The sequence below is a fragment of the Gluconacetobacter liquefaciens genome, assembly GCF_003350405.1.
GTDB lineage: Bacteria > Pseudomonadota > Alphaproteobacteria > Acetobacterales > Acetobacteraceae > Gluconacetobacter > Gluconacetobacter liquefaciens.
This window is the reverse complement of sequence record NZ_QQAW01000002.1, coordinates 633,888-679,788: the sequence shown is the minus strand read 5'-3', so window position 1 is coordinate 679,788 and position 45,901 is coordinate 633,888. Positions and strand designations below refer to the sequence as shown.

Annotated in this window: 40 protein-coding genes, 1 pseudogene and 1 riboswitch (1 of these 42 running past the window's edge); of the genes and pseudogenes, 15 read left to right on the top strand and 26 right to left on the bottom strand. The window is 64.0% G+C overall.

Going from position 1 to position 45,901, the window contains the following annotated elements; genetic code table 11:
- From pstC to C7453_RS19325, 3 genes and pseudogenes are all read right to left on the bottom strand, one after another.
- Nucleotides 1-326, bottom strand: a pseudogene (gene pstC / locus C7453_RS06295) (phosphate ABC transporter permease PstC); the annotation flags it as partial.
- A gap of 221 nt (nt 327-547) precedes the next feature.
- Nucleotides 548-3,118 (bottom strand): EAL domain-containing protein, encoded by a 2,571-nt coding sequence (locus C7453_RS06290; RefSeq protein WP_114726635.1) that lies wholly within the window; start codon nt 3,116-3,118, stop codon nt 548-550.
- Nucleotides 3,119-3,604: 486 nt separating this feature from the next.
- A complete protein-coding gene (locus C7453_RS19325) occupies nt 3,605-3,907 on the bottom strand; it encodes a hypothetical protein (protein ID WP_245948841.1) in 303 nt (100 codons plus the stop codon).
- Between the two features lie 82 nt (nt 3,908-3,989).
- On the opposite strand from C7453_RS19325, the gene C7453_RS19605 reads away from it, so the two are divergent.
- Nucleotides 3,990-4,124, top strand: coding sequence for a hypothetical protein (locus C7453_RS19605; RefSeq protein WP_255318183.1), 135 nt, complete (start codon nt 3,990-3,992; stop codon nt 4,122-4,124).
- A gap of 155 nt (nt 4,125-4,279) precedes the next feature.
- Nucleotides 4,280-4,528, top strand: a complete 249-nt coding sequence (locus C7453_RS06280; protein WP_114726634.1) for a hypothetical protein — start codon at nt 4,280-4,282, stop codon at nt 4,526-4,528.
- A gap of 77 nt (nt 4,529-4,605) precedes the next feature.
- On the opposite strand, the gene C7453_RS06275 is transcribed toward C7453_RS06280, so the two are convergent.
- Nucleotides 4,606-4,884: a hypothetical protein gene (locus tag C7453_RS06275; RefSeq protein WP_114726633.1), complete on the bottom strand. Its 279-nt coding sequence runs from the start codon at nt 4,882-4,884 to the stop codon at nt 4,606-4,608.
- Between the two features lie 222 nt (nt 4,885-5,106).
- Between C7453_RS06275 and C7453_RS06270 the strand changes: the two genes are divergently transcribed.
- A complete protein-coding gene (locus tag C7453_RS06270) occupies nt 5,107-5,865 on the top strand; it encodes an AIM24 family protein (protein ID WP_114726632.1) in 759 nt (252 codons plus the stop codon).
- Nucleotides 5,866-5,983: 118 nt separating this feature from the next.
- Here C7453_RS06270 and C7453_RS06265 read toward each other — a convergent pair whose 3' ends face one another.
- The 7 genes from C7453_RS06265 to C7453_RS06235 all read right to left on the bottom strand — a co-directional run bounded on the left by C7453_RS06265 (nt 5,984) and on the right by C7453_RS06235 (nt 15,059).
- A complete protein-coding gene (locus C7453_RS06265) occupies nt 5,984-7,021 on the bottom strand; it encodes a glycosyltransferase family 4 protein (protein ID WP_114726707.1) in 1,038 nt (345 codons plus the stop codon).
- A gap of 72 nt (nt 7,022-7,093) precedes the next feature.
- The gene (locus C7453_RS06260; RefSeq protein WP_114726631.1) at nt 7,094-7,918 is read right to left on the bottom strand and encodes a UDP-2,3-diacylglucosamine diphosphatase; all 825 of its coding nucleotides are present in this window, start codon (nt 7,916-7,918) and stop codon (nt 7,094-7,096) included.
- A 206-nt stretch (nt 7,919-8,124) separates the two neighbouring features.
- Nucleotides 8,125-8,892 (bottom strand): ABC transporter ATP-binding protein, encoded by a 768-nt coding sequence (locus tag C7453_RS06255; protein ID WP_114726630.1) that lies wholly within the window; start codon nt 8,890-8,892, stop codon nt 8,125-8,127.
- Nucleotides 8,889-9,893 carry a FecCD family ABC transporter permease gene (locus C7453_RS06250; protein WP_114726629.1) on the bottom strand — a complete coding sequence of 335 codons (1,005 nt, stop codon included), beginning with the start codon at nt 9,891-9,893 and terminating at the stop codon, nt 8,889-8,891. The genes C7453_RS06255 and C7453_RS06250 overlap by 4 nt, the downstream gene beginning before the upstream one ends.
- Nucleotides 9,890-10,639, bottom strand: coding sequence for an ABC transporter substrate-binding protein (locus tag C7453_RS06245; RefSeq protein WP_245948839.1), 750 nt, complete (start codon nt 10,637-10,639; stop codon nt 9,890-9,892). The genes C7453_RS06250 and C7453_RS06245 overlap by 4 nt, the downstream gene beginning before the upstream one ends.
- A 99-nt stretch (nt 10,640-10,738) precedes the next feature.
- Entirely contained in the window at nt 10,739-12,850 is a 2,112-nt protein-coding gene (locus C7453_RS06240) for a TonB-dependent receptor plug domain-containing protein (protein ID WP_114726706.1), read from the bottom strand.
- A 119-nt stretch (nt 12,851-12,969) separates the two neighbouring features.
- Nucleotides 12,970-13,188: riboswitch (cobalamin riboswitch) on the bottom strand.
- A gap of 506 nt (nt 13,189-13,694) precedes the next feature.
- Nucleotides 13,695-15,059: an Nramp family divalent metal transporter gene (locus C7453_RS06235; RefSeq protein ID WP_114726627.1), complete on the bottom strand. Its 1,365-nt coding sequence runs from the start codon at nt 15,057-15,059 to the stop codon at nt 13,695-13,697.
- 261 nt (nt 15,060-15,320) lie between these two features.
- Here C7453_RS06235 and C7453_RS06230 point away from each other — a divergent pair, with 261 nt between their 5' ends.
- From C7453_RS06230 to C7453_RS06215, 4 genes are all read left to right on the top strand, one after another.
- Nucleotides 15,321-15,773 carry a hypothetical protein gene (locus tag C7453_RS06230; protein WP_114726626.1) on the top strand — a complete coding sequence of 151 codons (453 nt, stop codon included), beginning with the start codon at nt 15,321-15,323 and terminating at the stop codon, nt 15,771-15,773.
- A 321-nt stretch (nt 15,774-16,094) separates the two neighbouring features.
- Nucleotides 16,095-16,334, top strand: a complete 240-nt coding sequence (locus C7453_RS06225; protein WP_114726625.1) for a FeoA family protein — start codon at nt 16,095-16,097, stop codon at nt 16,332-16,334.
- Nucleotides 16,335-16,349: 15 nt separating this feature from the next.
- On the top strand, nt 16,350-18,194 hold the full coding sequence (gene feoB / locus C7453_RS06220) for a ferrous iron transport protein B (RefSeq protein ID WP_114726624.1): 1,845 nt from the start codon (nt 16,350-16,352) through the stop codon (nt 18,192-18,194).
- Complete coding sequence (locus C7453_RS06215; RefSeq protein WP_114726623.1) at nt 18,191-18,436, top strand: DUF6587 family protein; 246 nt, start codon at nt 18,191-18,193, stop codon at nt 18,434-18,436. Before feoB ends, C7453_RS06215 begins: the two co-directional genes overlap by 4 nt.
- Nucleotides 18,437-18,490: 54 nt before the next feature.
- Here C7453_RS06215 and C7453_RS06210 read toward each other — a convergent pair whose 3' ends face one another.
- The 7 genes from C7453_RS06210 to C7453_RS06180 all read right to left on the bottom strand — a co-directional run bounded on the left by C7453_RS06210 (nt 18,491) and on the right by C7453_RS06180 (nt 27,831).
- Nucleotides 18,491-20,833, bottom strand: a complete 2,343-nt coding sequence (locus C7453_RS06210; RefSeq protein ID WP_114726622.1) for a TonB-dependent receptor family protein — start codon at nt 20,831-20,833, stop codon at nt 18,491-18,493.
- A 103-nt stretch (nt 20,834-20,936) separates the two neighbouring features.
- A complete protein-coding gene (locus C7453_RS06205) occupies nt 20,937-21,740 on the bottom strand; it encodes an ABC transporter ATP-binding protein (protein ID WP_114726621.1) in 804 nt (267 codons plus the stop codon).
- Entirely contained in the window at nt 21,734-22,732 is a 999-nt protein-coding gene (locus C7453_RS06200; protein WP_114726620.1) for an ABC transporter permease, read from the bottom strand. The genes C7453_RS06205 and C7453_RS06200 overlap by 7 nt, the downstream gene beginning before the upstream one ends.
- On the bottom strand, nt 22,725-23,825 hold the full coding sequence (locus C7453_RS06195; RefSeq protein WP_114726619.1) for an ABC transporter substrate-binding protein: 1,101 nt from the start codon (nt 23,823-23,825) through the stop codon (nt 22,725-22,727). Before C7453_RS06195 ends, C7453_RS06200 begins: the two co-directional genes overlap by 8 nt.
- 8 nt (nt 23,826-23,833) lie before the next feature.
- Complete coding sequence (locus tag C7453_RS06190; RefSeq protein ID WP_114726618.1) at nt 23,834-25,075, bottom strand: SfnB family sulfur acquisition oxidoreductase; 1,242 nt, start codon at nt 25,073-25,075, stop codon at nt 23,834-23,836.
- A gap of 36 nt (nt 25,076-25,111) precedes the next feature.
- A complete protein-coding gene (locus tag C7453_RS06185; protein ID WP_114726617.1) occupies nt 25,112-26,320 on the bottom strand; it encodes an acyl-CoA dehydrogenase family protein in 1,209 nt (402 codons plus the stop codon).
- 275 nt (nt 26,321-26,595) lie between these two features.
- On the bottom strand, nt 26,596-27,831 hold the full coding sequence (locus C7453_RS06180; RefSeq protein WP_114726705.1) for an acyl-CoA dehydrogenase family protein: 1,236 nt from the start codon (nt 27,829-27,831) through the stop codon (nt 26,596-26,598).
- 230 nt (nt 27,832-28,061) lie between these two features.
- Here C7453_RS06180 and add point away from each other — a divergent pair, with 230 nt between their 5' ends.
- Both add and C7453_RS06170 read left to right on the top strand, forming a co-directional pair.
- Nucleotides 28,062-29,093 (top strand): adenosine deaminase, encoded by a 1,032-nt coding sequence (add, locus tag C7453_RS06175; protein ID WP_114726616.1) that lies wholly within the window; start codon nt 28,062-28,064, stop codon nt 29,091-29,093.
- Nucleotides 29,094-29,148: 55 nt separating this feature from the next.
- Complete coding sequence (locus C7453_RS06170; RefSeq protein ID WP_114726615.1) at nt 29,149-30,069, top strand: delta(1)-pyrroline-2-carboxylate reductase family protein; 921 nt, start codon at nt 29,149-29,151, stop codon at nt 30,067-30,069.
- Here C7453_RS06170 and C7453_RS06165 read toward each other — a convergent pair.
- From C7453_RS06165 to C7453_RS06155, 3 genes are all read right to left on the bottom strand, one after another.
- Entirely contained in the window at nt 30,066-31,487 is a 1,422-nt protein-coding gene (locus C7453_RS06165) for a cryptochrome/photolyase family protein (RefSeq protein ID WP_307723112.1), read from the bottom strand. The genes C7453_RS06170 and C7453_RS06165 overlap by 4 nt on opposite strands.
- A gap of 82 nt (nt 31,488-31,569) precedes the next feature.
- A complete protein-coding gene (locus C7453_RS06160; protein WP_114726614.1) occupies nt 31,570-31,779 on the bottom strand; it encodes a hypothetical protein in 210 nt (69 codons plus the stop codon).
- Nucleotides 31,780-31,938: 159 nt separating this feature from the next.
- Nucleotides 31,939-32,916 (bottom strand): NAD(P)H-dependent flavin oxidoreductase, encoded by a 978-nt coding sequence (locus tag C7453_RS06155; protein ID WP_114726613.1) that lies wholly within the window; start codon nt 32,914-32,916, stop codon nt 31,939-31,941.
- A 252-nt stretch (nt 32,917-33,168) separates the two neighbouring features.
- Here C7453_RS06155 and C7453_RS06150 point away from each other — a divergent pair, with 252 nt between their 5' ends.
- On the top strand, nt 33,169-33,942 hold the full coding sequence (locus C7453_RS06150) for a TetR/AcrR family transcriptional regulator (protein ID WP_245948837.1): 774 nt from the start codon (nt 33,169-33,171) through the stop codon (nt 33,940-33,942).
- 252 nt (nt 33,943-34,194) lie between these two features.
- On the opposite strand, the gene C7453_RS06145 is transcribed toward C7453_RS06150, so the two are convergent.
- From C7453_RS06145 to C7453_RS06125, 5 genes are all read right to left on the bottom strand, one after another.
- Entirely contained in the window at nt 34,195-34,788 is a 594-nt protein-coding gene (locus tag C7453_RS06145; RefSeq protein WP_114726612.1) for a chalcone isomerase family protein, read from the bottom strand.
- A gap of 211 nt (nt 34,789-34,999) precedes the next feature.
- Nucleotides 35,000-35,485 (bottom strand): PaaI family thioesterase, encoded by a 486-nt coding sequence (locus tag C7453_RS06140; RefSeq protein ID WP_114726611.1) that lies wholly within the window; start codon nt 35,483-35,485, stop codon nt 35,000-35,002.
- Between the two features lie 76 nt (nt 35,486-35,561).
- Nucleotides 35,562-37,352 (bottom strand): acyl-CoA dehydrogenase C-terminal domain-containing protein, encoded by a 1,791-nt coding sequence (locus C7453_RS06135; protein ID WP_114726610.1) that lies wholly within the window; start codon nt 37,350-37,352, stop codon nt 35,562-35,564.
- A 19-nt stretch (nt 37,353-37,371) separates the two neighbouring features.
- Nucleotides 37,372-39,723, bottom strand: coding sequence for a 3-hydroxyacyl-CoA dehydrogenase/enoyl-CoA hydratase family protein (locus tag C7453_RS06130; RefSeq protein WP_114726609.1), 2,352 nt, complete (start codon nt 39,721-39,723; stop codon nt 37,372-37,374).
- Complete coding sequence (locus C7453_RS06125; RefSeq protein WP_114726608.1) at nt 39,723-40,862, bottom strand: thiolase family protein; 1,140 nt, start codon at nt 40,860-40,862, stop codon at nt 39,723-39,725. Before C7453_RS06125 ends, C7453_RS06130 begins: the two co-directional genes overlap by 1 nt.
- A 586-nt stretch (nt 40,863-41,448) precedes the next feature.
- Between C7453_RS06125 and C7453_RS06120 the strand changes: the two genes are divergently transcribed.
- From C7453_RS06120 to C7453_RS06100, 5 genes are all read left to right on the top strand, one after another.
- Entirely contained in the window at nt 41,449-41,634 is a 186-nt protein-coding gene (locus C7453_RS06120; RefSeq protein ID WP_114726607.1) for a hypothetical protein, read from the top strand.
- Nucleotides 41,631-42,380 (top strand): electron transfer flavoprotein subunit beta/FixA family protein, encoded by a 750-nt coding sequence (locus C7453_RS06115; RefSeq protein WP_114726606.1) that lies wholly within the window; start codon nt 41,631-41,633, stop codon nt 42,378-42,380. Before C7453_RS06120 ends, C7453_RS06115 begins: the two co-directional genes overlap by 4 nt.
- Nucleotides 42,381-42,382: 2 nt before the next feature.
- Nucleotides 42,383-43,318, top strand: a complete 936-nt coding sequence (locus C7453_RS06110) for an electron transfer flavoprotein subunit alpha/FixB family protein (RefSeq protein ID WP_114726605.1) — start codon at nt 42,383-42,385, stop codon at nt 43,316-43,318.
- Nucleotides 43,319-43,757: 439 nt separating this feature from the next.
- The gene (locus C7453_RS06105; protein ID WP_170143142.1) at nt 43,758-45,059 is read left to right on the top strand and encodes an OmpP1/FadL family transporter; all 1,302 of its coding nucleotides are present in this window, start codon (nt 43,758-43,760) and stop codon (nt 45,057-45,059) included.
- Nucleotides 45,060-45,130: 71 nt separating this feature from the next.
- Nucleotides 45,131-45,901 carry the beginning of a long-chain-fatty-acid--CoA ligase gene (locus tag C7453_RS06100; RefSeq protein ID WP_114726603.1) on the top strand. The gene runs 888 nt beyond the window's last position, so the window shows 771 of its 1,659 coding nt (coding positions 1-771); the start codon lies at nt 45,131-45,133; its stop codon lies off the right edge, out of view.

The following is a 45,901-nucleotide window of genomic DNA, read 5'->3' as shown; positions in this document are numbered from 1 at the left end:
GGCGCCATCTCCACCAGCCAGAACGCAATCCCGAACGCCAGCGGCACCGCAAACACCAGCGCCAGCAGCGTCGTCATCACCGAGCCGAACACCGGTGCCGCCGCACCGAAATGCTGCGTCACAGGATTCCACGCCGTGCTCCACACAAAACCGGGCCCAAACGCCGACCACGCCGACAGCCCGCCCCACGCCAATACCGCTATCAGACCGCCCAGCAGGGCAAGCATCAGCCATCCAGAGAGCCGCACGAGCCCCGCGAACAGCCGGTCACCGATCAACGTGTCTGTATTCCGTCCCGCCGGAACCATGTCCCGGGATCGCGGCATCTGCTGCATCCACTTATTCCCGATGCCGTCCTTAGTCATTCATCCAATACATTTCGCCCCTGCGGGCTTCAATCGGACAGGATCGGAAGGGCAATTAAGTTTTTATGACATCCCCCGCCGTTTCCATGGGTGCCTGTTTCAGACATGCCCGGGAAAGGGAGGACGCGATCGCCGCCAGCCGGTCGTTGGGGGTCTCGTCGACGTTTTGAAACGCGGCCCGCTTAGGCCGCGGGAAGCCGCGTCAGCCCGGTCGAACAGGATTGCTGCCATGTACGGACCCAGTCCGGCAGCAGTTGCGCTTCCAGCGGATGGGAGATCAGGAACCCCTGCACCACCGGGCATCCCAGTTCATCGAGAAGCGCCAGTTGTTCTTTCGTTTCGACCCCCTCGGCCACGATCGACATGCCCAGATTGCGCCCCATGCCGATCACGGCATTCACGATCTGGCGGCTTTCCTCCACCCGATCCATCCCGTCCACGAAGCTGCGGTCGATCTTCACCTCGTTCAGCGGCAGATTGACCAGATTGGCCAGCGTGGAGAATCCCGTGCCGAAATCATCCATCGACAGGCCGACCCCCAACGCCCGGATGGCGCGTGCCGCCTCGGTCGTGCTGTCCATATCGGCGATCATCGTGCTTTCGGTCATTTCCACCATCAGGCGGCCGGGCGGAATGCCGGTTTCCTGCAGGATGGCGGCGATCATCGCCGGCAGACCCGGATCGCGGAAATGCCGCGCGGACAGATTGACCGCCACCGACGGGATCGCGATTCCATCCGCCATCCATTGGGCCATCTGTCCGCAGGCCTGGCGCAGCGCCCATTCCCCCAGCGCCTCGATCAGGCCGGCTTCCTCGGCCAGCGGGATAAAGCGAACCGGCGAGATATTGCCGCGCACCGGGTCATGCCAGCGGGCCAGCGCTTCCACCCCGTGGATGGCGCCCGTATGGGGTGAAACCTGGGGCTGGTAGACCAGCCGCAACCGCTCGGAGGACAGGGCGGTGCCCAGCACGCTGCTGAGAATGACGCGATCATGCGCCCGCTGGTTCATCGCCGGGCTGAAGAAGCGGTAACAATTGCCGCCGGCATCCCGCGCGCGCGAAACGGCGATCCGGGTATTGCGCAGCAACGTGTCGACGGTGCCGCCCTTTTCGCTGCCGGCGCAGATGCCGATGCTCACCCCCGAAGTCACAGGCAGGCCATTGATCACCAGAGGCTCCGCCATGGCCCGCAGAATCGCACCTGCCATCACCGACGCATGATCGACCGCCAGAAACCCGTCCTTGTCCACGCAGCATCCCGGCCCCATCGGGGTACGGCCACAGCCGGTGACGATCGAAAATTCGTCCTCGCCAGTACGGATGAGTGTATCGTTGCGCCCCACCGCGCGCTTCAGCCGACCCGCGACCCGCTCCAGCAATTCGTCGGCACCGCCTCCCCCCAGCCCGTCGCGCAGCGTCCGGAACTGATCGAGATCGATCGCAATCAGGGTCAGGCCACACCAGCCCGGGCCGCCCTGCAGGGACGCCAGATGGTCGCGCAGCCACGTCCGGTTGGGCAGGCCGGTCACGGCATCGTAATGCGCCAGTTGCGCGATTCGTGCCCGGGCGCGCTCCTGCTCGATCGCCAGCGTGCAGAAATGGATGCAGGCGTCCACAACCCGGCGCTGCCAGAGCGTGGGCTCCCGCCGGTCGCGGAAATACAGGGCAAGGCTGCCGGCCACCGTGCCGTCGCGCAGGCGCACGGGCACCGACCAGCAGGCGATCACCCCCAGCGGGCGTACCCCATCGCGCAATTCGGGAGTCCAGCGCGGATCGGTTTCGATATCGGGCGTCAGAACCTCGTGACCCGAATAGATCGCCGCCCCGCATGTCCCCACCATCGGACCGACGGACATTCCGTCGCAGGCCGAGACGAACCTTTCCGGCATCGCGCCCCGCCCCGCCATCCAGGCCGTTCCCTGCTCGGTCACCAGCAGGATCGACACCATGACGTCCGGCGAAATCGCCTCCACGCGCCTGCAGATCAGCGACATGACATCCGTGAAGTCCGTCGCACCGCTGAGAGCGGTCGTCACGTCCTGGCGGAGACCCTGCAGTTCCATCGCCTGGGTCTCGTCAGCCAGCAGGACGATGACATCGCCATCGGCCGCGCCGTCGTCCCGCACCGGGCTCACCGCCGTGCTGAGCCAGATTTCCCGCCCGGCACGCGACCGGGCCCGCAGATCGATTTCGAAGGGCCTGCGGGCGCGCAGATTGTACCGGAACTCGCGCAGGACCGGCATGTCCGCCTCTTCCGCCGACAGGGCGACCGAGACATCGCGCAGCAGGACGTCTTCCGGACGATAGCCGAGCAGATGCGTAAAAGCCGGATTGACATAGGTGATCCGGTCCAGCGCATCGAGGACCATCACCCCCCGGTCGGTCCGGTTGACAACGGTGGAATAGAGCAGCCCGGCCTCACGCTGTCCGACCGCCTCGGTTACGTCGCGCAGCGTGACGATCCATGCGGCTTCCCCGGACGCAACGACCGCTTCCAGCCAGCGCACCGAACGGCCGGGCAGGGAAAGAGAGAATTCATGTGGTGTGGGACCGGATGCCAGATCCAGCGTCGGCAGTACCTCGCCCACCGGTCGCCCGCCCCAGGAAGCGGCCTGTGCGCCGCACATCGCGATGGCTGCATCGTTAGCGAAAGCGACCATACCAGCGACATCGACCATGATCACGCCGTCGGCCAAGGCGTTCAGAACCGACGAAAGAGATGACGGCCCATTCTGCAACGCTGGCTCCTCCATGAATCACTCTCCACCCTGCGATCACCTCAGCGCAGGACATTCCGGACTGCATGGAGACGATAGCGACGGCCAGCCTACCCGACCCGATACCCAGGTGCTTCTTATTCCATATAGGCGGCCGCATGCAATCTTCGGCAGACCATACTCGCACACTTTCCACACATGGCAGCCATACATCAAGTAAAAACACACCATGACATAACTCAATACACCCTCCGTCACTTGGGTATATAGGCCGTTGAGCCGGCAAGAAAAGTTTCAGGCGGTGTTTGTCTTGTCCTGTTGTAACAGATGGCAGCCTCAAGAGGCGCGCAGCCCCCGCACCCCGATCGTCAGGCCGGGAAGCGGCAAACCGGCATGTATCGCGGCACCAAACGATAAAACTAGAGCGCTGATTGACCGGGGAGCGGTTCCCCGGCCTGAAACGCGGAATATAATGAAATCAACAGGGATATTCGCCACACTATCCGCCAGATGGCGATACCATCAGCCCGGAGTGGCGGACTGAGCCGGACATTTGGCATATCGCCCTTTTTCATCGCGGCATTTCACAGGTTTCGGCTTGGGGCAGGCGGTAAACTTGCCCTTGGCGTCCCGACACGGCGCGGCGGCGGAAGCCGGCGCCGAAGCGCCGATCAGCGCCACGACGGCCAGGCTGGAAAGAAGCAGGCGCAAACGCATGTGCAATATCCTGATCGAAGGGAAGAAAGGCGCCAGCATGCCCGCATTGCCCGGCACCGGACAAGAAAATCCGCACCGATGGATCGTGCGGATGTGATCGGCCGACATGCCTTGTTCCGGCGGCGGGAGATCCCAGATCCAGCAGCGGGCACACCTGGTAAAAACGACCCTCGGCCACAAGGAGGCAGCCATGGCCCATATGATGACACGCGGCATTTCCGCGACCCCACCGCGCTCGGTCGGTTACTGGAGCGTCATGGTCGGCGGCATCGTCGCCCTTTTGCTGTTCTATGCGTGCATCCTGCTGTTCGGACAGGCCTGGTAGCGTGGATGCCGACGGAGACCGGGACAGGCCGGAGGTGACGGGTATGGAGCCCTGGTGGCGGTCCCGGTAGCCATCAGGGGGAATAATTCTCGTGTTTGTGTCTGAACTTTGCTGATATTTCCGTGTTGATTGCGGACATTCAGGACAGGAGGACCATGGCGATGACACACGCGGCCGGCATTATCGGGCATATTCTGGTCCATGACTGGATCGGAGCCCGGCAACCTGCCTGTGCCGGCGGCCGTCATAACGCGCCTCCGGCACAGCCGACCGGAAGGGGCCTTTGCGTGGAGCGGCCATTCCGGGCTGCCTACCGGGGCCTGCCGTGGCCTGCCTATGTCGCCTCGGTGCGCCAGATGTCGGCCGGCCTGTCGCGTTGCGCCGCCTTCCGCCGTCTGCGCTGATCGCGTCGTCCCGGCTCAGGTCAGGCGGCTGCGGCACCGGAGCCTTCAGCCCACCCGTCAGACAAAATGCGAATGCTTCAATGTATCGGCACGCCCGCTGTCACCAGCAGGGCGTGCAGCAGAATCAGCATCAGCACCACGCCGATCAGAACAGCGAAGACACCTCCGAACAGCCGGAAGGCGCCGATCGCCAAGGTCACCAGCAGGACGATCAGAAGCGCCGTCTGAAACTCGCCCCTTATGCCGCCGCTGGCCAGAATCTCTCGCGCCAGATTCTCGATCGCGGCAACGGCCGTCAGGATCAGGCTGAACAGCCCCACCAGCAGGCCAGTGACGATGGCAATGGCGCGTTCCATGACGACTTTCCTTCCTACGGCGCCGGGCTGATCCTCGGCCTCCGGCCCCGTTAAGACGTTTTCAGCCGCCGGTCCATCCGGCCGGATGGCGCCTTGGCATAAACGCCCTGCCCGGCTGCCCGTTCAATGCACGAAATTATTCAGCATCCGGCAAGCCCTGCAATAGGATACCCCTCTCCCGTCGCCGGCAAGACCGGCATCCCAAGGCAGAAGGCTGGCCCCATGCGCACGACCATCGACGGTTCGATCTTTCCCGTTCTGCGCGTCATGCTGGAGGCCGGCGAACGGCTGGTCGCCGAAACGGGTGAACTGGCCTGGAAGACACCGAACGTCACGCTGTCCACCACCACGACGGGGGCCGGCATGGGCGGGCTGTTCGGTGCCGTGCGCCGTTCGCTGGCCGGCGGGGGCCTTTTCATGACCGAATTCACTGCCGAACAGACGTCCGGCCTGGTCGCGTTCGCCACGCGCCTGCCGGGCCATATCCTGGAACATCAGCTCGGCGGCGGCCGGGCAATGCTGGTGCATCGCCATGGTTTCCTGTGCGCGACGCCCGGCGTCACGCTGGACCTTGCCATGCAGCGCTCCCTCGGTGCGGGCATTTTCGGCGGCGACGGATTCCGGCTGCAACGTGTCGCCGGCCACGGCACGTTCTGGAGCATGCTGGGCGGCGAAATCATCCCCCATGATCTGGCACCAGGCGAGGTCGTCGACGTCCACCCCGGCCTGGTGGGCATGTTCGAGGATACGGTCTCGTTCGACGTCACGATGCTGCCGGGCATCCGCAACAAGCTGTTCGGCGATAACGGCTTCTTCATGGCCCGCCTCACCGGCCCCGGCCGCGTGTGGTTGCAGACGCTGACGATGCCGGGCCTGGCCCATGCGCTGTCGCCCTATATGGGCGGCGAGAAGGCGACGGCGGCGGCCGAAGGCTCTCTGGTCGGCGCGGCCCTGTCGGGCCTGCTGCGCCAGGTGCGCTAAAGCATTTCCACCGAAAACCGGCTCGATGAAAATGCTCTAGTTTATTGTTTTTACGAGCATCTTCACCTGTCTGAATGCACGCATTCAAACAGGATCTGCTCTACCCGCACAAATGCCGTCAGGCCGTGTGCGCGGTCCGGAGCGCGCGGATGACGGCGTCGAGAAACATACGCGCACAGGCCTCCCAACTGAAGCGGGCGGCGTGCGCCCGGCATGCCGCCCGGTCTCCGCGCAACGCGGCGAGGATATTGCGCCGCAGGTCCGGCCCGATCGCACCCACCGCCGATATTCCCGGCGGCAGGATATCGCGCGGCCCCGTCACATCGAAGGCCGCCACCGGTACGCCACAGGCCAGCGCCTCCAGAATCACCAGCCCGAACGTGTCGGTCACGCTGGGAAACACGAAGACGTCGCTGGCCGCATAGGCCGCCGCCAGATCCGGGCCGGTGAGATAGCCGGTGAACAGCACATCGGGGTAGCGCGCGGCCAGATCCACCCGGTCCGGCCCGTCCCCCACCACGATCCGCGTGCCCGGAAGATCCAGCGACAGAAATGCCTCCAGATTCTTCTCCACCGCCACACGCCCCACATAGAGCAGATATGGCCCCTGCACGTCATACATTGCCTGCCAGTCGATCACGGCAGCTTCGGGATGGAACCGGTCGGCATCGACCCCCCGGGTCCAGCATTCCAGATGCATGAATCCCCGGCCCCGCAACTCCTCCTGCAGGCTGGCGGTCGGAACCAGCGTCAACGCCGCCGCGCCGTGAAACCAGCGCAGGAAGCGATAGGGCAGCCCCATCGGGAATCCCGTTCGGGCACGGATATATTCCGGGAACCGCGTATGGAAGGACGACGTGAAGCACTGCCCGTTGCGCAGCGCCCAGCGACGCGCCGCCAGCCCCAGCGGCCCTTCGGTCACGATATGAAGCGCATCGGGGCGGAAATGTTCGATCAGCCGGTTCAGCCGGCTGCCGGGCAGGATGGACAGCCGGATCTCGGGATAGGTCGGGCACGGCATGGTACGGAACAGATGCGGTCCAATGATCCCGACCGTATGCCCCATCGCCTCCAGCGCGTCGCGCAGGCGCGAAACGGTGCGCACCACGCCATTGACCTGGGGATACCAGGCATCGCTGACCATCAGGATACGCAATGGCGGCGCCGCAAGGCCGGTCCGCGGCGTAACCTCGGACGGCGCGACGGCGGAAACCGCGTCCACCGTCACTCAGGCACCGGCAAACGACCGCGAGGCCAGCGGCGCGGCCACGGGGAACCGGTTGCACACATCGGTTACATCCAGCAGTTCCATGCTGCCGTCGTGATGCTCCACCAGCGCGCTGCAGCTTTCGACCCAGTCACCGTCGTTCATATACAACACGCCGCCCAGATCCTTGATCACGGCATGATGGATATGGCCGCAGATGACCCCGTCCATGCCTCGGCGCCGGGCCTCATCCGCGACGGCGGTCTCGAACCGGTCGATGGCCATGACCGCGCTCTTGACCCGCCGCTTCAGCCATTGCGACAGCGAACGATAGGGCAAGCCCAATCGGCGCCGCACGAGGTTGAACCAGCGGTTGACGATCAGCGCCAGCGTATAGGCCCGATCGCCCAGCATCGCCAGAAAAGGGGCATAGCGCACCACGCTGTCGAACTCGTCACCATGCAGCACCAGGAATTTCCGCCCGGTCGCGGTCACATGCTCGGCCTGGTTACGCAGGCGGATCCCGGCCACTTCCAGTTCATGCGGCAGCCAGCGCCGGAACATCTCGTCATGATTACCGGGAATGTAGATGATCTCGGTCCCGCTACGCGCCATGCGCAGGATCAGGTTCAGCACGTCGTCATGATGGCTGTTCCAGAACCATGACCGCTTCAGCTTCCAGCCGTCGATGATATCGCCCACCAGATACAGGCGCTGACAGGTCATGTTGCGCAGGAATTCCGCCAGCAGGTCGGCACGGCAATCGCGCGTTCCCAGATGGACGTCCGAAACAAAGACGGTCCGATAGCTGGTAGAAGTGAGTCGATCGTTCAGAATCACGTTCATCGCAAGCGGTACACCCTGATGAAGGACCCGCCTTCTCTAACCGTATCCGCCCGTTTCTTTCGTGTATCTTTCATGAAACTATCCGCCCCATCACCGGAGCGAGTGCAGACGGGGCGACAAACGACGCCACCGTTACGATATAAATTTCAGAAATTCGATGATTTAAATTATTTTTTTCGTTTTTTTTGAGATATGTCACACCTTCTTCAGGCCTGTTCGCCCGTCAGGCTCCAGGGCACGACCGCATCATCCACCCGTCGGACGGTCACGCCATAGACCGCACGCATGGCCGCATCGGTCAGAATCTCCGCCGGCCGCCCCTGCGCCACGATGCGCCCGTCGCACATCAGCACCAGCCTATGGCAGAACCGCCCCGCCAGCGTCAGGTCATGCAGCACCACCGCCACTCCCCTGCCCGCGTCCGCCAGGCGGCCGAACGATGCCATGACCGCCAGAGCATGGGCCGGGTCCAGCGCCGCCACAGGTTCATCGGCCAGCAGATAGGGCGCCTCTACCGCCAGCGCCCGCGCCAGCCGCAGGCGCGCCCGCTCCCCACCCGACAACTGATTGGCCGGCCGGTCACGCAGATCAAGCAGTCCCGTTTCCGCCAACGCAGCCTCCACCGCCGCATGATCGCGCACGTCATTCCGCGCTCCCCGATGCGGCAGACGCCCAAGCGCCACCAGATCCGCGACCCGCATCGGCGGCGGGGGCACGCCCTCCTGGGGCAGAAAAGACAGCCGCCGCGCCCTATCACCCGGCATCATCGCCGCCAGTGCGCGGCCCTCCAGCAGCACCTCTCCCGCATCGGCCTCTTGAAGGCCGGCCAGCACGCGCAGCAACGTGCTCTTGCCCGCGCCATTCGGGCCGATCACCCCCACAACCTCGCCAGCTGCCAGCGCGACATGCGCTCCATGCAAGACCTTCCGTCCTCCCAGCGAGAGCCTCACCCCCCGCGCAAACAGGCCGGTCATGGCATGATCCGGCGCATGGCGATCACCCGATGAAAGAAGACAGGCGCCCCGATCAGCGCCGTCAGCACACCAATCTGGATCTCGGTGGCCCCCGACAGCAACCGCACCGCCGCATCGGCAACCAGCAGCAGCAGCGCGCCCCCCAATGCCGAAGGCAGCAGCAGACGCGAAGGCTGGTGGCCCGTCAGCGGCCGCAGCAGATGCGGCACCACCAGCCCCACGAAGCCGATCGCCCCACTGACCGCAACGCACGATCCGACCGCGACGGCCGCCCCCACCACGATCCGTGTCTGGATGCCCAGTAGACCGCGCAGGCGAAACCCCATGCTCTCGGCGACCTCGTCGCCCAACGCCAGCGCATCCAGCGCCCGCGCGGCCGTCAGCATCAGCAGGCACCCCGCGACGGTCCCCGGCAGGCTGACCCACACATCGGTCATGGTCCGGTCGGTCAGCGACCCCATCACCCAGCGCATCACCTCGTAGGCCGCGTAGGGACTTGGCATCAGGTTCATCGCCATGGCCGTCAGCGCGGCTGCAAAACTGCTCATCGCCGCCCCTGCCAGCAGCAGCACCAGCGTCCCGCCCTGCCCCACGAGCCCCAGCAGCAGCAGCACCGCCAGCAGCGCCCCCACCAGCCCGCCCGCCGGTAGCAACAGGGCCGAAACACCGGCCAGCCCGGTATAGAACACCAGTACCGCCCCCAGCGCCGCACCTCCTGAAACACCCAGCAACCCAGGATCGGCCAGTGGATTGCGCAGATACCCCTGCATCACCGCTCCACACAGCCCCAGCGCCGCCCCGATCGAAACCCCGAGGACCGCCCGGGGCAGGCGCAACTGGCCAACGATGATCGCCCCCACGCTATGCCGTCCAGCCATCAGATCCCCCAAGGCAGACGGCAGCGAAATCGGGCTGTCCCCCCAGGCCAACGACAGCCCCAGCATCATCAGCACACCGACCGCCAGCGCAGCGATCAGCGGATAGTCGCGGCGGTCGATCATCGGGAACTCTCCAGTGCCGTGCGGGCCTCGATCAGCCGGTCCAGCGTGTCGAGCGTCTGCGGCAAGCCACAAAGCCACATCCGGTCAGGCAGCGACAGCCGATGCGGGGCCGGAAACGCATCACGCAGGGCCGGATGATCCAGCACCGCCTGCGCCATTGACGTGCCGACATCCGAACGCGCCACGACCAGCAGCTCGGGCGGCCGCACCAGCAGACTCTCCAGCGGCACGCCGAGCGCGTGCCGCCCATCCAGACCGTTCGCCGCATTGCGGAAACCAGCGCGCACCAGAATATCGTCAGCCAGCGAACCGGCACGGGTTACAAAACCATTGGCGGCATAAATCACCGCCGAGGGAGCGGCTCCCCCAACCGGCATAGGATGAGCCGCCAGACGTGCCCTGAAAGCCTCCGCAAGTGCCCGCCCCCGCATCGGCACGCCCGCCGCATTCGCCACAGCCACGATCTGCTCCGGAACATCCACCAGGCGTTCAACAGGGTCGAACAGTTCAACCGGCATTCCCGCCTGCCGCGCCGCCAACAAAGCGGTCACGCTGGCATAGCGCCCACCCACCACCAGATCCGGTCGTGCCGCCACAACGGCTTCAGCCGTAGGCCGAATGACCGGCACCGCCTCCGCCTCGTGACACATCACGGAATAGGCGCAATCCCGCGCCAGCGGCGACAGACCCACGATATCGCGGGCCGGCACCAGTTGCAGCAGCAACTGGTCCGTACACAGATTCAACGAAACAATCCGATGCCGGGGCTCGGCCCGCGCCCCCCCCCCGCCAGCACCACCGCCAGCAGCAAGATCGCGGAGCGCCAACCCCAGGCCCGCATCCTGTCAGTAGGAGAGCGTGAAACCGCCATACCCGCCGCGCCCCGGCTGCAAATATCCGATCGGCTCCTCATATTGCCTGTTCAGCAGATTATCCGCACGGGCATAGACCGAAACAAACCGGTTGATCTTGTAATTGGCCGCCACGTCGATGGTCACGTATCCATGCCCTTTGGCGCAGATGCTGCAGGTCTCGCTGCCGATTACCGGCAGGTCGCGCCAACCGCTGGTATAAAGAATGTTGCCCGAGAAAGTCAGGTCCCTGATAGGCGTCCACGTCGTATTGAAATTGAACTTATGCTGTGGACGTTGCTGCAATTCAGCATGCACCGTCTCGTCGCGCGCATGGGTCCAGGTATAGCTGAGGTTGAATTCCAGATCGCTACGGGCCTTCCAGTTCAGAAAGGCCTCCACGCCATACATGCGCGCCTTCGCCACATTCTCGTACGAATAATTGTAGTTATACGAGGAATCGATCGACAATGACGACTGGATCAGATTCCGCACCCGGTTATCATACCACGTCGCACCGAATTTCAGACGATCATGCAGCAGCTTCTGCTCCACCCCGGCATCATAGCCGATCAACTGCTCCGCCCGCAGGTTCGGATTGCCTTTTTCGGAATACCCCGCACCAACCTGATTGGCGAACAGCTGATACAGCGAAGGTCCATGGAAGCCGGACCCGGCACTAGCCTTGATGATGGTGCCAGTGCCCGGCACATGGATGGCAGGCGCCACCCGCCACGTCACATGGTTGCCATAGCGCGAATTGGCATCATAACGGATATTGGCCGCTCCATACAGGATCCGGTTCCAGTTCCCCTGATACTGCCCATATCCCGCCGTCGTATCCATGCCGGCCGAATTATCATACCCGCTGTCCCACATGCTGGACGCGGTATGGCTGGTATTGAAGCGATCGTGGAAATGTTCCGCGCCAATCAGAAACTGGCCATACTTTTTGAAATCGAAGGTCCCATGCCAGTCGATCTTCAAGCGTTCGGAACGATAATAGTTGGGGTCCGGATTGATCGGACTGCCATAGCTCGTCCCCGTCTCCGTCCACCGATTGCGGTTGGTCATGTATCCCAGCCCGATCACCTGATCGAACAACCCGTTGAACGAGACCAGATGCGCCGTGCCGCGCACGATCGCCTGGTTTTTGTTGTTCTGTTCCCGCACCCCGGAATCCCCATACAGATTCTCGCTTTGCAGATCATAGACCGAATAGGAATGATAATTCGACTGGATCAGGCGCGCCGTCAGCCCCAGGTCAAACGTCCGCGTCACGTCATATCCCAGCCGGATGTTGGCGCTCCGGTTGTCGTTGCGATTCCCCTCGTTCCGCTGCCGGCGGTCGGCGCCATAAGCCCGCTCGATATAGGAGGGAATGTTGCTGAACCCATCCATGCGGTAATGGGACAGCTCGATATTATAGTGAAACCGCGCCTTGCAGCCCCGCGTGCCCAGAACCTGGTTGAACGTACCATACGCGCCGCCCTCAAGCCGGACAAACGGCGTGAAACGCCCCTGCCCCTGGGCGGTGGTAATGTCGATGACGCCGGCCATGGCATCCGCACCATAGAGGCCGCTTTGCGGCCCGCGCAGGATCTCGATCCGCCCCATGCCATCGGTCACGAACTGTCCGGCATCGAACGCACCGCTGGTCGAACTGCCGTCATTGACGTCCATGCCGTCCATCCGGACCTTGACCTCGTTCGAATTGTTCCCGCGCATGAAAATCGAGGTCGTGCCACCCACGCCGCCTGTCTGTACGACATTCAGACCCGGCTGCCGATCCAGGATATCCGCCAGCCCGCGACGCTGCTGGGTCTGGATCTGCTGTTCGGTGATAATGGTCACGCTAGAGCCGATATCATCCACGCTGACCGGACGACGGGCGGCGCTGACTGTAATCGCCTCCCCCCGATCCTGCTGCGTCAGCGCGACATGGCTGCCGGCGGGTGCCACCGGGCGTGTCGTCGCGCGTGCGGGGTGGCCGGCAGGCCCCTTTCCCGACGCGAGCGCAACCGGCGTTTCCTGCGCCAGGGCAATAGAGAAGCCAACGGCCGTAAACAGCGTGGAGAAAAAAAGAATCGAGCGGAAATCGTGCATCGGGACCGTTCTCGTGACCATGCGCGGCTGCCACGAGACCACAGGCCACGATCCGTCATCCGATGCCGGGATAACGTCCCTGTCCCGCCCGCCAGATCACCCCGCCTGACGGTTCCCGGTTGCAACCAGTGCTGACGGCAGGTCTCCTGGCTCGCGGTTGTCGTTCCACATGGCCTTCCCGGGTCGGACGAAACCCCAGTGGCCCCGGGCCATGACGCCCGGCGATGCGTGAACATGCCGCCTACAGTTGCGGGGACAGCCACAGGCTTGGGCCTTCCGACCCACACTGTGTTCCCTTTTAATCCTCATCGAGAGGAACCATCGCGCCCTACATAGAATCTGCGCCCTGCCTGTCAAGAAAAACCCATGCGCAGCCGCAATAAAACCCACCCTTCACCCTCAACAGGCCGCGCCGTCCCGCGATCCGATGCCCGGAACCTAAGCACCTTTTCAGCCACACCGTTTCTTTTCGCTTGATCGCACGCCCCGATCCCGGTTGAGCACGGGCACAATCCTTTTCCCCGCCGGTCCGGCCGGCACCCGCTTTCTGCTGCTGGCCCGCAATCCACCCGTGGCGGTAAAGCCCGGCATCTGTTACGGGCGGCTGGACATGGCCCCGCGCCCCGGCTGCGAACGATATGCCAACGGGCTGGCGGTTCTCGCACGCGGCGCGGCTATCCACGTCATCCGCATTACCCCGGCCACCCGCTGCCAGATGGTCGCAAGCCGCCTCGCCACCGTGACCAGCCTGCCCCTGCGGATCGCCTCCCGATTGGCAGAATGCCCGACCTGCCCGCTTCCCCGCCACCACAAGGCAGCGCCTCGCTGTTTCCACTGCCGGCAATCAGCCTGCCAGCACATCCCACAGCAGCTTGCCATTCAACCCAAGAATAACCACCGCCACGACCCAGGAGAGCGCGGCAACCGGGCGAGAAATGACGAAAGATCCCATCATCCGCCGATCGGACACAAACCAGACCAGCGGGATGACGGCAAACGGCAATTGCAGCGACAGCACCACCTGACTGAATACCAGCAGCCGATCCACGCCCGAATCGCCATACAGGGCCGTCACTCCCACCACGGGCACGATCGCCAGCCCCCGCGTGACCAGCCGCCGCGCCCAGGGCGGCAAGCGCAGGTCGAGGAAGCCCTCCATCACGGTCTGCCCGGCCAGGGTTCCGGTCACGGTCGAATTCATCCCCGCCGCCAGCAGCGCCACGGCGAACAGCGTGGCGGCCGCTCCCAGCCCCAGCAGAGGCGAAATCAACCGCCACGCCTGCCCAATGTCGGCCACGTCGCGATGCCCGCTATCATGGAAGGCAACGGCAGCGACGATCAGGATCGCGGCGTTGACGAAAAACGCCATCATCAGCGCCAGCGTGCTGTCCCAGGTCGCCCAGCGAATGGCATCGCGCCGCCCGGCCTCGGAACGGTCATAAGCCCGCGTCTGCACGATGGAGGAATGCAGGTAGAGATTATGCGGCATCACCGTCGCCCCGATAATCCCGATGGCGACATACAGCATCCCCGGGTCGGTCAGGATCTCCGGCCGGGGCACCAGCCCCCCCAGCACTGCCGCCACAGGAGGTGCCGCCGCCACGATCTGGATCGCGAAACAGAGCGCGATCACGCTCAACAGCCCGATCACGAAGGCTTCCAGAGCGCGGAACCCTCGGTTCATCAGCATCAGCACCACGCCCGCATCCAGCGCGGTGATCACCGTCCCCGGCAGGAGCGGAATCCCAAACAGCAATTGCAGCGCGATGGCGGTGCCGATGACCTCAGCCAGATCGCAGGCGATGATGGCGGCCTCGCAAGCCACCCACAACATCATCACCACCCAAGGCGCGAACCGGTCACGGCAGGCCTGCGCCAGATCGCGGCCAGTCGCGATACCCAACCGCGCCGACAGCGCCTGCAACAGAATCGCCATCAGGTTCGAGAGCATGACGACTGAAAGCAGCGTGTAGCCAAACGCCGAACCACCGGCGAGGTCGGTCGCCCAATTGCCAGGGTCCATATACCCGACCGAGATCATATAACCCGGCCCCAGAAACGCCAGCAGCCGCCGCCAACCAACAGCCCCCGCCGGAATCCGTATCGAACCGCTGATATCGGCCAGGCTGGAGGTCGACACCCCGCTCGTCCTGCCGCCGCCCGCTTGCAGGCCGGCGGACGCATTCACGCCAGGAGAACGATCAGACATCGATTGAAACGCCCTCCACCGGGAACGGGATTACGAACTGCCTGACACCAGCGTAGGATCGGACAACAGAAATATGCAATATGCTATATGATGTGGCCAAGGCAATGCGGCCAGACCCGAATCCCACCCATTCCGCCAGATTCTTCGCTTTCGTGCCGTCGCACGAATCCGATCACGCATCAGGCACATTGTAAAATCCGTGAGATCAGGGTTGAGTGACGGGCCGCCCGCCGGCACGCACCCTGTCGAGGAGGATGCAGCGTGAAGAAAATCCTGTCCGCCGGACTGACTCTCTACGCCCTGGGCCTGTCTCCGGCGGTCTGCGCAACACCCGACCCGTCGGCCATGACGACCGGGCAGGTCACGTTCGTGATGAAGGAGATCGGAGTCGGTGCCGGCTACACCTGGGGCACCGGGCAACTGGTCTATGGCGGCCGATCCTACGACTTCACAATGTCCGGCGGGGGGCTGGGCAGCGTCGGCTATTCGCACATCGCAGGCCACGGTACGGTGCATAACCTCGCCCGCCTGCAGGATTTCGACGGCACCTACTGGGCGGTGCAGGCCGAAGCGACAATGGGCAGGGGCGTAGGCAGCAAGCTGCTGGAAAACAATCACCGCGTGGATATCAACCTGACGGCCGCCACCGCCAGCGGCGCCCGCCTGTCGGCCGAAGCCATGCGGATCACGTTCCACCTGCGCCCCTCGCACTGAGAGCATGGCCGGGACTGCGCGCCGGTGGCGATCCGGCGCAGGTTCCCTGCGCTTCAGTATCCACGGTCCTCAGGGACGCTCCGCTTCGATACCCGGGAACGCACGCCGGCCCTGAAGGGCGGCTTTCGCTCGTCCGCCCCACATGTCCGCCCACGCTTTCCGCAACACCAGGCTGTTGCGGAAAGCCTGCGTGCGGCTTCCGTAACGCGCGCCTCCTCTGCGGACCCGAGCGGGTGGGATGCGCCCGGCACAATGGACATCGGCACACTTAAATATTAAGTATTATTCTCAACTGAACCTGAAGTGCCGAACGGATCCGGGATGCGACTCAACGAACTGAAACTGGGGGGCAGCGCCATCATCGACCATGTGGAAGACCACACGGCCGGCGATCCTGTGGCCGAGCGGCTGCGTGCCCTGGGTTTCGTGCCGGGCGAACCGATCCGCATCGTGGCTGTGGGCCCGATCGGCGCCGACCCGATCGCGGTCGGCATCGGCTTTACCCGTTTTGCCCTGCGTCGCGCGGAAGCGGCGCGCGTGCTGCTCCGCGACGCGGCCTGATCCGCGGGCCGTCGCATGAGCGTCCTCAACGCCGCCCTGGTCGGCAACCCGAACTGCGGCAAGACGGCGCTGTTCAATCTCCTGACCGGCAGCCGCCAGAAGGTGGCGAACTATGCCGGGGTTACGGTCGAGCGCAAGGTCGGGCGGCTGACCACTCCCAAGGGGCTGGCGGTGCGCCTGCTCGACCTGCCGGGCGCCTACAGCCTGGTCGCCACCAGCCCCGACGAGGCCGTGACGCGCGATGTCTGCGCCGGCACCTATCGCGGCGAGCCTGCGCCCGAACTGCTGGTCTGCGTGGTGGATGCCACCAATCTGCGCCTGCATCTGCGTTTCGCGCTCGAGGTCCGGCAGATGGGCAGGCCGATGATCCTCGTGCTGAACATGATCGACGCGGCGAAGCGGCAGGGCATCGCAATCGACGTGCCGCGCCTGGAGGCCGAATTCGGCGCCCCGGTGGTCACGGCCGTCGGCATCCGCCGCGATGGCGGGCAGGAGGTCCTGCGTGCGCTCGACCTGCCGCCCCCGCCCCCACCGCCCGCCATGCCGTCGGGCAGCGATTTCCATGCCGAGGCCCGGCGCATTCTCGCCGACTGCGTCACGCGCCCGTCGCGACTGGGCATGGCGCTGGAGGAGCGGCTGGACCGCTGGTTCCTCCACCCCGTCTGGGGCATGGTGATCCTGTTCGCCCTGATGTTCGTCATGTTCCAGGCGGTCTTCTCATGGGCCCAGCCGGTGATGGACCTGCTGGATGCCGGCACGGCCGCATTGGGCCAGGCGGTCGGCACTCTGCTGCCGGATGGCGCGCTGCGCAGCCTGATCGTCGATGGCGTCATCGCCGGCGCGGGCAGCGTGGTGGTGTTCCTGCCGCAGATCCTGATCCTGTTCCTGTGGATTCTGGCGCTGGAGGAATCAGGCTACCTGCCCCGTGCCGCCTTCCTGCTGGACCGGATCATGGCCACGGCGGGGTTGAGCGGCCGGTCGTTCATCCCGCTGCTGTCCAGCTTCGCATGCGCGGTTCCCGGCATCATGGCCACCCGCACGATCCAGAATCCACGCGACCGGATGATCACGATTCTGATCGCCCCGCTGATGACGTGTTCGGCCCGGCTGCCGGTCTACACGCTGCTGATCGCGGCCTTCGTGCCCGAACGACGGGTCGGCGGCCTGTTCAACCTGCACGGGCTGGTGCTGTTCGCCCTCTATATGGCCGGCATCCTCAGCGCGCTGGTGGTGGCGCGGGTGCTGAAGAACCGCGACCGGCAGGAGGAACATCCCCTGCTGCTGGAACTGCCGGCCTACCGCCTGCCCAACCCGCGGGATCTCGCCCTGGGCCTGAAGCAGCGGGCGGTGATCTTCCTGTCGCGCGTCGGCACGATCATCGTCACGGTCAGCGTACTGCTCTGGGCGCTTGCCAGCTTCCCCGCCCCACCGGCCGGTGCCGCCGGCCCCGCGATCGAATGGAGCCTGGCCGGCCGCATCGGGCACTGGATGCTCTATGTCATGGCCCCGATCGGCTTCAACTGGCAGATCTGCGTCAGCCTGATCCCCGGCCTGGCGGCACGTGAGGTCGCGGTCAGCGCCCTGGCCACCGTCTATTCCCTGGGCGCCACGGACAGCGACGCCGCAAACCAGCTCCAGCCCCTGCTGTCGGCGCATTGGAGCCTGGGCACGGCGCTGTCGCTGCTCACATGGTACATCTTCGCGCCACAATGTTTTTCGACCCTGGCGGTGATCCGGCGTGAAACCGGGTCATGGCGTATGGTAGGAATAACGGCAGGCTATCTGTTCGCCATGGCCTACGGCGCCGCGTTCATCGTCTGGCGCATTTCGCTTCTTCTGGGTTGGGGGGGCAGTCCATGATCGAGACCATTGTGGAAACCATCGTGATCGTCGCCATCGTCACCGCCTCGGCGCTCTATTGGGTGCGCCGGCTGGTGCCGGCCAGCCAGGGCATGTTCTGGCGTACCAGCGCCGACATGCTGCGCGTGATCCATGCTCCGCGTCCCCTCCGTGACCGCGCCACGCAACGCGCCCGGCAGACCGAAAAGCGCCCCACCGGCTGCGGCGCCTGCACCAAGTGCGGCGGTGGCGGCTGCCACTGAGCCGCCGCCTCATTCCCCCTGCCCCGTGTTCCGGGGCAGACTCCCAAACCAGCTTCAGTTAAAACCGACATCGACACCGGCAAAGATGCCGAAGCCGTCTCCAACCAGTTCGGCTGCCGCATCGCCGTTCGTCGATGTGTAGACGGGGACGACGCCCATCGCGTAGTGCTTGTTGGCCAGGTTATGGAACTGCAGATAAACGCGGCGGTCTTTCTTCGGCCAGAGATAGCCAAGTGTGTAGCTATAGATATGATAGGGCGCGGTTCTTGCCCCATTGTCGTAGGATGCGACTATTGACGATGCGGCTTCGACATCGAACGTCGTATAAAATCCGTTCTTGAAGTCCGCGTGCAGTTCGCCCTGGTAATAATGCTCCGGCACGCCGGGCAGGCGATTATGCCCGAAGACCGGGTCATGATTATAATGGAAATCCGACCAAGTATAGGACTGCATATAGGTAATGGCGTTGCCGTTCCACTTGAACAGCGTGCCATTTATTCCAGCTTCGACACCCTGGTGGGTCGTGCGCGAGGCATTGGTGAAGACAGCACTGTTATAAAGCTGCGAGACCGCCGTGACCGCTGAAAGAAGTTCATTATGCACGGCAGAATGGTAGTAGGAAACACTCCAGTGCTGGCCCTTGTAGGTCCCCTCCGAGCCGACCTCGAAGGTCGTCGCGGTCTGTGGTTCCAACTTCTGCCAGCCTTCGGTCTGCCCCTGCGCGAGGCCGGAGGTATACCGCGAGCCTGAAAGGAACTGCCAGTCCTGCGCCGACTGAACACTGCGGCTTACATTGCCGTAGATCCGGATATCCGGCGTGAACTGATATCGGAAGCCCCCGCGCGGCGCGAAATTCAGCGGCGCCGTGCTGAAATGGTTCTGAACCGGGTAGACCACCGACCCGGAACGTGGATCGTAGCTCAGCCCCCCTCCGGCCGTCAGCCAGAAATTCTTGAAAATTTCTGTGTTATTGCTGACATGGAACAGCGTACTGCTGCCGCCCAGCTTCTGCTTGGTCAGGAGCGTGCCCACCGGTACGCCGGGATAGGCGGCCTGGCGGCGAACCAAGTTCATGAAGTTGCTTCCCGGCAGATCGCCGGTCGCGTAAATGCCGGCAGTCGTCTCGGATTTATGACCCAGTATCGTGTCGTTGCGCGTGTAGTTTATGACGCCGCTAAGATAGAAGTTATTATAGATCGACGAGGTATTGCCCAACTGATGGTCCATCGGCGCATCAATATAGGTGGCACCGATCATGATGCGGGAGGCGTCGTCGATACGGACGGTCGTCCGGTTTCCGAAATACTTCGTTCCCGGCTCGATCGTGTAGGTTCCCCAGGTATTGTAGGGATATTGAGCCTGCTTCGGATTTTCCCTGACCTGGGCGCGCGTCAGATAGTAGGGATTGCCCTCGTAGGTCTGGCGATAGCGGAAGAAGAAGCGCGTATCGACCGAATCGTTGAAACGGTACCCATAGTTGGCATTAATACCGAATGATGTCGCTTTCGTCTGGTCCTGATAGCCGGCACGGTATGAATTCGTGACACTGATATAATAATCGGATTTACCGATAACCTTGCCGGAAGACAGCTGTTCCTTCACATAGCCGAAGCTGCCCGCTTCGACCCGCGCCTGATAGGTCTTGGCGTCATAGCCCGTGAAACTATGGAAATTGATCAGGCCGCCAAGCTGGAGCGAGCCTTTGTCGAGCCCGTTACCGCCACGCAGGACCTCCGTATACTGGATCCCCAGCGGCTCCATGAGTTCGTTGAACGAGCCGATGGGCGTGGTGGCCGGCAGGTCGTCGAACAGCACGATGACGCCGGCGCGCGTCGCGTTCGCTCCAACCTGGAGGCCGGACCCACGGATGGACAGGCGGAGATCGTCCGAGCCGGCCGGAGCCTGCGCATACACGCCGGGCTGATAGCTCAACAGATCGGCGGAGGTCGCGTTGCGCTGCTTCAGCACCATCTTCGAATCGATGATGTTGGTTCCGCCGGGAATCGAGAGCAGTTGCGCACCAGCCCGGCGGATCGGGGCCAGACGGGAAGCCGTCACGTCCACCTTCTCCGCGTCCGACGCGCTGGCGCCGCCCATATACATGTCGCCCATATCGTCATCAGCGGCGTTTGCTGCTTTTGCCGTATGCGCCGCAGCCCCGGCCTTGCCCGAAGATGCCTCGGCAGCAGGCTTCTGCGCTACGGACTTCGCCGGCGGCGCGTTCATCGCATGATGATGATGATTGTTCATCTGAACGCTCATCCCGCTCATATCCGCCGATTGCGCCCGCGCGACGTCGAGGCTTTCAAACGATACGGAGCCCAGCAGCAGCGTAGCCAGTGATTTCGTCACCACATTCTTCATGGTGCCGTAACGGGTCCTGTCCTGATAAGGCATAATCTGTCCTGTTCGTAACATATTCGTCTTGTTCACTCTTCTTTCCACCTTAGGGACAACCGACATCGGACCGGCGGCCGGACGCCGCGCAAAGGGACGCTGTTCACCGTGCGAACTCCTCGCCATGGCCAAGCGCGATCAGGATCTCGCGCCGACGCGCAATGAAGGCCGGATCATCGCGCAAGCGCGGGAACGGCAAACCGTTGTCGACATCGAGGATGATCCGGGCCGGACGTGGCGAGAACACCAGCACCCTGGTGGCCAGCAGCAATGCCTCTTCCACATCGTGCGTCACCAGAATGGTCGTGAAGGCATGACGCCGCGCCAGTGCCAGCAATTCCTCCTGCATCGTCATGCGGGTCAGCGAATCCAGCTTGCCGAAAGGCTCGTCGAGCAGCAGCACGCGCGGGTGATTGACCAGCACCCGTGCAAAGGCCGCGCGCTGTGCCATGCCGCCGGAAAGTTCATGCGGATAGGCCGCGGCAAAAGCAGCCAGCCCCACCATCCGCAAGGCCTGCCTTACGCGCTCCTGCCCGTCGCCGATTTTCCTGGCCTCAAGCCCGTAGGCGACATTGGCTTCCACCGTCCGCCATGGCAGCAGCAACGGGTCCTGGAACACCAGAAGCCGGCTGGGGTCCGGCCCGACGACGCGCACCTGATCCACCCCGATCCGCCCGGCCTGCGGCGCGCTCAACCCGGCGATCAGGCGCAGCAGGGTCGATTTTCCGCACCCGCTCGGCCCCAGCAATGCCACGGTTTCGCCGGCCGGCACGTCGAAGGTCACGTCGTCGAGAACCGGCAAAGCCTGCCCCGCATCGCCAAAAGCATGCGAGACCGCACGCACCTGGACCGACGCTCCGGCCAGCCCGCCTGCTGACGTTGCGCTTGCCACCGATGCCGTCACCATTCGACCGTCTCCCGGTTCCAGCGCAGCGCGCGGCGACGCACGGCGAACAAGGCCATCGTCACGCCTGAAAACAGGACCGACATCACAGCGAGCGCCGCATAGAGATTCGCATAGGCCGCCCATCCCTGCGCCCATTGCAGGTACCAGCCCAACCCCGCCTTCGCCCCCAGCATCTCGGCCACGATCAGGACGATGAACGAGGCCCCGAGCCCCATGAACAGGCCGACGAACACATGCGGCAGAGTCGCCGGGATCACGATGGTGCGGATCAGGAACCCCTCCGACGCGCCCAGTGTCCGCCCGACATCGTACAGCCGGGAATCGACCAGCGTCACACCCGAGGCCGTCAGCACAGCGACCGGAAATGCGGTCGCCAGCGCAATCAGGAAGATGCTCGCGGTAGAAATCGTCGGGAACACGAACAGGGCGACCGGCAACCACGCGATAGGCGGCAACGGCCCCAGCAGCCGAATGACCGGGTTCCCCCAATAGCGGGCCTCCGGCGACCATCCCATCGCGAGGCCCGCCAGAAACCCCGTCACCGCGCCCAGCAGGAAACCTGGAACCAGGATCAGCAACGAACTGAAAACACTCTGCGCCAGCCGCCCGGAATCGACCCGATAGACATCCAGCACCGCCTGCGGCGAGGGAAAAAACGGCAGTGGCAACCACCCCGTCTTGGCGGTGACGATCTCCCACACCGCGACCGCGCCACCCAGCACGGCAATACGCCGCCCGTGATAAGCCAGCGGCGCGAACCAGCCGGCCTGCCCGATCAGGACGGACAGAGCGGAGAGGATCGCAATCACGACCTCACATTCCACCAGCGGCTGCCCGGCAGGCGCACGCCCATGATCGGGCAGCAGCCCGGTCACGGCGGCCGCCACCGCCCATACCGCCGTGCTGGCGACACCCGGCCACCACGGACGAAAGACGGAATGCACGGCAACCGGCGCAACCGCGCCGACGGCCGATCCAGCCACGTCAGACATGCGCCGCGTCTCCTTTCGTTACATCATCGACAATGCCGCGCGCGAATGCCTCCGGATCGAGGTCCGCGCTCATGACACCGATGGTCTTGAGCTGCGCGGCATAAAACGCCACCTCGGCCGCCAGATCGTGCCCCAGAGGATGCATGTGATGCGTCTGCATCCGCAGCACGGCAGCGATATCCTCGACCGGTGCCTTGACCGCGCCATATTGCGCAAAGGCCCGAGCCACCTGCATCGGATCGGCCGCGCAGATTTCCGATGCCTGCACCATGGCATCGACCAGCCCCAGCACGGCCGAACGGTCCCGGCGCAGCAGCGTATTGCTCGCCGCCACCACGCAGCACACCCGCCCCTGCCAAGGCGCCGACAGGTTCGAAAGGATCTCGACCAGATCTCCACCCGAACGCCGCTGCGCCAGGTACATCAATGGATCGGAATCGGCGTAGGCCTGGATATCGTCCTTCATCAACGCCGCTTCCAGCAGCGGCGCCGGATAGACCCGCCATGCCACATCCCGCAGCGGATCGACGCCATTGCTCTTCAGCAGCAGCGCGAAAGTATTGTAGGCGAAGCCCGTCGCATCCGCGATGCCGATGGTCTTGCCGCGTACGCTGGCGATATCGTCCGTTACACCGGCGCGGCGCGAACCGACCATGCGCATGCACCCGCCATGCGTGCCCGCCACCAGCTTCAGGTCGAACCCCTGCTCCAGCGGCCTCATGAACTGCATGATCATGCCGGCGCCCAGATCGACCTTGCCGGTCGCCACCGCTTCCAGAAGCGAGGGCGTATCGTTCCAGTTCGTAAATTCGACCTTCAGCCCGCGATCGCGATACAGCCCGATCTGTTCGGCCAGGATCAGCGGTGCCACGCAGGGTGCATTCACCGGCAGCGACAGCCGTACGATACGCAGCCCATCGGGCGTACGCGGCAGTGGCCGCGCGCCCGAATGCCGGGCCGCCAGCAGAGTGCCACCGGCCAGACCGGCCAGCCCGCCCAGCACGACGGCCCGCCGCCCCCAGCGCACGCCGGGTTCAGGCGGCGGCGGCTCGTGGATATCGTCGAACGCAGGATCATGCGATGGATTGGACATGGCGCGCCTCAGCTCCAGGGATGCAGCGGCGGCCGGCGGCCATTGAGGTAATAATCGCCCACGATCGCGTATTTCCACCGCACCGGATCGTGCAGCGTGTGCACCCGCGCATTGCGCCAGAACCGGTCCAGCCCCAGCGCCCGATCGGTCGATGCCGTGCCTGCCAGTTCGAACAGGCGGTTCGTGCTCTCGATCGCGATTTCGGTTGTCAGGATCTTCGATTCCGCCACCGCGATCTGGGCGGCCGCCACGGAATCCGGACTGGGCGCCTCCACCGCCACGTCGATCGCCCGCCCCGCCACATCCAGCAGCGCCTTCGCCGCGCTCAACCGCACATGCAGCTCGCCAAGCGCATGGATCGTGTAGGGATCATCGCCCGCCCGCTCGGCAGCACTGTCGACCCAGGCGCGGGCCCGCGTGCGCACGAAATGCTCGGTCTCCGCAATGGCCGCCTCTGCCAGACCGGCATCAATCGCCGACTGGATGAACTGCGAAATCGCACTATCCGCCGTTGGCGTTTCCGGAAGGTACGCCTTCCATGCCGCGACGACCCGCCGCTCCGGCACGCGCACATTTTCGACCAGAACCTTGCCGCTGCCGGTGCCACGCTGGCCGAAGGCGGCCCAATCGTTGATCACGGTCAGCCCCGGCGCCGCACGATCGGCAATGGCAAGCCAGCTTCGCCCCTCGTCATCCAGTGCCACGATCTGCACCAGATCGGCCGCGAGCGCCCCGCTGGCATAATGTTTCACGCCATTGACGACGACATCCCGCCCATCGCGCACGAAACGGGTCTTCAGGTCTCGGACAGTGCGCGTTCCGGTCTCGGAAAACGCATTGCCGAAGCGTTTTCCTGCCAGAATTTCGGCGAACAGATCGGCCTTCTGCGCTTCGGTGCCGGTAGAACGGATAACCGCCACCGTGGCCAGATGGTTCTGCGTCAACTGCCCGATCGAGGAATCCGCAGCCGAGATCAGCCGAATGACGTGCCCGACCGTTCCATACGACACGTCGGCGCCGCCATAAGCGCGCGGCACGGTGATCCCCCACAGGCCGGAATCGGAATAGAGATCCAGTTCCGTGGCAGGAAACAGGTCCTGGCGATCGCGTTCCACCGCGCCATCCGCGATCCTGGCCGCGACATCCCGCGCCACCGCGATCGCTTCTTCATCGTCGCGGATCACGTGCGCCGCAGGCCGGGCGGCCGGCGCGGGAACCACGCGGCCGTCACCAACAACGAGAGTGCTCATGATGATTGTCCGTATTCTGGGGCGTCAGCCCGGAAATCAGAAAGCCAGGACGCGCTGCCCGGCCTTGCGGCGAACCAGTTCGCCATGCGGCGCGTGAATGCGGCCGCATAATGCATCCCGATGACATCGCTCCAGCGGGTTGCGCGCGCTCAGTCCGGCATTGCCCGCCAGCGACAGCAAATGCAGCGTCAGATCCGCCGCCCCGTCGATCACCCGCGCCTTGATCACCGCCGCACCGCGATCGGCGGCGTCGCCCCGCCCGGCGACAACATCGTCGGCATACCGGTCGAGAAGCATCCGGTTCTCATCCAGTGCCAGAGCAACCCTGCCAACCGCATCCTGAACCGAAGGCAGCGTGGCCAGTGGCTGGCCAAGATTCGATGGCACCCGCTTCCGCAGAAAGCCCACCGTCCAGTCCAGTGCTCCGCGCACGATGCCATCATACAGCGCACCCAGCAGGCCGGTATTCCAGCGCATCAGGCCACTCAGCACCGGATGCCTGGCACCGCCGTCCACCAGGTCCGTAACATCGGCGGCTGGAACGAGAACATCTTGGAACTCGACCTCATGGCTGTGCGTCGCCCGCATGCCGATATGGTCCCAGTTGCGATGCACGATCACCCCATCTGCCAGGGCCGGCACCAGGAACAATCCCACGCGCGGATCGGCGTCGTCGGTCCGGGCCCGTACCAGCAGCCATGACAGTGCGGGAATACCCGTCACATAGGCCTTGCGCCCCGAAATCCGCCACCCGTCCGGCGTGACGGTGGCCACGGTCTCGGGCAGGCCGCCATAGGATGCCGAACCCAGGTCGGGCTCCGCCAGCGCGGCATTGATCAGCCCCGGCTGCCGCACATTCTCCTGCTCGAGCCGGGCCGCCAGTGCCTCGGGCCAACCCGCCCGTGCCGCGATCGTCGCGTGGACCATGTAATGGTTCACGATCACCAGCGCGACGGACGGGTCGCCTTGCGCGAGACTGCCGACAACCGCCTGCGCCGCCGGCAGCGACTCACCCAGCCCGCCCGCATCGACCCGGCTGGGCAGCGCCATCAGGCCGGAAGCACTGAAATCGGCAATATCATCGAACGGAAAATCGGCATCCCGATCATGCGCGGCGGCCCGGCCGGCGAAGAGAACGCGCAACGCAGCCGCCCGCGCCAGGATCTCCTCCAGGCCCGCGCCACCGGCAAACTCTCCATTCTCCCCGCGGGAGACGAGGACGCGAGATGTTGGGATCGAAATCATGAGGCTGTCCGTCACACCCGTTCCACGCGATCGGATAAACAACGATCACGAACGTTTGAATTAAATTCAACAATCATGACGTAACGTACATAAATCATTTAATCAATGCGTAACGTTTAATTTGCCACACAAAATGCGCAGATCTGAATTATATAACAATTTTAAAAGTGATTTATCTCCAGCGGATGCAGGTCGGCCCTTGGCCTGTCGACCTGCAAAAGCTGAAAGCACGCAGACCGGCCGCCCTATCCGCGCGCATGTTCCGGGCGTGTCTCTTATGCCGTTACCCTGCCGGCCGCCGCGTTCTGGCGCTTCAGCCCTTCGAAATAGGGCGTCCAAAGCCGGGTGCCATTCAATGCAAGATCTCCAATCTCTCTCTGACGCTGCGCCGCGGGATTATGCGATGCCAGAACACGGGCGTTGCGCCAGTGCCGGTCGTAACGCCGCGTCTCGCTGGTGGCGGACGCGCCGCCGACCTCGAAGAGCAGCGTTGCCGCCTCCAGCGTCTGCTCCACGATGATCTGCTGGGCCTTGAACGCGATTTCCTGTGCCGTCTCGATTGCCGGATGGCGCGTCTCGCCCTTCTCCCAGAACGGTTCGGCCGCCGCCAGTGCATCAGAAACCGTATCGACCAGTGCCGCCGTCGAGAATGCGAGGGTCGACAGCCGCCCCACCACGCCCTGCACGACCGGATCATCCCGCTGGATCACCTTGCCCGGCACACCGAAGAGCCGGGTCCGGGGTCGCACGAATTCCAGCGCGTCCCGCAGCACGGCCTGCGCGATGCCGGCAAGCGCGGTATTGTGGAATTGCTGGTAATACGCGCCCAGATAATCGGGAGCCGGCAATTCCGTCAGCGGAGTCTGGTCCAGGATATGGGCCGCAGGAACCGCCACGTGGTCGAAGATCGTGGTTCCGCTGCCCGTCAGACGCTGACCGAACCCGTCCCAGTCATCGACCCGCGTGACGCCGGGGCTGTCGGCCCGTACGGCGGCATGAACGCGAGCGGTGTCGTTGATCGCCCACACCACGATCCAGTCCGCATAGAGCGTCCCTGTGGAATAATATTTCGTCCCGTCCAGTACCCACCCTTCCGAGGTTTCACGCAGGGTCGTCTTGACCACCGTCTCCTCGCTCCGCTCGGCCATTGCCGCACCGAACAGCGCGCCGTCATTGATGACATCGAACCAGCCGCCCGATGCCCCCGGTTTCTGCCGCCGCCCCTCGACGAAGGCGAAATGTGCACGCACGATCTGCGGGATATTGGAATCCGCCGCCGCCAGCGTGCGCAACAGCGCAAACGATTCCCGCAGCGACGCCCCCAGCCCGCCGGCCTCGCCGGGCACGCGCAGCCGCCCGAAGCCGGCATCCAGCAAGGCCCTTACGGGTTCGCGCGCCAGTTCCCGATGTTGCTCCCGCTCTACCGCACCCGCCGCAATCTCGGCAAAAAGCGGGGCAAAGCGCGCTTCGAGCGACGGCGCGTGCACCGCCCCGGATGAGGACTGATCCATGTCGTAAATCACCATATGAAAGCGTTAATGCGTGAACCGTAATTCACCAAGATCAGCATGTATAGCTTATTTTAATTTCACTATAATTTTTAGTTAAAAATACTCCTGATCCGTCCCCACGGAAGAAACGGGTGGACTTATCGTTCCACCATCCGAAAGAAAGAGGTGCCATCGGGCACGCGACAGGGCATCATCGGCGCGAACGATTCATCCCGCTGGAGCAAGACACCATGACCGGCTCGATCGCCGCCTTTATCGACGCGCTGCCCAAGGCGGAACTGCATGTGCATCTGGAAGGCACTCTGGAAGCGTCGCTCAAGATGGAACTGGCCCGGCGCAATGACCACCCGCTGAAGGAAAGCAGCGAAGAGGCCATCCGTGCCGGCTACACCTATCACGACCTCCTGTCCTTCCTGAACCTCTATTACGAAGGTGTCGAACTTCTTGTAACGGAGAAGGATTTTTACGATCTCTGCTATCAGTATCTGAGAAAATCCGCGTCCCAGAACGTCCTGTATACCGAGATGTTCTTCGACCCGCAGCTTCACACCCGCCGGGGCATCCCCTTCGCCACGGTCATCACCGGCATTACCCGGGCCCGCGAGGCCGCCGAGCGCGACTTCGGCATCCGTTCGCAACTGATCATGTGCTTCGTGCGCGAAATGAGCGCGGAATCGGCCGATGAAACCTTCACCCAGGCCCTGCCTTACCTCGACGATATCGTCGGCGTCGGGCTCGATTCCTACGAAACCGGCAATCCTCCAGCCAAATTCGCGCATGTCTTCGCCCGCGCCCGCGCTGCCGGCCTGCATCTGACCATGCATTGCGACCTGGACCAGGAAAACACCCACGAACATATCCGCCAGGCACTCGACGATCTCGCCAGCGAGCGGATCGACCATGGGCTGAACGTACTGGACCGCCCCGAACTGATCGCCCGGGCCCGCGCGCGGGATATCGTCTTCACCATCTGTCCGTCACCCAACGACGTCATCCGGCCAGGCTGCGGCCGGCGCGACCTGCGCGGCATGCTGGATGCGGGATTGCGGATTACCATCAATTCCGACGATCCGGGTTATATGAACAGCGCCTACATGACCGAATGCCTGCGCAGCGCCCAGAAAACCGCCGACCTGACACGGGCGGAACTGCTGACGATCAGCCGCAACGCCTTTGCATCGGCATGGATTTCCGACGCCGAACGCAGCCATTATCTCGCAGCGCTGGATCGTTTCGCCGCTCTCCAGGCTGAAGAAGCCTGATTGCCTGCATCGTTACGGCGGGATATTTTCTCTCCGTAACGATCAAGGGGCTCCAATGCAGATTTTCACCGCCGGGCAGACCGCCAGCCTTCTTCCCTTCCCCGAACTGGTCGATACCCTGCAGGATGTCGTGCGCGATTATGCCGCCGGCAGCATCCTGTCGCCCGAACGGATGGTCGTCGACACGGCTGATGCCGGCGGCCACCTGCTTTGCATGCCCTCCGTCGCCAACGACATCATGGCGACCAAGCTGATCACGATCTTTCACGGCAACAAGGCGCTGCCCGTCATCCAGGGGCAGGTGACATGCTGCGATGCGCGTGACGGCACCTTCCTGTTCACTCTCGACGGGCCGGAGACCACAGGGCGCCGCACCGCTGCGATGTCGATGCTGGCCATCCGCATGCTGCACCATAGCCCACCACGCCATGTCCTGATCATCGGCACCGGCACCCAGGCCAGGGGCCATGTCAACGCGCTGCGAACCTTGCATCCCGAAGCCGTCATCAGCGTGCGCGGCCGCAGACCGGCAGGGGTGACCGCCCTCTGCGCCACGCTGGACCCGACAGGCCACTATGTCCGCCCCGAAACCCCGGGCGATGCCGAGGCGGCCGATATCGTCATCACCACCACCAGCAGCCGCGATATCGTCTATGACGCCGCCCCCCGTGCCGGGCGCCTGGTCATCGGCGTCGGCGCCTACCGTCCGGAAATGATCGAAATCGGTCCGAATCTGGTCCTGAACAGCCGGCTTTTCGTCGACGACCCGATCGGCGCGCCTTCCGAAGCCGGCGACCTGATCCAGGCCGGCGTAGACTGGCAGAACGTCTTTCCCCTGGCCACGGCGATCGACACCCCACCGCCGCCCGAAATACCGGTCCTGTTCAAATCGGTCGGCTGCGCGGCGTGGGATCTGGCAGCCTGCCGCCTTGCCCGCCGCCGCCTGACGGAGCAGGGCGCCGCCGCCGCACCCTAACCGCTGTTATCGCCGCCCCCTTCCGCCGTGCCGCGCAACGCGCGCCAGGCGGACAAGGCCCGCTCCCGCGCCGCCTCATGCACCACGATGGGCGCCGGATAGCCCGAGACGCCGCCCGCCAGCCACGGCGTGTGGATCTGCGCATCGGGCAGCCTGGCCAGTTCCGGCACCCATTCCCGGATATAGGCGCCGGACGGGTCGAATTTGCGGGACTGGATCAACGGATTCATCATCCGGAAGAAGGGCGCGGCCTCCACCCCGGTTCCGGCGACCCATTGCCAGTTCATGCCGTTGCTGGCCGGGTCGTAATCAACCAGCGTATGGGCGAACCAGCGTTCGCCTTCCCGCCAGTCGATCAGCAGATGTTTCACCAGGAACGACGCCACCACCATGCGGACGCGGTTGTGCATCCACCCCGTTCGCCATAACTGGCGCATCCCGGCATCCACCAGCGGATAACCGGTGCGCCCGCGCTGCCATGCCCGCACGGCATCCGGATCCTTTCGCCATGGCATGGCGTCGAATTCAGGGCGCAGATTACGCGATGCCAGATCGGGCTGCGCAAACAGCACCGACCACGCGAATTCCCGCCAGCCCAGTTCGGCCATGAATTTTGCAAGCCCACCCGATGCCGGCTGCGCCGCAGCTGCCTGCCGCACCTGCGCGGGCGTGATATGGCCCCAGCGCAAAAAGGGCGAGAGGCCGGAGGTTGCCGGCCGCGCAGGGAAGTCCCGATCCCGCGCATAGTCATCCAGCGACCCGTCCAGAAACTGTGCCAGCGTCTCCTGCGCCGATGCCTCGTCAGGCTGCCACATGTCCGCCAGCCCGTCCGTCCAGCCGGTGGCGCTCATTTCCCGCCCGATCGCTCCGGCCTCGATCATCGGCGGCAAGCCGGACCGGTCCGACGTGGCAAAGGCAATCTTCACCGGCGCCGGAAGCGGCGGCCGTTCATGCCCCGCCTGGCAGGCCGCGCGCCAATACGCGCCGAAGACATGATAAGGTTGGCCCGCCCGGGTGCGGATCGTCCATGGTTCATGCAACAGCGCGCCGGGAAAGCTCTGCACGGAGGTTCCGCCCTCCTTCAGCAGCGCCTTCAGCCGCGTATCCGTCTCCCGTCCATCGGGGTCATAGCGCCGGTTCCAGAACACCGCCCGCGCGCTGGTCGCCGCGACCAGCGCCGGCAGAACCCGGATCGCCGGCCCGCGAAACACATGCAAAGCCCCGCCAGCCTGCCGCAGATCGGCATCGAACAGGTCCAGCGCCCGCCCCAGCCACCAGCGCGCCGCGTCCTGCTTCACCGCCTCGTCCAGAATGTGAACGCAGAATATGGGCGCCCCGGTCTTCACCGCCGCTGTCAGCGCCGCATTATCCGCCTGGCGGAAATCCTGTCGAAACCAGACGATCACCGGGGAAGTCACAACGATCCGATCCTTTCGGGCCTGCACACAGGCCGGACGAACGCCAGTCCGGCCGGTCAGCCACCCGATCAGATACCAGTCTCTACAGTGCTTTCAAACCTGTATCGATCTTTGCCAGAACCTCGTCCGTCATCACGCCACCCGAGAATTTCGCCAGCGTCTTCAATGACAGGCCCTTGGCCATCCCGATCTGCGGGTGCTTGGAAAAGCCGGGAAGCACGCTCTCGACCACCCCTTTGGCCTGCTCGTCGGCCAGGATCTCACGAACGGTCGAGTTGATGGAAAACGACATTTCAGCCACCTTTCAGATGATATCGATCAGGATATGGTCCTGTTCTCTCTCGAAAAAAGAGAACGGGAAATTTTTCGCACATTCGAGATACCCGATGCCGGCACGATGCGAAACGCCCCAGCCGGCCACAACGGACATCACAATCGCAACGCGTGCCTCCTATCCGCCGGGGTTCGGATCATCCCCGTTCAGCAAACGGCTTTCTTCCGCCAGAAGGGAGAGCGTGTCGCGATATTCCTGCTGCAGGCGTGCAATCAATTCTGCGGCCGGCACCACGGCATCGACAGCCCCGATCCCCTGCCCTGCCCCCCAGATATCCCGCCACGCTTTCGTCCCGCCGGAGAAGGTCGATACATCCATCCGCGACGGATCGGACAAGGCGAGGTCCGCGGGGTCCAGGCCGGCCGCACGAATGCTTGCAGCCAGATAATTGCCGTGCACGCCGGTAAACAGATTGGAATAAACGATGTCTTCAGCCGACGACTCCACGACCATCTGCTTGTAGCGCGGATCGGCCGCAGCTTCTTCCGTTGCGATGAAGGCCGAGCCGATATAGGCCAGATCGGCCCCAAGCGCCCTGGCCGCGACGATCGCCTGGCCGCTGGCGATGGCACCGGAGAGCGCGAGCGGCCCGTCGAACCACGCCCTGATTTCCTGCACCAGCGCGAAGGGCGATTGCGTGCCCGCATGCCCCCCTGCCCCGGCGGCCACCGCGATCAGCCCGTCCGCCCCGCGCGCCACCGCCTTGCGCGCGAACGCATCGGTGGTCACATCATGCAGGACGATACCGCCATAGGCGTGGACCGCATCATTCACCTCCGGCCGGGCCCCGAGCGACGTGATGACGACGGGCACCCGGTATTTCACCACCAGCGCCAGGTCCTCCTCCAATCGGGCATTGCTGCGATGGACGATCAGATTGACGGCGAAGGGTGCATCCTCGGCAGTCAGGGACGATGTCAGGCGGCGCAGCCAGTCTTCCAGAACCGATGCCGGCCGCGCATTGAGCGAAGGAAACGACCCCACGACCCCGGCCCGGCAACAGGCCAGCACGAGTTCGACCGTCGAGACAAGAAACATGGGCGCGACGATAGCCGGCAATGCCAGCCTGCCCAGCAAGGATATCGGCATAGACATGGCGCCCTCCCGGCCGCTCCTGCCCGTGACGCTGCGGCAGTCGCGGCAAGAAATTCTAACATTTGTTAGCCCACCACTACGCTACCGGCCGACCGTCGTCGAGACGCAAACGCAATCCTTTCCATCACGGATGGTTGAGGGCACAAAACCTTATGAAGCCAACGGAAAATGACAAATATCCCATGGAATCCTGTAGTCTTCCGGAAACAGGGCCGATAGGCTGGAACGAAGAAAGTCTGGAAGCGACCGAGCATGACGTCATCGCGCACGCCACCGAACAGAAAAACCCGTGCACAAGCCGGCGGTGCCATTCTCTCCGCCATGCGCGCGCTTCCCTTCAGCCCCAATAGCGATGAAGCCGGCGCCCAGGCCGAACGACGACAGGAAATCCTCGAAGCCGCCGCGCAGCTTTTCGCCGAACGCGGCTACAAGGCCACCTCGATCCGCCAGATCGCCGATGCAGCAGGGATGATGGCGGGGTCGCTCTATTACCATATCGAGTCGAAGGAATCGCTGTTCGTCGAGATCCATAATCGCGCGCTCGACGCGGCAGCCAGCAGGATCTTCTCGGCCATCGCGCCCCACACCGCGCCATGGGCCCGGCTGGAGGCCGCCTGCACGGAATTGCTGGATATCCAGCTCAGCCTCACCTCGATCACCCTGCCGATGATGAACAGTATCGTCTCGGCACCACCGGACGTGCGCGATGCGCTGGTCAAGAAGCGCGACGAATTCGAATCGATCTTCCGCAACATCATCGACGATCTGCCGCTCCCCGCGACGATCGACCGCGACATCTATCGTATCCTGCTTCTGCGTGCCCTCAACACGGCGAACGACTGGTACCGCAGCGGCCGCATGTCCCACGATCAGATCGCACACCAGATCTTCACGATCTTCAAACACCAAGCCGAATCAGAGGCCGACATGATCGCCTCCCCTCGCCCGCGCAGCCGCTCCGCCGCACCCATGCGGCGTTCACGGCCGGCGCGTGGAACAGATGCGCCTGTCTCTTCGGAGATATGAAAGCGGCAGCGGTCGTATTCGCCCGGAGCCTGACCGAAAATGCGGTCTGGTGAGCGAGAACGGCTCACCAGGGCTGCGTCCGGCGTGTGTTTCCGAGCATCGGAGCGGAGCGCAGGAAACACACGCCGGATCGCCACCAGGGCGCATTTGCGGTCAGGCTCTCAGGAACCTTGTGCGGGGAACGCGCATGATGCCCCTGAACGAATACAAGCCTTTTTTCTTCTTTTTCTTCAGGAAGAGAAGCGTTTCTTCTCAATTCGCATTCCCCAGCAACCCCCTTCGGAACCCGTCGGTCGGTGCCGCCTCGCTCAGCAGCGACTGAACAAGCCCCTTGCCGAAATCCGGGTCATTGATGGATGCCACCACGGCGCCATTGCGCTGCATGCTGACCCCCTGATCCGTGACGAGGATGAGTTGGGCCTCTCCCCTCTTCGCGGCTGCCAGATGCGCGGTAAGCGCGGCGAAGGAGGCCTCGTTCTGCGCGTTGCACGCATAAAGCTTACAATAATGCGCATGAATCGACTCATACTCGCCCTTTACCCGCTCCAGAGAAGCGTCGTGAAGGAACTCGGTATAGAGGACTTTCGGATTCGGGCCGTCGGCAAGCGCCTTTTCGTCCCGGCTCGGCGAGACGACATACAGCCCGGTCGCGTAGCCATCGACCAGATGATAGAAGACACGAACACCCACGCCATTGAGCTTCAGCGACGTGCCGCCGATCTTCAGATCGTCAGGGAAGACGGCCCCCCCGATCTTCGTATCCGCATGACCGGCGGACGATGCAACCATCAACCCTGCCGCCAGGGCCAGGCTGATACGGAATGACGACCTGCGTAATCCAGACATAACGCGATCCTCCACATGATGCCGGATACCGCCACATGCGGTATCCGAACCCGTCGCCCTTCCATCATGGGCGCGCACCAGCGCCGCCCCGGTTCGGAATGAACGGGAAATGAGTGTGAAACATAAAAACGCCTGGCAGACGCCACCCAAGCGCGCAACCCGGATATCCGCGACAGGAATTGCCAGGCGCGGCAAGGGACGCAGGGCAGCATCAGCCTCGCATGAAGCTCCGCAGCAGCTTTCCGGTATCCAGCCGGATCTCGGGGTCGGGCGCCGGCCGTTTATAGACACCGCTTGCCCGGGCGATCGGCTTGCCCTTCACCCGCGCCAGGCCCTGGACAAAGACGGCACTGCGCGTCACCCGCAGCACGTCGGCACTGAACCCGATCCAGTCGTCGGGCAGCCCCGGCGCCAGGAAATCGACAGAGAGCGACATGGTCGGCAGGATCGGCACCTGAAGGTCGTGCTCGAACATCGCCGCCATGGCCATATACCCGTCGAAAACGGTGGCGATCATGCCCCCATGGCATGTCCCCGCATGATTGCAATGCCGGGGTTCCACCCTGAAACCGGCCAGCAATTGCCCATCCGCCTCCGCCACATCAAACCCGCCGATGATCGCGTCGAAGCCGGTTTCGTTGAGCACGGGCAGCGGACGAAAGCCCACCGGCGGCGTTTGAGACACATGGACCATCATATTCTTCTCCAGACAGCGGACAGATCCGGCATGAGACGTCGTTCCACGCCCCTTGGGAAGTGGAACGACAGTCCTGTCAGAACGCGTCGTCGGCCAGCGCCATCATCGACGCCTTGCCCGCCTTGATCTTCAGATAAAGCGATGCCGATTCGGGAAGAACACGATCGTAGAAGAAGCGGGCCGAAGCGATCTTGGTGCTATAGAACGCCTGGTCCGGCCCGGCGGCGAAAGATTTCGGCACGGCGATCGCCACCGTACGTGCCCAGAGATAGGCCAGCGAGACCAGCCCGATCAACCGCAGATAATCCGTCGCGGCGGCACCGGCTTCCTCCGGGTCCTTCATCCCGCGCTCGGCGATCTGCCCGGTTGCCAGTTGCAGCGCGCCGAACGCGCGTTCCAGCCCGGTGACCATCTCGCCCAGCAGCGGATTCTCCTTGTTCTCCGCGATGAAGGCCGCGATGGGGTGGAAAAGCCCACGCAGATTGCGCCCCATATGCGGCGGCAGCTTGCGCCCCACGAGATCGAGCGCCTGAATCCCGTTTGTGCCTTCGTAGATCATCGCAATACGCGAATCCCGTACGAACTGCTCCACCCCGTGGTCGGCGATATAGCCGTGTCCGCCATAGGTCTGCATCGCCAGATTGGCCGATTCGAACCCCAGATCGGTGAACATCGCCTTGACCACCGGGGTCATCAGCGCCACGAAATCCTCGGCATCGCGGCGCTCGCGTTCACCCGCGCCATGCTCCGCCACATCCAGCGTCATCGCCACCCACGCCCCCAGCGCCCGGCAGCCTTCGGCGTTGACGCGCATGGTCATGAGCATGCGCCGCACGTCGGGATGCACCACGATCGGGTCGGCCGGCAGCGCCGGATATTTCGCCCCCGCGAGCGACCGCCCCTGCAAGCGTTCCTTCGCATAGGCCACCGCGCTCTGGTACGCGACCTCCGCGATCCCCAGCCCCTGGATGCCCACGCCGAGCCGCTCGGCATTCATCATGGCGAACATCGCCTGCATCCCCTTGTGCGGGGCGCCGACCAGCCAGCCTTTCGCGTCTTCGAACGCCAGTTGGCAGGTCGCGGAGGCCTTGATGCCCATCTTGTGCTCGATGCCCGTGCACAGCACGCCATTGCGCTCGCCCGGCGTGCCGTCGTCGCGCAACAGGAATTTCGGCACGAGGAACAGGCTGATCCCCTTGATCCCGGCGGGCGCATCCGCCAGCCGCGCCAGCACCAGATGGATGATGTTCTCCGACAGGTCGTGCTCGCCGGCCGAAATGAAGATCTTCGCCCCGCTCAGGCGATAGGTTCCATCCTCCTGCGGCACCGCCTTCGTCCGCAGCAGGCCCAGATCGGTGCCGCAATGCGCCTCGGTCAGGCACATGCTGCCTGACCACTCGCCGCTGATCATCTTGGGCAGGTAGCGCGCCTTCAGCTCCTCGGAACCATATTTGCGCAGTGCCACCATCGCGCCGCCGGTCAGGCCCGGATACAGCCCGAAGGAGAGGTTGGTCGCACAGATCATCTCCGACAGCATCATGCCGATCGTCTCGGGCAGTCCCTGCCCGCCATATTCCGGCGGCGCGGAGAGGGCCGACCAGCCCCCTTCGCAGAACTGCCGATAGGCGTCGCGGAACCCGTGCGGCGTCGTGACGACGCCATTCTCCAGCCGGCATCCTTCGCGGTCGCCCGACATGTTCAGCGGCAGCAGCACCTCGGAGGTGAATTTCCCGCCTTCCTCCAGCACCGTTTCCGCCAGGTCGGCATCGACTTCGGAAAATGCGTCCAGCGCCGTCAGCCGCGAGAAATCGTGCAGTTCGGTCAGCACGAACTTCATGTCGCGTAGGGGTGGTGTATAGGTTTGCATCTCTCTGGCTCCCCTTGCGTCAGTTTCTGAGGGGCTTGCCGGTTTCGAGCATATGCTCGATCCGGTCCAATGTCGGAATGCTCCGGACCAGTTCGGCGAATGCCGCGCGTTCCAGCCCCAGCATATCCTCCTCGGTCACGATCTCCGTCACGTCGTGGTCGCCGCCGGTCAGGATGGTCGCCAGCTTGCCCGCGACCGTCACATCGTGCGGCGTGGCGATGCCCTGCCGCACCATGCCCTCGACGGCCATGTCAAGCGCCAGCTTTCCGCCTGCCCCCGCCAGTCGGAATTCCGGCTTCGGCGGCGGCTGGTACCCATCGACCAGCGACAGCGCCAGCGTCTTGGCATCCGCCAGTAGCCGGTCGCGATTCATGGTGATGCCGTCGCGATCGCGCAGGATATGCATCCGCCGTGCCTCGGCCGCCGATTTCGAAACCCGCGCGGTGGCGATCATCTCGAACACTTCGCGCGTCGGCGGCATCGGTCCTTTCGCCGTGCGCGGATCGGCCCGCAGGCGGTCCAGCATTTCGCCACAGCCCCCCCAGCCGGGGATCAGCCCCACACCGCATTCCACCAGCCCGATATAGCTCTCGGCATGGGCCTGAATGGCATCGGCATGCAGCACGATCTCGCACCCGCCACCCAACGCCATACCGGCCGGCGCCGCCACGACCGGGAATGGGGCATATTTCAGCGCCTTGTAGACGCTCTGCCCGCGGGAGACGAGCTTGCCGATCTCCCCCCAGGCCGCCATGTTGGCCGCAAAGGCCGCCAGGCCCAGATTGGCACCGGCGGAGAAATGGGCCGCATCGGAATACAGCACCAGCGCCTTGAAATGTTCCCCGACATGAGCGATGGATTTTTCGAGGATCGTCATCACGCTCTCATCGAACGTGTTCATCTTGGTCGTGATCTCGAAGCACGCCACCCCGTCGCCGATATCCCACAGCGCGCCCGACCTGCTCGACAGCACCGGCTTGCCACGCTTGCGGAAATCGCCCAGCAGGATCACCCCTTCGGGCCGTGTCACCGGATGCCAGGCGCCATCCACGCCGAAAGCCTGGGTCGCGCCGTCCCGATCCTGATAGAACCGCCCGTCTCCGACCGCCTCGATCAGCGCCGGCACCGCGATCCCTTCCTGGCGCAGCACCGCCGCCAGCTTCGCCGCCCCGATCTGGTCAATCAGCGCAAAGGGGCCTTTCTTCCAGTTGAAGCCAAGCTCCATCGCCCGGTCGATGCCCACGATATCGTCCGAAATCTCGGGCACCAGCGAAGCCGCATAAGCCAGCGTCTCACCCATCACCGTGCGCGCATAGGCCCCGAACCGGTCGCCCGAGGCCAGCAGCCCGGCGGCATCCCCCGCCCCCGACGGCAGCGAGAACCGCTCGGAGAGCGCATACTCCCCGGTCACGAGGTCGATGGATTCCTTGACCTTCCCGCCACCCGCCCTGTTGATGCGGTAGAAGCCGCCCTTGCCCTTGCGGCCGGTGTAGCCTCCCTCGATCATCTTCGCGATCAGGGGCAGGTCCTCGGCAAAGGCGTGATACCGGTCCCCGGCCGCCAGCAGCGATTTCATGCTGGCCGAGATATGCGGCATCAGGTCGATGCCCACCAGATCGAGCAGCCCGAACACGCCGGTCTTGGGGATGCCGAACGGCCAGCCGATGATGGTATCGACCTGCTCCACCGTCAGCCCGTGATCCACCGCCACCCGCGCCGCCGCCTGCATCCAGAACGTGCCGATGCGGTTGGCGATGAAGCCGGCGGTATCCTTGGCCCGCACCACGGTCTTGCCCAGCCACCGATCGCAGAAATCCGAAACCGCGGCGACATGCGCCGGATCGGTCGTCGGGCCGGCCACGACTTCCAGCAGCCGCATGTAGCGGGGCGGATTGAAGAAATGGGTAATCAGGAAATCGCGCTGGAAGCTTTCCGGCATCCCGTCCACCAGCCGCGCCAGCGGAATGGTCGAGGTGTTGGACGAAACCGGCGTCCCTGGCCGCCGCACCGCGTCCAGGCGGCGATACAGCGCCTGTTTGAGGTCCAGCCGCTCGATGATCACCTCGACCACCCAGTCGCAATCGGCCACCCGGGGCAGGTCGTCGTCGATATTGCCGGTCGCGATCAGCTTCGCCGCCGCCGGGTCCATGAAGGGAGCCGGATCGGTCTTCAACGCCTTGGCGATCGCGCCGTTGGCCAGTGCATTCGGGTCCGTCCCATCCACCTTGCGGTCGAGCAGCAGCACCGGCACCCCGGCATTGGCGATCTGGGCGGCGATTCCCGCCCCCATCACGCCGGAGCCGATCACACAGACGCGGGAGAAGACCGGCCGCACGCCGCCGCCCCCGCCAGATGTCACATCCTGGGTCATCAGATGCGCTCCAAGACCGTGGCGATGCCCTGTCCACCGCCGATGCACTGCGTGGCCAGCGCGTAGCGCGCGCCCTCACGCTCCAGAAGCTGCGCCGCCTTGCCGACGATGCGTGCCCCTGTCGCACCCAGCGGATGGCCCAGTGCGATCGCGCCGCCATCAATGTTCAACGTCGCATCCCGCACGCCGAGTTCGCGGGCACAGGCGATCGACTGCGAAGCAAAGGCCTCGTTCAGTTCGACGACGCCCACATCCTCGATCGTGATTCCCGCGCGCTCCATCGCCTTGCGCGAGGACAGGATCGGCCCCAGCCCCATCACCTCGGGCTCGCAGCCCGAAATGGCGATCGAGCGGATGCGCGCCAGCTTCGGCAAACCCTTGCGGTCGGCATACGCTTCGGAACAGACCAGCACCGATGCCGCGCCGTCGGTCAGCGGCGAAGACGTCCCCGCCGTCACCGTGCCCTCGGCCGCATCGAAAGCGGGCTTCAGGCCGGCCAGCCCCTCTGCCGTGGTGTCCGGACGCGGGCAGCCATCGGCCGAGACCACGCCGTCACGGGTCTGGATCGGCACGATCTCCGCCTCCAGCCGGCCCGCCGCAATGGCGTCGCGGGCACGCGCCTGGCTGCGCAGTGCGAACTGTTCCTGCTGGTCACGGCTGATTTCGTATTTCCGTGCGACATTTTCGGCGGTGATGCCCATGTCCATGTAGGCGCCCGGCTTTTTCTTGTAGAGCGCCGGATTGGGCAGCGGGTTGAACCCGCCCATCGGGATGCGCGTCATGCTCTCCACACCCGCGCAGATAAAGGCTTCTCCGGCCCCCATGCGGATCGCCCCGGCCGCCATGTGGATCGACTGCATCGACGACCCGCAGAACCGGTTGACCGTCACGCCACCCACCGAAAGCGGCAGGTCGCTCAGCAACGCCACGATCCGGCCCAGATTGAAGCCCTGCTCTCCTTCCGGGAACGCACAGCCCAGAATCAGATCCTCGATATCCTCCGGCGCAACTCCCGTGCGCTCCACCAGCCCACGCACGACCTGGGCGGCGATGTCGTCAGGGCGTGTCCTGACGAACTGCCCCTTGCGCGCGAGCTGAAACGGCGATCGCGCATACCCTGCGATGACAACGGAATTCATGAATAGCGCTCCTGGCAATGCCTTCGCTTATTATGTCTAACGTTTGTTCGAAACGAAGGCGCGCATTGTGCCTCGCCTTGATAACGGAACGAGGCCGCTTCAGAAAAGACGCTTTGTCGTGATGACACGATTCATTGATGGCTCCCGCCACCACCCCGGCAGCGCCGGCCAGAATAAAAATCACCTTATATCAATATATTAATCTCATATTTTTACAGACCAACACCCCATCATGCCCCTGAAAATTAATACGAACGATCGTTAGAAATTTCTCTCCTCCACCGAAAATCGACGGGAAAACCCCCGCCACCAAACGCCGGGTTGCCCTTGCACCCAGCCACCGCGCGCAAGCCCGAATGCGATCTCAAATATGTGACGAAAAGACGGAACACGAACAATTCCTTTTCTTATCATCATTCTACGAGATCTCCCGTTCCAGGAAGTCACTCCCATCATCCTGTGCCGCCATCATATTTCTACCTATCGACTGTTCGATAAAACGGCACGACGATATACTGCCCCTGCTGAACGGTGCCGCTCCGTCAGAGGCCGCTCCAGGCGGCCGGTGCCGGAGCGCAGGAGACGCATGCATGAGCCACAGGATGCCATGGAGTCCGCCGCCGCGCGCATCCGCGCCCCGGCCGACCCGGCGATGGCGACCGGGCTGAGGCAGCTCCCGCGCCCGGGGTGCCAACGCCCGGTCGCGCACGAGAACATCCATACCCAGACCGAACGCGAGGCGTTCCGCATTTTCACCCCCGAGGTCCCATGAAAATCCTTGTCCCCATCAAACGTGTCATTGATTACAACGTGAAGGTGCGCGTCAGGCGCGATGGCGGCGGCGTGGAGACCGCCGGCGTCAAGATGTCGATGAACCCTTTCGATGAAATCGCCGTCGAGGAAGCCCTGCGCCTGCGTGAAAAAGGCATCGCCAGCGACATCGTGGTCGTCTCGATCGGCGTCCCGCAGGCTGCCGACACGTTGCGCACCGCCCTGGCCATGGGCGCCGACCGCGCGATCCTGGTGCAGTCGGAGGAAAGCCCCGAACCGCTGGCCGTCGCCAAGATCCTGAAGATCCTCGTCGAGCGCGAAAATCCCGATCTGGTCATCCTCGGCAAGCAGGCCATCGACGACGACATGAACGCCACCGGTCAGATGCTTGCCGGCCTGCTGGACTGGCCGCAGGCCACTTTTGCCAGCCGCGTGGAGAAAACCGGAGATGGCCTGACCGTTTCGCGCGAAGTCGATGGCGGGTCGGAAACCCTCTCGCTCACGCTCCCCGCCATCGTCACCGCCGATCTGCGCCTGAACGAACCGCGCTACGCCTCCCTGCCCAACATCATGAAAGCCAAGAAGAAGCCGCTCGAAACCCTGTCGGCCGCCGATCTCGGCATCGACCTCACCCGCCGGCTCACCACGCTCTCGATCGCCGAACCCCCGACCCGCAAGGCCGGCATCAAGGTCGGCAGCGTCGCCGAACTGGTCGAAAAACTGCGCAACGAAGCCAAGGTGATCTGATCATGACCGCACTCGTCCTGCTGGATGCCGAAGACGGCGCCATTCCCCAGACTTCCCGCTCGGCCATCGCGGCGGCCGCCAGACTCGGCGACGTCGACGTGCTGGTCACCGGCGGCCCGGAGACCATCGAAGCCGCAGCGGCCAGTGCCGCGAAGATCCCCGGCATCCGCAAAGTCCGCACCGTATCGGGCGAGGATTTCGCCCACGCGCTTGCGGAACCGCTCGCGGCTCTGCTCGTCGCCCTTGCTCCGGAGTACGACCACATCGTGGCCGCCGCGACCGCCATCGGCAAAAACGCCCTGCCCCGCGCCGCCGCCCTGCTCGACGTGCAGGTCATCCCCGATGTCATGGAGATCAGGGACGCCGAAACCTTCGTGCGGCCGATCTTCGCCGGCAACGCGCTGGTTACCCTCCGCTCGTCGGATGCGAAGAAGCTCCTTACCATCCGCACCGCCAGTTTCGACCCCGTACCGGCCGAGGGCGGCACCGCCCCGATCGAAACCGTCACGCCGCCCGCCTGCCGGTCGAAATCGCATTTCGTCTCGGCAGAGCATTCCAGCACCGAGCGACCCCAGCTCGAAGCCGCCCGGATCATCGTCTCCGGCGGCCGTGGCCTGCAAAGCGCGGAAGGCTTCAAGATTCTGGAACCACTGGCCGACAAGTTGGGTGCCGCCATCGGCGCCTCTCGCGTGGCCGTCGATTCCGGCTTCGTCCCCAACGATTATCAGGTCGGCCAGACCGGCAAGATCGTCGCTCCCGACCTCTATATCGCCTGCGGCATTTCCGGTGCCATCCAGCATCTGGCCGGCATGAAAGACAGCAAGGTGATCGTCGCCATCAACAAGGATGAAGAAGCCCCCATCTTCCAGGTGGCGGATTACGGCCTGGTCGGCGACCTGTTCCAGATCGTACCCGCCCTGACGGAAGCCCTCGGATAATCCCTGCTGCTGCGGGGCGACCACACACGGCAGGGTCGCCCCGCCACCTAACGATTGTTCTACAAAAAAGCACCTCTCCCTTCGTCCATACCGCAAACCGGGCGCACGCATCCGGCACGGCACCGAGCATCGGCCGCTTACTGGCCCGCTTACTGGGCCACCCAGCCCCGCCCATGCCGCCGGGGCTGATTTTCCTCGCAAAAAAGCTTCCGTCCAGGCACCCATTGGAACTTCAATCTTTTTTTGACGTTCTGGGCGCCCGTTCGCGGCTTTCCGGTCGAGAGAGTGTGAAGCCTGCTTCTTGCGATTCCTGCCCTGATTTTCTTGCAAGCCTGCCAAGCGGGGCCCATAGTTTGCCCGGATCAGAGACATGGAGACAGCGCTTGCCGGCTTAACCTACCAAATGTTTGGTTTAAATGCTGAGATGGTCAGTCCAATAATGAAAAATAAAATCACGCTGATGGCATGCAGCGCCCTCCTCACCCAGACATTGTTCATCCCCGGCCACCAGGCCGCAGCTTCGGGTTTCGCCCTGCGCGAGACCGATGCGATTTCGCTGGGCAACGCCTATGTCGGCTCCGTCAGTCGTGCGGGGGATGCGTCCACCGTGCTGATGAACCCGGCGGGAATGTCCTTCCTCGACTATAGCGAATTGCAGGGCAATGCCTTCTATGCCGGCCCCGTCGCCCGGTTCTCGGGCCAGAACTATATGGGCCCCGGCATCACCACCCCCGGCGTGCAAGGCAATCGCGGCATCACCGATGCCGCCACCGCCGCCGGATACGGCGTCCTGAAAATCGACCCGCACTGGGCGATCGGCTACGGGTTCTATACGCCCTACGGCCAGCGCGCGAATTATCCCTCCAATTGGGTCGGGCGCTATCAGAGCCTGGTCAGTTCGATCACCGACTATGAACTCGGGATCATGGCGTCCTACCGCTTCAACAAGCGGTTCTCGATCGGGGTCGGCCCACGCATGGGCTTTCTCACCGGTCGCTTCACGCGCGATGTCAATCTGGGAGCGCTCAACGCCTTCGGGCCGACAACGGCCGACATGGCCGGAAACGCCTTCGGCTTCGGCTATGATGCCGGCATCCTCTACAAGCCCGACGATGCCACCCAGATCGGCATCAACTACCAGTCGCGCATTTCCTACGATCTTTCCACCCGTACCAAATTCTCGCCGCCCCCGCTGCTGGCCGCCAATCGGCTGGTCAACGGCTCGCTGATCGCCCAGAGCGGCCACGGGGCCATGCAGGTGACCCTGCCCGACAGCGTCTCTTTCGGCATCACCCGCGTTCTGTCGCCGCGCTGGACCATCATGCTGCAGGGCGAATGGACCCACTGGTCGCTCCTGCATTCGCTGAACAACATCTCCGACCACCCCGGCGGTGCCAGCACCTCGATTCCGGTCAACTGGCGCAACAGCTGGTTCGGCGGTATCGGCGCGACATACCAGGTTTCTAAAGCCGTTCTGCTGCGCGGCGGCTTCAGCTACGACCAGAGCCCGACGACCATCAGAAACCGCAACACGATCACGCCGGATACCAACCGTTTCGACCTGGCCGGGGGCGTGGACTACACGCCGATCAAACGGCTGACCCTTACCCTGTCCTACGCCCACATCTTCGGCACCAATCCGAAAATTAACGATGCAGCCTCGGCAACATCCGGGCGCCTGATCGGCTCCTACAACGATTACGGCAACATCGTCGCCTTCGGCGTGAGGACACGTTTCTGAACGACAGCGGGACCTCACGGGATCGACCCTCCGCCAGGGTCTCCCATCCCGCCCGATTGAAGGGTTTTCCCATGAATGTCATGAATGAGAGCACCATACTGCGTCATACCGCGTCAGGTGATTCGATTCAGGATCTGTTCGAACTTCTGCGCGTCTCGACATTCCGCCATCCCAATGCCCTCGCCATCGACTTCATGGGGCGCAAGCTCGCCTATCGCGAAGTCTTCCAGGCGGTGGAGCATGTTGCCGGCGGCCTGAAGGATATCGGCGTCTCCAGGGGCGATCGCGTCGCCCTCTCGCTGCCCAACACGCCTTACGCCGTCATCCTCTTCTTCGCGGTGCAACGCATCGGCGGCATCGTCGTCAATCTCAACCCGCTCTACGTCCAGCACGAGGTCCACCAGATCCTCAAGACCGCAGACGTGTCGGTTGTGGTGATCTCGGACCTCGCTGCCATCGCCGAACCCGCCTATCGGGCAGCCGAGAACACGTCGGTTCGGCGCATCGTCGTCTGCCCGTTCTCGCACGCCCTGCCGCCGGTCAAGGGGACCCTGTTCAAAGTCCTCAAAGCAAAGGACATCTACCATTTTCCGGCCGACAAACGCATCGTCGCCTACGACGCGCTCGCCCACAGCAAGACCGTGGTCAAGCATGTCACGATCGACCCGATGCACGATGTCGCCGTCCTGCAATTCACTGGTGGCACCACAGGCATTCCCAAAGCGGCAAAACTGACTCACGGCAATCTTCTGGCCAATATCGAACAGATCAAGGACATGGCGCGGGACGCCCTGAGCGAGCCCCCGACCACGCTGGGCATCCTCCCCCTGTTCCATGTCTTC

Coding starts and splice junctions, on each gene's coding strand:
- C7453_RS06110 (WP_114726605.1), top strand. CDS start 42,383: ATGACCGCACTCGTCCTGCTGGATGCCGAAGACGGCGCCATTCCCCAG.
- C7453_RS06200 (WP_114726620.1), bottom strand. CDS start 22,732: ATGTCTGACGTGGCTGGATCGGCCGTCGGCGCGGTTGCGCCGGTTGCC.
- C7453_RS06185 (WP_114726617.1), bottom strand. CDS start 26,320: ATGATTTCGATCCCAACATCTCGCGTCCTCGTCTCCCGCGGGGAGAAT.
- C7453_RS06160 (WP_114726614.1), bottom strand. CDS start 31,779: ATGTCGTTTTCCATCAACTCGACCGTTCGTGAGATCCTGGCCGACGAG.
- C7453_RS06280 (WP_114726634.1), top strand. CDS start 4,280: ATGGCGATGACACACGCGGCCGGCATTATCGGGCATATTCTGGTCCAT.
- C7453_RS06125 (WP_114726608.1), bottom strand. CDS start 40,862: ATGAATTCCGTTGTCATCGCAGGGTATGCGCGATCGCCGTTTCAGCTC.
- C7453_RS06275 (WP_114726633.1), bottom strand. CDS start 4,884: ATGGAACGCGCCATTGCCATCGTCACTGGCCTGCTGGTGGGGCTGTTC.
- C7453_RS06120 (WP_114726607.1), top strand. CDS start 41,449: ATGCATGAGCCACAGGATGCCATGGAGTCCGCCGCCGCGCGCATCCGC.
- C7453_RS06195 (WP_114726619.1), bottom strand. CDS start 23,825: ATGTCCAATCCATCGCATGATCCTGCGTTCGACGATATCCACGAGCCG.
- C7453_RS06255 (WP_114726630.1), bottom strand. CDS start 8,892: ATGACCGGCCTGTTTGCGCGGGGGGTGAGGCTCTCGCTGGGAGGACGG.
- C7453_RS06115 (WP_114726606.1), top strand. CDS start 41,631: ATGAAAATCCTTGTCCCCATCAAACGTGTCATTGATTACAACGTGAAG.
- C7453_RS06240 (WP_114726706.1), bottom strand. CDS start 12,850: ATGCACGATTTCCGCTCGATTCTTTTTTTCTCCACGCTGTTTACGGCC.
- C7453_RS06215 (WP_114726623.1), top strand. CDS start 18,191: ATGATCGAGACCATTGTGGAAACCATCGTGATCGTCGCCATCGTCACC.
- C7453_RS06150 (WP_245948837.1), top strand. CDS start 33,169: ATGACGTCATCGCGCACGCCACCGAACAGAAAAACCCGTGCACAAGCC.
- C7453_RS06105 (WP_170143142.1), top strand. CDS start 43,758: ATGAAAAATAAAATCACGCTGATGGCATGCAGCGCCCTCCTCACCCAG.
- C7453_RS06130 (WP_114726609.1), bottom strand. CDS start 39,723: ATGACCCAGGATGTGACATCTGGCGGGGGCGGCGGCGTGCGGCCGGTC.
- C7453_RS06250 (WP_114726629.1), bottom strand. CDS start 9,893: ATGATCGACCGCCGCGACTATCCGCTGATCGCTGCGCTGGCGGTCGGT.
- C7453_RS06135 (WP_114726610.1), bottom strand. CDS start 37,352: ATGCAAACCTATACACCACCCCTACGCGACATGAAGTTCGTGCTGACC.
- C7453_RS06190 (WP_114726618.1), bottom strand. CDS start 25,075: ATGAGCACTCTCGTTGTTGGTGACGGCCGCGTGGTTCCCGCGCCGGCC.
- C7453_RS06270 (WP_114726632.1), top strand. CDS start 5,107: ATGCGCACGACCATCGACGGTTCGATCTTTCCCGTTCTGCGCGTCATG.
- C7453_RS19605 (WP_255318183.1), top strand. CDS start 3,990: ATGGCCCATATGATGACACGCGGCATTTCCGCGACCCCACCGCGCTCG.
- C7453_RS06235 (WP_114726627.1), bottom strand. CDS start 15,059: ATGTCTGATCGTTCTCCTGGCGTGAATGCGTCCGCCGGCCTGCAAGCG.
- C7453_RS06210 (WP_114726622.1), bottom strand. CDS start 20,833: ATGCCTTATCAGGACAGGACCCGTTACGGCACCATGAAGAATGTGGTG.
- C7453_RS06290 (WP_114726635.1), bottom strand. CDS start 3,118: ATGGAGGAGCCAGCGTTGCAGAATGGGCCGTCATCTCTTTCGTCGGTT.
- C7453_RS06155 (WP_114726613.1), bottom strand. CDS start 32,916: ATGTCTATGCCGATATCCTTGCTGGGCAGGCTGGCATTGCCGGCTATC.
- C7453_RS06145 (WP_114726612.1), bottom strand. CDS start 34,788: ATGTCTGGATTACGCAGGTCGTCATTCCGTATCAGCCTGGCCCTGGCG.
- C7453_RS06170 (WP_114726615.1), top strand. CDS start 29,149: ATGCAGATTTTCACCGCCGGGCAGACCGCCAGCCTTCTTCCCTTCCCC.
- feoB (WP_114726624.1), top strand. CDS start 16,350: ATGAGCGTCCTCAACGCCGCCCTGGTCGGCAACCCGAACTGCGGCAAG.
- C7453_RS19325 (WP_245948841.1), bottom strand. CDS start 3,907: ATGTCGGCCGATCACATCCGCACGATCCATCGGTGCGGATTTTCTTGT.
- C7453_RS06225 (WP_114726625.1), top strand. CDS start 16,095: ATGCGACTCAACGAACTGAAACTGGGGGGCAGCGCCATCATCGACCAT.
- C7453_RS06205 (WP_114726621.1), bottom strand. CDS start 21,740: ATGGTGACGGCATCGGTGGCAAGCGCAACGTCAGCAGGCGGGCTGGCC.
- C7453_RS06260 (WP_114726631.1), bottom strand. CDS start 7,918: ATGAACGTGATTCTGAACGATCGACTCACTTCTACCAGCTATCGGACC.
- add (WP_114726616.1), top strand. CDS start 28,062: ATGACCGGCTCGATCGCCGCCTTTATCGACGCGCTGCCCAAGGCGGAA.
- C7453_RS06180 (WP_114726705.1), bottom strand. CDS start 27,831: ATGGATCAGTCCTCATCCGGGGCGGTGCACGCGCCGTCGCTCGAAGCG.
- C7453_RS06140 (WP_114726611.1), bottom strand. CDS start 35,485: ATGATGGTCCATGTGTCTCAAACGCCGCCGGTGGGCTTTCGTCCGCTG.